Here is a 57671-nt window from a genome sequence, read left to right on the forward strand (position 1 = left end):
AGCCGCAGATCAGGATTCACGACGGTGAGCAGATTATGCGATGGCTCGCCGCCGACATACCGCAAAAAGCGCCCGACATTTTCGGACATGTGCAGGATTTCAGCGTCGCGGTCGACCAGGATGCTCGGTGGCGAGTAGTGCTGGATCACGCGCTGATGCAACGGTGCAAACGAAAAACTCGCAGGCCTGGGCAAAGGGTGTGCAGCCTCGACCGGCGAGGCGTGAAGGATTTTGCCGGCAGTTGCCAACGGGGGCGCGACTGAAACCCGGTGCGGGGCGGCTTTGGCGCGGTAAATGCGATTTTTCTTGTCGACCGGTGCAAACAGGTCTCCCGCAATCTCAGCGGACTCGGAACTGCCAAGAAAAAGGTATCCACCGGTCCGCAAGGCGAAATGGAAAGTCTGCAGCACCTGTCGCTGAACATCGCGGTCAAGATAGATGAGCAGGTTGCGGCACATTATGAGATCAAGTTGCGAAAAGGGCGGGTCGCGCAGGATGTTGTGCGCCGCAAAGAGGACCTTCTCCCTGAGCGCCTTGCTGACACGGTAAAAGCCGCGGGTGTGGGCGAAAAACTGCCGAAGCCGGGAGGGCGGCACATCGGTCACGATAGACTCAAGGTATCGGCCGGATCGCGCCGACTCGATGGCACGTTCATCGATATCCGTGGCGAATACCTGAATGCCCGGCTGGGTATGCTCTTCGCCCAACCGTTCGCATAACAGCATGGCAAGCGAATACGCCTCTTCACCGGTCGAGCAACCGGCGACCCAGGCGCGAACCTGGTCTCCATCATCTTTGCCCTCAAACACGCCGGGTATCACTTCCCGTTCCAATGCTTCGAATGCTTCCCGATCGCGAAAGAAATTCGTTACCCCGATCAACAGGTCTCGAAGCAACGCCTGGTTTTCATCAGGATGTCGTTCCAGAAACAGGAGGTACGACGGCAGATCGGGAAGCGTGTTGACCTGCAGGCGTCGTTCGATGCGTCGCAATACCGTTGCGCGCTTGTAGTGCCGGAAGTCGTGGCCGGTGTGGATCCGCAGTCCCTTCAGGATATCCTGCAACGCGCTGTCGACCGTTGCTGCAGCGTTTTCGCTTGTAGGCACTGCTGCTATCGGAGGCTCTCCCTCGACCGCCGGCAGTCGGATCACCCGTGCATTGCTCCACAGTTCAATCAGTTTTTGCGGAAGATCCACGACTGGCAGCGACAGATCGATGAGCCCCGTCGCGATCGCGTTTTGCGGCATCTCGCCGTACTCGGCATCGTCCGGATTTTGAGCGAGGGTGACGCCGCCACATTCCTTGATCCGGCCGATTCCGGCCGTACCGTCACTCCCTGTGCCGGAGAGGATTACGCTGACGGCCCGGCTGCCATGGGCGTCTGCAAGACTCCGGAAAAACCGGTCGATGGCCACCGGCCTGCCTGAAGAGCGCTCCGCTGGCGTCACGCGAAGGTAGCCGTCAAACATGGACAGGTCATTGGATGGCGAGATCAGATAGACGCTGTTCTTCTCGATGTGCGTGGGCTCGCGAACCTGCATGACAGGCATCGAGGTTACCCGCTGTAGTACCTGGTCAGCGCGGCTTTCGTATTTCGGGGAAAGATGCAATACGATCACGAATGCCATACCGCTGTCTGCGGGCATCTGCTCGAAGAGCCGGAGAAGTGCCTGAATACCGCCCGCCGACGCGCCGATGCCTACCACGGGGAAAACCGGCGAAGCGGACGGTGTAGGCGCGGCGCCGGATTGGTCCGGGGCAGACTCCGAGGACGGGGTAGTAGGCATTGGAGAAAAGACCAGGAAATGAGGAAGAATCGGGCGGCGTCAGCGCGTGGAGGGTGCAAGGTAACTTCAGCGTACACCGGCCAGCCCAGGGAGGGAAGCAGAAGCCGCGCTCACACCGGACCGGCAGATACAAGCCCGCAAGTGTTACCGAAATTGTCGCGGTGTAGTGCAAACCGGTAATAGTTCGGCTACATGAGGAGCAGTACCGCAACTTTCTTCCAGAGCCGACGCGCACCACACGTTCCGACGTCCTGCGCTGGCACATCGCTTGGAGCGGTATCCGTCCGACTATTTGCCTGAAAACCGACGTTCAGCGAAAAGGCGCAAATGACTCTATCGGGTCGCTGAGAAACCCGTTGCCGTTCCCGGAACCCGGCATTCATCTGCAACGCATTGCCAACGACTGCAGAGTGGTATGTAGCAGCCGCACGGCGCCTGACCAGCCAGCGTCGGCTAAGGTCGATCGGATAGGGGTAGGAAACGGCGCTCGCCGTCCCCTCCCTCCGAACCCGGTGTGCAGTTTTCCCGCGACGGGCTCTCCAGTCAGTTGTTTCCACATCGGGATTGGCGCGCCAATCGATGAGCCTCGGACATCGTGAACAGCCCAAGATTAGCGAAGAAGGCATTAGGCCATCGGGTGTGATCGCGCAAGCATTTACCCTGACCCGGACGGTGTAACTGTCGGCGCAGGATCGCTCGCAGACGGCGGCGGACGAAGCCGTCAACCGACGAGAAGGTGTATCGGTGGGCATTCTGGAAATAGCCGAACCAGCCGCGTAGGATCGGGTTGATCGACGCAATGATGCCCTCGATCGAATCGCCCCTGTTACGCCTGGTCAGGGCGCGGATCTTGTCCCGCAGCCCCATGAGGCTCTTCTTGCGCACCCAACGTTGGCCCGCCTCGAACCGGTAGCCCAGAAATTCGAACCCATGACCCTCCAACCGGCAATCCCCTACGTGGGTTTTGTCGGGATGCAGTGTCAAGCCGTTCGCATCCACCCAGGCCCGCATGCGAGTGAGCGCAGCTTCCGCTTCCTCACGTGTGCGGCATAACACCACGGCGTCATCCGCGTAGCGCACCATGACCAGCCCCGCCTGACGCATTTCCACGTCAAGGTCGTGCAGGTAGAGGTTTGCCAACAGGGGGCTGACAACCGCCCCTTGAGGACTGCCGGAAGTCGGCGTCCACCGCGTCATGTCTTCCATGATGTCTTGCTTGAGAAAGGACTGGATCAGTTCCAGTACCCGGCCGTCCGCGATTCGCCCGGCCACTCTCGCGAGAAGAGGTAGGTGCGGAATCGAGTCGAAATAGCTTTGCAGGTCGGCATCGACCACCCAGCAGTAGCCCGCTTTCACATGCCGGTCCACTTCGCGCAGCGCATCCTTGCAGCCCAAGCCCGGACGGAAGCCGTAGCTTCTTGGCTCGAACTCATGCTCAAAGATCGGCTCGATCACCAGCTTCAGGGCCGCTTGAACAACGCGGTCCTTCACAGCGGGTATACCGAGCGGGCGACGTCCTTTGCCTTTCGGTATGTAGACGCGCCGCACCGGCTGCGGGCGATAGCTACCATCCTGCAATGCATGCGCCAGTTCAGCGAGGTATCGGTCCCGTGCTTGCGCGAATCGCTTCACGCTCATGCGGTCCACTCCCGCCGCCCCGGCGTTCTTCTCGACCTGAGCCCATCCCAGCGCGAGCGTCTCCAGGCGAAACACCTTGTCGATCAGACTATGCCATTTGCCTCCTTTAACTCCGTTTTGGAGAGCAGCCAACATAGCGTCCGTCCAGATTGAAGCCGACGCGAATTTCCGCTGCACGCAGCTTCCCAGCGCGTCTGCATCTTGTTTAGTCGTTTCCGACACTGGCGATGCTTCGATCTTCATCTCTGCTTCCTTCCGGTCTTTTGCTATCAACTTTCCTGCCCCGCTTCCCTAGTGCGCCTTTTGCTCTGACGCAGGTCTCCACGACTTAACGCTGCCGTGTGCAGTACTATCGGGACTCTGACTCCTGCCAGCGTTCACCTCGCCGACAGGTCTCCCCGCTTGCTTCGTGCCACCGTCCCATCGTTCCGTCCTCAACCACGTGGTACGCCACCGCACCGCTTTATCTGCCACGACAGCGTGCTGTGTTACTTCCAGGCTTCGCCACTTTAGTGCAGGCTCGCCGCCATACCCCGCCGAAACAGGTTCGTTAACCTACGGACCGACAGTTCGCTTCCGGTTACTCCCCACCCCGTCTCACGACGACGCAGTTACCTTCAGCTACGGAGCTGTGGCCAACTCCGGCGGGGACTTACACCCCGCAGATAGCACGCCATCACGGGCGTACACTAAACCGCTCGCGCGGTATGGGGCTCCGTTTGCGCCTCTGGCGGCGAATGAGAGGTCTGTGGCGCCAGTGCTTATGTTGGTGACTGAGGCAATCCGCCTCGCTCTCCAGCAGGAGCCCAATCATGACCTCTCCACAGGCAAGCGCCAGTCCACTGCGCCAGCGCATGGTTGATGACATGCGCATGCGCAAGTTCGCGCCCAAGACCCAGTCCGGATATCTGCGTGCCGTACGCCAGTTCGCCAGGTTTCTTTAGCGTTCACCCGATACTGCGACTGTCGAGGACCTCCGGAATTACCAGCTATATCTGGTCGATCACGGTACCTCGCCGGTCTCGCTCAACGCCGCAATCAGCGCGCTGAAGTTCTTCTTCGACGTGACGCTCGGCCAGCCTGAACTGATGGCCCGGATGCATCCGGTTCGTGTGCCCCGCACACTACCCGTCGTACTCAGTCCCGATGAAGTGCGGCGGCTGATCGCAGCCGCCGGCAACCTGAAGCACCAGACCGCGCTGTCGGTCGCCTATGGCGCCGGCTTACGCGCGAGCGAGGTGGTCGCGCCGAAGGTAAGCGACATTGACAGCCAGCGCATGACGCTGCGCGTCGAGCAGGGCAAGGGCCGCAAGGACCGCTACGCGATGCTCTCGCCGGTCCTGCTCGAACGCCTGCGGCTGTGGTGGCGGGTCGCCCGTGCCCAGGGCACCATGCTTGATCGCGGGTGGCTGTTTCCCGGAATGGATCCCGTCGACCCACTCAGCACGCGGCAGCTGAACCGCGCCGTTCACGCTGCCGCCGAGGTTGCGCAGATCGACAAGCGCGTCTCCCCGCACACCTGCGTCACAGTTTCGTGACACACCTGCTCGAGCAGAAGGTGGACATCCGCGTCATCCAGGTGCTGCTGGGTCACAAGCAGTTCGAGACCACTGCACTTTACGTGCAGGTCGCCACCGATCTCCTGCGCGAGGTCATCAGTCCACTGGAGCGTCTGCCCTCCGAGTAACGCGGCGCAGTACCCCATGCTGGAGGTCGCGGACATCTTCCGCGCCCAGGGCCCGGCATGGCGACGTACGGTGTCGCTGAGCCTGGGGCAGCTGAAGGTCATGTCGGCCATCGAACAGTGCCGCGCCGCGGCGCTGGGCGGGCATGTGCTGCGCTGTTCCGGCTGCGACCACCTCGAGGTCGCGTACAACTCCTGCCGCAACCGGCACTGCATGAAGTGCCAGGGCAGTGCCGCACGCCGCTGGCTCGAGGCACGCCAGGCCGACCTGCTACCGGTCGAGTATTGCCACGTCGTCTTCACGCTGCCCGCGCCGATCGGCGCAATCGCCTGGTACAACAAGCAGGTCATCTACGGGCTGCTGTTCGACATCGCCGCCAGTACACTGCAGACCATCGCCGCGGATCCCCGGCACCTCGGTGCGCAGATTGGCGCCACGCTCGTGCTGCACACCTGGGGCTCGGCGCTCACGCATCATCCACACGTGCACGGCATCGTTCCCGGTGGCGGTCTGTCGCCGGATGGTGAGCGGTGGATTGCCTGCCGGCCTGGCTTCTTCCTGCCGGTGCGGGTGCTCTCACGCCTGTTCCGCCGTTGCTTCCTCGAAGCTGCTTGCGCAGGCGCACCGGTGTGTCCGGCTGCAGTTCTTCGGTGAGTATGCCGGACTCGCCGGCCCGGCTGTCTTTGCCCGGTGGCCTGCGCCGCTGCGTGCCTGCGAATGGGTCGTGTATGCCAAGCGTCCCTTTGCGGGACCCGAAGCGGTACTCCCGTATCTCTCCCGCTATACACACCGTGTGGCCATCTCCAGCCAGCGCCTGCTCGCGTTCGATGAACGCGGCGTGACGTTCCGTTGGAAGGACTACCGCGAGAAGGGGCGTGCCCGCTACAAGACCATGACCCTGGAAACCGGCGAGTTCATGCGTCGTTTCCTGCTGCATGTGCTGCCCGGCGGTTTCCATCGCATCCGTCACTACGGACTGCTTGCGAACCCGGTGCGCCGCGCCAGCCTCGCGAAGGTGCGTGCACTGCTGCACGTCGCGGCGGAGGTCAACGCATCACCCGAAGAATCCCCCGTCGAAACCCGGACGGCCTTCATCTGCCGGCACTGCGGCGCGCCGATGATCGTCATCGATATCCTTGCGCGCTCCGCACCGATTCGCGCGCCACCCACGCGCCGGGGCGAGACGTGAGCGCAACTGTTCCCGGACCAGCAACCCGACCGTCGGCTCTGCGGCAACGCGGCCCACGAGCGGACGGTTGCGCCTGTCTTCGTGCGCAGGGCCTCGCACGACCGCTTCACCATCACAATGGAGCGATTGCATCGCTTCGCCGTGGCCTCACCGCCCATCCGGCATCACGCCCGGCCGCATGTCCTGCAATACCGCAGCCCCTCCTGACCCATCAATCGCCATAGTCATCGACGCTTCAACTGCATCGGTGCACTCCGCGGTTTCCTCCCTTCAGATTTATTCAGCGCCTGCCCCGCTGTGCTACCAAACACACGTGCCCCGAACGAAAGCCCACCATCGGGCTCAGTGCAGTTTATTTTTAGCTAGCGCAGGGGTGCTAGCGCTGGAGTGGTTGACGACTTATACGGGGCAGTCGATTTTTTGAGTGTTGCCGCCGTGGCGGGGCGCGGCGCTCGCCACCCCGCCTGTCGCGATCTACCCCACCCGCGCCACCAACTCCGCCAGCACGGTCTCATAAGCGGTTGCCCCCACCACCCGCTCATTCACCCCGTCCTCGAAATCGATCCACCCCGAGTTGAACCCATCGATCATCTCGATACGCGGCGCCGGCCACGCCGTGCCTTGCGTCTCGAACAACGCTTCCCACTGATCGCGCGGCACCGCCTGCGCCTTCACCGACCGCCCCAGCACGCCGCCGAGCAGCGCGGCGATCTCATGCTGCGTGTAGCGCTGCGGGCCCTCAATCTCGATCACGCGACGGCCCTGCCACGACTGCGTCAGCGTGCCGGCGATCACGCGGCCGATATCCGCGGTGGCGACCATCGGATACGCGCGCTCGAGTGGTTGCAGAAAGCTCGGCATCGCACCCGTGTCGCGGGCCGGGGCGATATCCCATAGCGAATTTTCCATGAACCACGCGGGCCGCAGGATCGCCGTCGGAACCGGCAGGCCGGCAAGCGCCGCCTCGAGAATATGCACCTGCGTAATCAGGCCGAGGCCGGACTCGCGCTGCCCGCCAATCGACGACAACGCCGCGACGCGTTCCGGCCGCGCCGCCGTCAGCGCCTGCTTCGTCGGGGTCTTCGAACGAGGCAATCGTCACGTCGGCGCCGCGCTTCGCCCACTGTTGCGCCTTGCTCTCGTCGCGCAGTATGGCGCGCACGGCATGCCCCGCGTCCAATAATGCGCGTGCCGCCGCGCCGCCAACCTGCCCTGTCACACCGGTAATTGCAAACATGTTTGTCGCTCCTCGATTACGGCCCATGCCGCGCTGACAAGCATTCTCGGTGTCTCCCATCAATTTCACGAGAGCATTAATGTCATTTATTTAATGATTAATTGGCATGGAACAGTGTCCTTGAAGACCACCGACGTATGGAGAACCATCAAAGTCTGCACGGAAAATGATCGGAAACCTACTGCCGCTGTCGTAGCCTCAAACGCGAGATCGGGACGAAATTTGCCTGTAGCCAGCGCGGCACCGGCGAAGCCCAGGAACTCACGTCTCGCAAGGGGCCGCATGAGCAGATGGCCTTTGTTGCGCGGGCGACCTTGCCCGCCTGTCCGTTACGCGTGAGCAATAGCAGTGTCGCGACGCTCACGAGCGCGAGTCGGCCGAGCCGTCGAGCGGCTTGTTTCCAGTAAGACGCGCAATTTCCGCAATCAATCTTTCCGGCGTAACCGGCTTTGTCAAATGCGATTGAAAGCCCGCTTGCAGTGCGCGCACGCGGTCGTCGGCCTGCGCATAGCCGGTCAGCGCGATTGCCGGCATCACTGCGGTATCCACCCTCGAACGTTCGCTCTCGAGCGCCCGGATTTGCTGCAGTACTTCGTAACCGTCTTCGCCGGCAAGCACGATATCACACAGCAACAGTCGCGGCCACTCATCTATTGGCGTGTCACTTAACCACTCGATTGCCTGCGCGCCAGACCACGCAAGCTGCACGCGCGCACCGTTTGCGTTCAGCACCGCTTCCAATGCATCGCGCGCTTCTTCCTGGTCGTCGACAACCATGATGAGCAGGTCGCGAAACGGCGCCGCGCCTCCTTCGCCCAATGACTGCGCAGCAAGCGGCCGCGTATCGGCCACGGGATGAAGCGGCAACATGGCCACATACGCGAGCCGCCCGTGCAGCGGCATCAACGTAAAGCCGCCGCCCGCGCTCGCAAGCGTGGCCTCCACGTGTTGCGCCGCCGCCTCAGTGAGTTCGGTCGGCTTGTCTGCGGCCCCTTCCACGCTGAGCCAGACATAGTTGTCGTAACGTTCGGCCCGTAGTGCAATGCGCGCGCCGGGCAACGCCCGCACGATTTCGGCGCGGCATAGTTCCACGATCACCGGTTGCAGGATACCGAGGTCGCCGGTCACACGCAGGTCGTTGCCGCCCAGTTCGGAGGATACAGTCACGCGCCGCGCGGTGATCTCATCATGCAATCCGTCGATCACGCCGGCCGCCAAGGTGGCGAGGCCCAACGACTCCCCGCTCATCTTTCGCTGCGCGTGTTCGAGTTCGCCCTGCTGCCATTGCAACGACCACATCTTCGCGTACACGCCGTCGCGCGCAAGCAGTTCGCGATGCGTGCCCTGCTCGACCACGCGGCCATGCTCCATGACCAGAATCCAGTCGGCGTCGACCACGGTGGAAAGCCGATGCGCAATCACGATCGACGTCCGGCCTCGCGCGAGACGCGTCAACTCCGTCTGGATCGCGCGCTCTGAACGTGTGTCCAGCGCCGAGGTCGCCTCGTCGAACACGATGATGCGCGGCTTCTTCAGAATGGCGCGAGCAATCGCGATGCGCTGGCGCTCGCCGCCTGACAGGCGTACGCCCCGTTCGCCGACGTGCGTGTCGTAATGATCCGGCAACCGCTCGATAAATTCGTCCAGTTGCGCGGCGCGCGCCGCGTGCACTACATCGGCGCGCGTGGCGGTCGGCCGCCCGTACACAATGTTGTAGGCAATCGTCTCATTGAACAGAACCGTATCTTGCGGCACGATACCAATCGCTTCGCGCAGGCTTTGCTGCGTCACTTTCGCAATGTCCTGACCGTCGATGCGAATCGCACCATGTTCCGGTCGATACAGCCGGAACGGCAGCTTCACGATGGTCGACTTGCCCGATCGGCTGCCACCCACCACCGCAAGCGTTTTGCCGGCATACGCACGAAAATCGACGTCGCGCAATATAGGCCGCGCCGGTTCGTAGGCGAAATCCACGTGCTCGAATTCGATCTTCCCGGCGCTGACGATCAGCGGCCCTGCCGACGGTTCGTCGATATCTTCGCCAGCCTGGCCGCGTGTGTCGAGAATCGCGAACATGCGCTCTATGTTGACCATCGCGTCGTTGGTCTCGCGAAACACGAACCCGAGCGTATTTAAAGGCATGCAGATCTGGATCAGGTATGCGTTGACCAGAATCAGATCGCCGACACTCATGGCGCCGGCCACGACGTACTGCGTGGCGAGCAGCATGATGACCGCTACGCCGAGCGCTATAACCGCGCTTTGCCCCACATGCAGTGCGGTCAACGCGCGCTGGTTCGCCGTTCTCGCATGCAACCATTTTTCCAGTATCTCGCTCAAACGGCGTGTTTCGACTTCCTCAGTCGCGAAATATTTGACGGTGTCGTAGTTGAGCAAACTATCGACAAGACGTCCGTCCGACTGCGCCTCCAGGCGATTCACCGCACGCTGGAACGTGACGCGTCTGCGCGTGAAGATAAACGTATAGACGGCATAGCTTACGAAGGTGACTGCGATCGCCAGCGTGAATTCGCGCGCGTAACCGCGCACCATGATCGAGACGATAGCGGAGATCTCGAAGGCGGTCGGCACGATGGTGAACAACGCGACACCTAGCAGAAAACCGATACCGTCAGCCCCTTTCTGCACGTCCCGAACAATCGCGCCGGTCTCGCGCCGTGCATGAAATCTCGCGCTCATCCGGTGCAGATGCGCGAATGTTCGTTCAGTAAACGCGGCCACCGTGCGCTGCGTAACGATGCTGAACGCTACGTCGCGTGCTTCGTTAAGTGCATCGCCGAGAAAGCGCAGTAATGCATAGGCCAGCACCAGGAAAACCGGAAATAGCGCCCGCGCAGACGGATGACCGAGTTCGTCGACGATGTGCTTGAGGACGAGCGGAATCAAAACGACCGATAGTTTCGCCGCGAGCATCAGTACGAGCGCGAGTATGGTTTGCTTGCGATAGCGCCAGATCGCGCGCGATAGATCGGAAGCAATGCGGCCAGTCAGTTCTGAACGGGAAGATGTCGGCGAGTCGGATGTGGGCAGGGAGTGCCGCGCTACCGAAGCAAAAGCGAGAGCGTAGCGGCGTGTGAGGAATGCGGACCCCGGAGGATCTCGCACGAAGATAAAAAAGTGAGCGTGCTTCGCATAGAGCGGTGCGCAGCAAGCCGCGATCCCGCACGGCAGGAAACACGGCACACGTGCAGTACATCCGAAGAATTTTCTGCGCGGCACCGGCAAATACCTCACGGCGTGAAGTTATTTCTCGCCGCCAACGTTACATGGAGCCTTGTAAATCAGGGAACGCTACAGCGCCTCCCTCGCTGGCGAATTGGGGCGCGCCACAGCGCTCACTCCTTCAGCAAACGCCTTGCCGATGCGAACGCGAAAAAGAAAATAGGGAGTGGCACACCGCATGCGGCGTCCGCTTCAACCGCCTGCCTCTTCCCATCGTCATCGCTTCTTCGCCAAGGAACGTCATGAAAATCGCCCTTATCAGTGAACACGCCTCCCCTCTCGCGGTCGCCGGCGGTGTGGATAGCGGCGGGCAGAACATCTACGTCGCCAACGTCGCGCGAGAACTCGTCGCTATGGGACACCAGGTGGATGTCTTCACGCGACGCGACCGCGCACTGTTGCCGGTCGTCTCCGACATGGACGGTGTGCGTGTGATCCATGTTCCGGCCGGGCCACCGATGCAGTTGCCCAAGGAGCAATTATTGCCGGTCATGGACGAGTTCGCTGCGTTTCTGATCGACTTCTTCCGCCATGAACGCGATCCTTATCAGGTCATTCACGCCAACTTCTTTATGTCCGGCCTGGCAGCGCTGCGGGTCAAAGATGCGCTCGGTATTCCGCTCGTGACTACCTTCCATGCGCTTGGCCGTGTGCGCCGTATTCACCAGGGCGCCGCCGACGGCTTCCCCGACGAGCGTTTCGCCATCGAAGACGAACTGGTGGCACGCTCCGATATCGTCGTGGCCGAATGTCCCCAGGACGAAGCCGATCTGGTCGAACACTATCGCGCCGACCGCTCGCGTATTCAGATCGTGCCATGCGGCTTCGACGCCGACGAATTCTGGCCCGTGGACCGCGCCACCGCACGTGACGCGCTGGGCTGGCGCAAGGACGAATTCGTCGTGTTGCAACTCGGCCGGCTCGTACAGCGCAAAGGCATCGACAACGTGGTGCGCGGCGTCGGCGTACTGAAGCAGGCGTTCCGCGCGTCCGCGAGGCTTTACGTGGTCGGTGGCAACTCGGACGCCCCGAACGAACTGGCCACGCCGGAAATCGCGCGGCTGCACGGCATTGCGCGGGAGTGCGGCGTGGAGCAGCAGACCACCTTCGTTGGACGGCGCGGCCGCGCGCAGTTGCGTTACTTCTACAGCGCCGCCGACGTATTCGTCACCACGCCTTGGTATGAGCCCTTCGGCATTACCCCGGTCGAGGCGATGGCGTGCGGCACGCCGGTGATCGGTGCGAATGTGGGCGGCATTCGCTATTCGGTCGCGGACGGCGTGACCGGCTTTCTCGTGCCGCCACGCGATCCCGGTGCGCTCGCGGAGCGTCTGGACCAATTGCGACGCGATCCAGGCCTCGGGCGCCGCATGGGCGAAGCGGGACTGGCACGCGCGCACGCGGAGTTCACATGGAGAGGGGTCGGCAATTCGCTGGCTGCAATCTACGCCAGGGCCGCGTGCCTCGTACCCGCACGAACCGAGGCAGAGCAGATCGCGGTACCGAAACGGGCGGTAGCGGGCGCGGTGCAGCGCTAGTGCAGACGTGCGCGCTTATGCGTAGGCATGCGTGCGTGCTCATGCGGACCACACGCGCTGTTTGAACTGGCTTCACGACGCCCGCAACGGTGTCCTTTGGAATCGCTTTGCTTCTTGTTGGGACCTCCATCATGCAACCCGCGGTATTCCTCGATAAAGACGGCACGCTGCTGGACGACGTGCCGTACAACGTCGACCCTTCGCGGATGCGTCTCGCGCGGGAGCGCGCGAAGCGCTACGCCTGCTCGCTGCGCACCCTGTTGCGTTGTTCGTCGTCAGCAATCAAGTGGGCGTCGCGTTGGGCAGATTCGGCATTACCGCACTGGATGGCGTCGAAGCGCGATTGCATGCCCTGTTCGGCGAGAACGGCGCTGCGCTGAGCGGCGTTTACTGGTGTCCGCATTATCCGCACGGCAACGTGGCACCGTATGCAATCGCATGCGATTGCCGCAAGCCCTCGCCCGGCATGTTGTTGCGCGCTGCGCGCGAACATCGGCTCGACCTCGCGCGAAGCTGGTTCATCGGCGACATTCTTCACGACGTCGAAGCGGGCAACCGCGCGGGCTGCCGCACCGTATTGCTCGATAACGGCAACGAAACAGAATGGCTGGCCGGCGAGTTCCGAGTGCCGACCGCGCGCGCAACCGACCTGTATGAAGCCGCGCGGATCGTCGTGTACGGCATGAACAGTGCAAATGAAAACGACAGTGGACGCGACGGCAGCCGCAATGCACGAGCGCTACCGCGCAGGGAGTTTGCCTGATGAACGCCCCCATGCTGCTCCCGCCGCCAACGTTTTCGCACGCACGCGTGATCGACACGCCGCCGGCTACGAGCTGGGGAGAAGCGGTCAAACGCATTCTGTGCGTGCGTCTCGACAATCTCGGCGATGTGCTGATGACTACGCCCGCGCTGCACGCACTGCGCCAGTCCGGTCCAGACCGTCATATCACCTTGCTGGCATCGCGCAGTGGCATTGCGCTCGCGCCGTTTCTCGACGATGTGGACGACGTGATCGTCTACGACGCACCGTGGGTGGATCGTCCGATGGACGCCACCCACACGTGGATGGACGACCAGCGCATGCAGGAACGACTGCGCGGCGGCGGCTTCGACGCCGCGGTGATTTTCACGGTCTACAGTCAAAGCCCCCTGCCCGCCGCAATGCTCTGCTATATGGCCGGCATTCCGCGACGCCTCGCGCATTGCCGCGAAAACCCCTACGCGCTATTGACGGACTGGCTGCGCGAACCGGAACCGCAGCAACGCACGCGCCATGAGGTGCAGCGGCAACTCAATCTCGTGCGCCACGTGGGCGCGCAAACACAGGACACACACCTGCGGTTTCACGTCGACACCGCCGATCGCCGGTCCCTCGAAGCGCAACTTACGGCGCGCGGCGTGGCGTGCGAAGACGGCTGGATCGTGCTGCATCCGGGCGCAACCGCCGCATCGAGGCGCTATCCGCCGGAACGCTTCGGCGAAGTCGCAACCCAGCTTGCTCGCGAAGCTGGCGTGCCGGTCCTGATTACCGGTAGTTCGAGCGAACGGGAACTGGTCGCCGCCGTGATACAGGCGGCCGCGCCAAGCGCGCGCGCCCTTCTCCACGATCTGAGCGGCGCGCTCACGCTCGGCGAACTCTCGGCATTGATCGAGCTCGCCAGCGTGTTGGTCTCGAACAACAGCGGGCCGGTGCATCTGGCTTCCGCATTGAAGACGCCCGTGGTCGATCTCTACGCGCTCACCAATCCCCAGCACACGCCCTGGCAAACGCCGCACCGCGTGCTGTTCCGCGATGTCGAATGCCGCTGGTGCTATCGCAGCGTGTATCCGCAGCAGCATCACGCCTGTCTGCTCGGCGTCGCACCCGCCGAAGTCGCGAGGGCCGCCTTCGAATTGCGCGGCGTGCCGAATGCGCGCGGAGAGACTCTCCGATCCGAAGCTCCGACAGCAACCGTCGGCGCGACGCCGCCCGCCGAACAATCTCTAGCCCCTTGAAAATCCTTCTTTATTGCGAGCCATCATGTACACACTCGGAATCAACGCGGTCTATCACGATAGTGCGGCCGCCTTGTTGCGCGACGGCGTGGTATTGGCCGCCGCCGAAGATGAGCGTTTCACGCACGTCAAACATGCCAAACGCCCCGTGCCGTTCTCGACGTGGAAACTGCCCTTCGACGCCATCGACTATTGCCTGAAGACCGCCGGCATCACGCTCGCGGACTTCGATCACGTGGCCTACTCGTACGACCCGAATCTGTTCGGGGGGATGCCGAGCCGGCCAGGCGCCGTTATCGAACTGCCCTTCGATCCGGCCGGCACGCGCCTTAGCGATCCTTCGGCGTCGCCATGGGACCCCCTGTTTCTCAGCTATATTGCCAACGCCCGGGCGCAGTTGCTCGACGGCGCGCCGCATCATCTGAAGAAGCGCTTTCAGGGCGTGGACCGCGACAAGGGCTTCAAGTGGCATTTCGTCGATCACCATCTCGCGCACGAAGCCAGCGCCTTTCTCGCCGCACCATTCGACGACACGGCCGTGCTCACCATGGACGGTCGCGGCGAAGGCGTAACGACGAGCATGGGGCAGTTCGTCGGCGGCGAATACAAACGGCTGAGGCAAGTCGAGTTGCCGCATTCGCTAGGGTTGCTCTATGAGGCCGTAACGGACTGGCTTGGCTTTCTGCATTCTTCGGATGAGTACAAGGTGATGGCACTCGCCTCTTACGGCAAGCCGGACTATCTCGACGTATTTCGCGAGATAGTCCGCTACCGCAGTGACGGAACGTATACGGTCGAAGCGCCGCGACTTGTCGAACGCTTCGGTCCCGCGCGCGAACGCGGAGCAACGCTCGAGCCGCGCCACTTCGACATCGCGCATTCGTTGCAGCGCGTGCTGGAAGAAACGGTGCTGCAACTCGCGGACTGGCTGCACCGGCAAACCGGTTTGAGCAAACTCAGCATGGCCGGCGGTGTGGCGTTGAACTGCGTAATGAACTCCAAGTTGCGCAACGCCGGACCGTTCGACGAAGTATGGGTCCAACCCGCGGCAGGTGACGCGGGCACCGCGTTGGGCGCCGCGCTATGGACCGACTATCGCGAGCGCGCCGCGCGCGGCGACCGCACGCGTCACTGGAAAATGGATCATGCGTACCTCGGACCCGAATATAGCGAAGCGGAAATCGAACAGTTTCTGACATGGTCGAAAATCCCATACCGGCGCTTGAACGACATTGCAGGCGACACCGCCAGCCTGCTCGCGGACGGCAAGGTGATCGGCTGGTATCAGGGCCGAACGGAATTCGGCCCTCGCGCGCTCGGCGCGCGCTCGATTCTCGCCTCGCCGGTCGATTCGCGCATGCAGGCCAGGCTTAACGAGATCAAGGACCGCGAAGACTTTCGCCCAGTCGCGCCAGTCGTCATGGAAGAGCATGCAAACGAATGGTTCGTGGACGGGCGCGTTGCGCCGTTCATGCTGTTCGTGTTCGACGTGCGCGCGGATAAGGCGGAACGCATTCCGGCAGTTCGTCACGTGGACGGCACCGCGCGCGTGCAAACCGTGAACCGCTCGCAGCATCCGCTGTATTACGACCTGCTCGATGCGTTCAGACAGCGCACGGGGGTGCCGATTCTCGTCAATACTTCATTCAATACACGCGGCGAGCCAATGGTGAATTCTCCACGCGATGCCGTCGAGTCGTTCTGGACTTCGCCGCTGGACGCGCTCGTGATCGGGCCGTTTCTCGTCGAAAAAGCGGGAGCCACCGCATGAGTTCGCCCACTGCCGGTTCGGTGGAATACGGCGCCGGGCGCGCCGCCTCGCCAGGTGGGTGCGGAGCGGCTTCGGCTAGTGTCGCGGAGCAAGTTGCGCAGTTTGCCGCAAGGCGCGTCTCTGTGGTCGTGCCGACGTACCGTCGTCCTGACATGCTCGCAACGTGCCTCGACGCACTCTGCAAGCAGAATCTCCCGGCGGACCAGTACGAAATCTTTGTCTGCGACGACGGTCCCGACGACGCCACGCACGCTTGCGTCGCGCGCTTCGCCGCGACACAGGCCGAGCGAGGACTCGCGGTGCACTACGTTCCGGTCACACGCACTCAAGGCCCGGCCGGCGCGCGTAACGCCGGATGGCGGCGGGCACGCTCGCCGTTGATTGCCTTCACCGACGACGACACCCTGCCGGACCCGAACTGGCTCACCGCAGGCATCGCGGCGCTCGGAAACGGCGCTGCAGCCGCATCGGGAAAAATCGTCGTGCCCTTGCCCGACCTGCCGACCGACTACGAAGCCGACGCCAGCGGCCTCGAACGCGCGGAGTTCGCCACAGCGAACGCTTTCGTGGCGCGCGAGTATCTCGTGCTGACCGGCGGATTTGACGAACGCTTCACGTCCGCGTGGCGTGAAGACTCCGACCTGCAATTCATGCTGTTGCAGGCGGGCGGCGAGATCGTGAAGGCGGCCAACGCGCTGGTCGTGCATCCGGTACGCCCTGCACGTTGGGGCGTGAGCATTTCGCAGCAAAAGAAAAGTCAGTTCGACGCATTGCTTTACAAGAAGCATCCGCAGCTATTCAGAACGCGCATTCGCGCGACGCCGCCGCTGTTGTACTACGCAATCCTCTGCGCGGTGTTAACTGCATACGTTGCCGTGCTAACGGGCCGCGATGCTGTCGCGCTCGTCGCGCTGATCGTATGGCTTGGGTTGACCGGTTACTTCTGCGCAATGCGTTTGCGCGGACGCGATCGAAATTGGCGGCACATTCTCGAAATGGCGTGGACGTCGATTCCGATCCCGTTCTTGTCGATCTACTGGCGGCTCTATGGCGCCTGCCGCTTCAAAGTGTTCTTTCCATGAATCCACCCACGTTTCTGGGCGCGCTCGCGCCGCGCCGCATCGTCGTGTTTCGCGCACTGCAACTCGGTGACATGCTTTGCGCCGTCCCCGCGTTGCGCGCCTTACGCCGCGCGGTGCCGCACGCACATATTGCGCTGATCGGCTTGCCATGGGCACAAACGTTCGTCGAGCGCTATGTGGAGCTCGTCGATGAACTGATCGTGTTTCCTGGCGCAATGGGCTTTCCGGAACAGCCGGAGACAGACGCCGGTCTGCCGGACTTTTTCGCACAGATGCGCGCCCGGCGATTCGACCTCGCGATTCAGTTGCATGGCAGCGGCGGTGTCGCCAACGACCTGCTGCGCGAATTTGGCGCGACGGCTCAAGCAGGCTTCGTGCAACCCGATGAAGTGGAACGGTCCGGAAGTTTCATCGGCTGGCCCGACGACCTGCCCGAAGTCGAACACTATCTCGCGCTAATGGAAGCCCTGGGCGCGCCAGGAAGCGAGCGCCGGCTGGCGTTTCCGTTGAACCACCGGGACCGCGACGAATATGCCACGCTCGCCGCGACACACGGCGTGGAACCAACGCGCCTCGTGCTGGTTCACCCCGGCGCGCAGTTGCCCTCGCGCCGCTGGCCGGCGGAACGCTTCGCCGCCGTCGCCGACAACCTAGCCGCCGACGGCTGGCAGATCGCCATCACCGGAACGGCCGCCGAGGCGCCGCTGACCAGTGCGGTGCTGGGCGCGATGACTTCGCCGGCGTTGCATCTGGCGGGCGCCACCTCGCTCGGCGGACTGGCGGCGCTGGTCGCGCAGGCGCGCCTCGTGGTATGCAACGACACCGGCATTTCCCACATCGCCGCGGCGCGCAAGACGGCTTCGGTAGTGATTGCGTCGGGCAGCGACACGCGCCGCTGGGCGCCGTCGGATCACGCGCAGCACCGCGTACTCGCCGACTATCCGCCATGCCGCCCCTGCATGTTTCGCGAATGCCCGTACGGTCATCCGTGCGCTTTGAACATCAGCGTCGAACAGGTCGTGCAAACCGCGCGCGTCCAACTCGCGCTCGCGCCGGGCGCCGAACCGGGTGCGCCCAACGCGTTGCACGGAGACGGCGGACTCACAGAGGAAATTCATCATGCCGCGTAACTGCCGTCGGCTACGCGTTCTGACGTGGCACGTCCACGGCAACTACCTTTACTACCTGACCCAGACGCCGCACGACTTTTATGTCGTAACGAAGCCAGGTAATCCGCCCGGTTACGCGGGCAAAGTCGGCGTACTGCCGTGGGACGACAACGTGCATGAGATCAGTGCCGACGAAGTGGCCAACGCGCAGTTCGACGTGGTGCTGTATCAGCACAAAAGCCATTGGGAAACCGACAGGGAGCAGTTGTTGAGCCCGGCGCAGCAGCGCCTGCCGCGCGTCTATATCGAGCACGATCCACCGCAGGAGATCCCTTTCCAGCAAATGCACTGGGTCGAGGATCCTCACACTTTGCTGGTTCACGTCACGCACTTCAACCGGCTCATGTGGGACTCGGGCGTTACGCCCACGCGTGTTATCGAGCACGGTGTCGTCGTTCCCCATAACGTGCGTTACAACGGCGAACTCGAACGCGGCATTGTCGTGGTCAATCATCTCGCCCAGCGCGGGCGCCGGCTCGGCGCGGACGTTTTCACCGAGGCGCGTACGCGTGTCCCGCTCGATCTCGTGGGCATGGACGCAGAGCGGCTGGGTGGAATCGGCGAGATCGGCAATCTCGATCTGGCGGCATTCAGCGCGCGCTACCGTTTTTTCTTTAATCCGATTCGCTGGACCAGTCTTGGCCTTGCCATCGTGGAGGCGATGACGATCGGCATGCCCATTATCGGTCTCGCCACCACCGAACTCGCCACGGTGATACGCAATGGCGAAAACGGCTTTATTCACACCGACGTCGACGCGCTGGTGGATATCATGACCTCGCTGCTGCGCAATCCCGCCGAAGCACGGCGGCTTGGCGAAGGCGCGCGGCGCACCGCACTGGAGCGCTTTCATATCGACCGTTTCGCGCAGGACTGGCACGACACGCTCTTACAGGTAACCGCTTGATTCGCCGTCCACCGCACTTCAAGCAAGGACCACGCATTATGAAAGAATTGACCCGCAAGCGGATTCTGGTTACCGGTGGCGCCGGATTTCTCGGCTCGCATTTGTGTGAACGGCTCGTGACGCAAGGCCACGATGTGCTGTGCGTCGACAACTTCTACACTGGAACGAAGGACAATATCGCGCATCTGCTCGACTGCGCCAATTTCGAATTGATGCGCCACGACGTGACGTTCCCGCTCTATGTGGAAGTCGATGAGATTTATAACCTCGCGTGCCCTGCTTCGCCGATTCACTACCAGCACGATCCGGTGCAGACCACGAAGACCAGCGTACACGGCGCGATCAATCTGCTCGGCCTCGCCAAACGCGTGAAGGCGAAAATCTTCCAGGCATCGACGAGCGAAGTCTACGGCGATGCACGCGTGCACCCACAGCCCGAAGGCTACTGGGGTCATGTTAACCCGATCGGCCCGCGCTCCTGCTACGACGAAGGCAAACGTTGTGCGGAGACGCTGTTCATGGACTACAGGCGCCAGCATGGTCTGTCGGTCCGCATCGCGCGCATTTTCAACACGTACGGACCACGCACGCATCCGGCCGATGGCCGCGTGATCTCCAATTTCATGATGCAAGCCTTGCGGGGCGAACCGATCACGCTTTACGGCGACGGCTCGCAGACGCGCTCTTTCTGTTACGTGGACGACATGATCGACGCCTTTATCCGCTTGATGAACACGGAAGAGGATCTCGACGCACCCGTGAACCTCGGCAATCCTCATGAAGTCAGCATGCGCGAGATCGCGCAGCGCATCGTGGCGATCACTGCTTCAAATTCGCCGCTCGAAATGCGGCCTCTTCCCGCCGACGACCCGTCGCATCGACAGCCTGATATCACACGTGCCCGCGAGTTGCTCGGCTGGCAGCCACGCACGTCGCTGGACGACGGCCTCGCGCTGACCGCACGCTATTTCCGCGCGCGTATCGAAGCCGGCGCCGCGCCCTTACTCGGACACGCTAGTAATCGCCACGCCTTAGCGTCGGACCACTGAGTGCAAGAGCCGCGTTGACGAGAGCAAGGTGGCTGAGCGCCTGCGGGAAGTTGCCTGCGAGGTGGCGGCCCGGTACGTCGTACTCTTCCGCGAGCAGGCCGAGGTCGTTGGCAACAGCGAGTACCCGTTCGAACTGCGCCCGCGCATCCTGCTGGCGGCCTTGCAATTGCATGCACTCCGCCATCCAGCACGAGCATGCGAGGAACACGCCCTCGTTCGGTCCGTCCGTCACGGGCTTCTTACGGCGAATCAGGCCACCCTCGCTCAACTCGCGCTCGATGGTGGCGATAGTGGACGCCATGCGCGGGTCGTCGACGGGAAGAAAGCCGACCAGCGGCAGCAGCAATATGCTTGCATCGATTGCATGGGTTCCATAGTGCTGGGTGAAGGTGCCCAGGCCCGCGTTCCATGCCTCGCGGCAGATTTCCTCGTGCACGGTGTCGCGCAATGCGCTGATCCGTTCCACCATGGCCGTGCTCACCATGCCTCGCGTTTCGTGGCGTTTGACAAAGCGGTCGAGGGCGACCCATGCCAGCACCTTCGAATACGTGTAATGGCGTGGTTTTGTGCGCGACTCCCACATGCCCGAGCCCGCGTTCTGCCAGATCGATTCGACGTGCTCGATCAGCTTGTACTCCACGACGAATTCCTGCTCACACGGTGCAAGCCCGCCGCGACTAGCCAGATCGAGACACTCGATTACCTCGCCGTACACGTCTAGCTGATGCTGGCTGGAAGCGGCATTGCCGATACGCACCGGCGTGGCGAAACGGTAACCGGGCAACGAGTTCACGCTCCGTTCCGGCAAACGGCGTCCGCCATCCACCCGATACATGATCCGCATTTTGTCCGGCGAGCCCGCAATCGCGCGTAACAGCCAGTCCCGCCAGTCCTGCGCCTCTTCGTGATAGCCGGCGTTGAGCAACGCGGTCATCGTGAAACTCGCATCGCGCAGCCAGCAGTAACGGTAGTCCCAGTTCATCTCGCCGCCGGGCGCTTCGGGCAACGAGGTGGTCGGCGCGGCAACGAGCGCACCGCTGTGCCGATGAATCAGCGCCTTCAACGTGATCAGCGAGCGGCGAACCTGACGCGGCCAGTGCGTCTTGCCGTCGTCGAAGCGGCCGATCCAGTCGCGCCAGAAACGTTGCGTCGAAGTGAGCGCCGCTTCCGCGTCGATCGATGCTGGAAGCGGCTCGTGCGATTGCCCGTAGCTCATGACGAACGCTATGCGCTGCTCTGCCGTTACGTTGAATCGCGCCTCGACCGACTCTCCTTCTATGCGAAGCTTTACGGGCGCGCGCAAAACCACCAGATCGGGCCCGACCTTGGCGATGACATCGTCGCCGGACATTTCGAGCCACGGCGCAAGCGCGCCGTAGTCGAAGCGCAAGCGCACGCAACTGCGCATGGCCACGCTCCCACTCAGCCCAACGACGATGCGTACGATCGAAGAAAACGCCTTATTTACAGGCATGAAATCGATGATTCGCACTTCGCCGCTCGCCGTGCACAAGTCGGTTTCCATGACAAGCGTGTCGTCCTGATACCGACGACTGCGCGCCAGCACCGCGCCGGGCGCCTGAGCCGGCGCGAGAGACCATTGCCCGTGTTCTTCCTTGCCGAGCAGGGAGGCAAAGCAGGCGTCGCCGTCAAACCGCGGCCAGCAGAGCCAGTCGATAGTGCCGTCCCTGCTCAGCAATGCGGCTGTGTCGCCATCGCCCAGCAGTGCATAATCTTCAATCGGCCGGCTCACATTTCCCGCCTTGCAAAGGTTTCATGTTCTTCTCTTTCTGCTCGCCAGGAAACTCAGGCCACTCACGACACCGATGCCGGCCAGCGCCCAGAAGGCGTTGCGATGCCGACTCGTCAGCATTTCCCAACTGGTTGCTCTCGACTGACTGTCGAAGCGGCCATGTGCGCCGTAAGCGCCCGGTATCGGATCGAACAGATTGCCCGGCGTATCCGGTTCCAACAGCTCATCGGTAAGCTAGCCGTCGTAGCCTGCCTTCGCCAGATATTTGTCGATCCATCCCGGCGCAATCCGGTTCGCAAGAATCGCCTTGACCGTGGAGAACCCTACCCAGACTTGCCTGCGGCGATGCGTCGCCGCGAAGAAGATCGCGCGCGCCGCCACTTCCGGCTGGAAAATCGGCGCAACGGGCTGGGCTTTTCGTCCCATCTTGTTGAGCGCCCAGTCGAATTGCGGCGTATTGACGGCGGGCAAATCGACCATGGTCAGATGAACGTTCAGCCGGTCGTGGATGATTTCGGAGCGCAACGCGTCGGTAAAGCCACGCACGGCGAATTTCGCACCGCAGTAAATGGACTGGAGCGGCACGGATCGGTAACCGAGCGCGGAGCCGACATTCACAATGGTGCCGCGATTTCGAATGCGCATGCGCGCGAGCGCCGCCATCGTGCCATGCACCTGGCCCAGATACGTGACCTGTGTGCCGCGTTCGAACTCTCGCGCGGTGAGCGCCGACACCGGTGCAAAGACCGTCGCCATCGCAACGTTGACCCACACGTCGATCGGTCCGAGTTCCTGTTCGACGCGGGCAGCCGCAGACGCCACTGCTGCCGAATCGGCCACGTCAGTGGGAATGTCGAGCGCACGCACGCCATAGGCCGTTTGCAGTTCGGCGGCGGCGCGTTCCAGACGGGCGGCGTCGCGCGCGAGGAGCCCCACATCGTATCCATGCCGCGCAAATTCCTCGACAGCGGCTCGCCCGACGCCCGCGCTAGCGCCGGTAATGACCGCGACCTTGCTCATGCCGTTATCTCCATCGGTTCAGCGTGCGAGCAACTCCACACGCGTTGAAGACCTGCTCCACTTCCGAGGCGTCAGCAATAAGCGGACCTCGCTCGGCTATCCGTTCGCGTCTCGCTCACGTTGATAACGCTGGCTTATAGGAGGAGAGCGAGGAGCAGTTCAGCATTACCGACTGAAAGACAGCGGTACGGCGTTTGCGGCTGGACACTGCAAAGAGGACTTTTTCAGGAGCAGTCCATGGCACAAACTGTCGGCGATTTCATCATTGAACGATTGCATGCGTGGGGCGTCCGCCGCATTTATGGCTATCCCGGCGACGGCATCAACGGCGTATTCGGCGCACTCAACCGCGCACAATCAGAGGCGAAAAAATCGAAGTCAGGCAATCCGACGCAGCCCATCGAATTCATTCAGGTCCGCCATGAAGAAATGGCAGCCTTCATGGCATCCGCGCATGCAAAATTCACTGGCGAGCTGGGCGTGTGCATTGCCACCTCAGGTCCAGGTGCGTCGCATCTGATTACCGGACTTTATGACGCACGAATGGATCATATGCCGGTGCTCGCCATTGCGGGCCAGCAGGCACGGGCTGCGCTGGGCGGTCACTATCAGCAGGAACTCGACCTGCTTTCGTTGTTCAAGGACGTCGCCGGCGCATTCGTCGAACAGGCTTCGGTGCCCGCGCAGGTGCGTCATATCGTGGACCGCGCCGTGCGCACCGCGCTTTCGGAACGCAAAGTAACAGCGATGATCCTGCCTAACGACTTGCAGGACGCCCCTTATGAAGCGCCCGCGCGCAAACACGGCACGCTTCATTCGGGCGTTGGCTATCGCGCGCCGCGCATCGTGCCTTTCCCGGACGATCTACAGCAAGCCGCGAACGTGCTCAACGCTGGCAAGAAGGTGGCGATACTCGTCGGAGCGGGCGCGCTTCATGCCACGGACGAAGTCATCGCCGTCGCCGAAAAACTCGGAGCGGGTGTCGCCAAGGCGTTGCTCGGCAAGGCCGTGCTGCCCGACGATCTGCCGTGGGTCACCGGCTCGATCGGTCTGCTCGGCACCAAGCCGAGTTACGACCTCATGATGGAATGCGACACACTGCTGATGATCGGCTCGGGTTTCCCCTACTCGGAGTTCTTGCCAAAAGAAGGCGAAGCGCGGGGCGTGCAGATCGATGTGAAGGCCGACATGCTGAGCCTGCGCTATCCGATGGAAGTGAATCTCGTCGGCGACAGTGCGGAAACGCTCCGCGCGCTGCTGCCGCTGCTCGAAGAAAAGAAGGATCGCACGTGGCGTAAGAAGATTGAAGGCTGGACCGCCGACTGGTGGAAAACGCTCGATAAGCGCGCACACGTGGCGGGCAAAGACGCAGTCAATCCGCAGCGCACCGTTTGGGAACTGTCCAAACGCATTCCCGCGAACGCCATTGTCACGAGCGATTCGGGTTCCTGCGCGAACTGGTACGCGCGCGACCTCAAGGTGCAGCGCGGCATGATGTGCTCGCTGTCGGGTGGACTCGCATCGATGGGTGCGGCCGTTCCATATGCTATTGCCGCCAAATTTGCGTTTTCCGAGCGTCCGGTGATCGCGCTGGTCGGCGACGGCGCGATGCAGATGAACAACATGGCGGAGCTGATCACCGTATCGAAGTACTGGAAAGACTGGGCCGATCCACGCTGGATCTGCATGGTGCTGAACAACTGCGATCTCAATCAGGTCACCTGGGAGCAGCGTGTCATGGAAGGCGACCCGAAATACGAGGCGTCGCAGGATATTCCGTCGGTGCCGTATCACAAGTTCGCGGAGTTAATCGGCCTGAAAGGCATCTACGTCGACAACGAAGAACAGATGGGCGCCGCATGGGACCAGGCGCTGGCCTCGGACCGCCCCGTCGTGATCGAAGTCAAGGCCGATCCAAACATCGCACCGTTGCCACCGCATATCACGCTCGGGCAGGCCAAGGCATTTGCCTCGACGCTGATGAAGGGCGATCCGAACGAAGGCAACGTGATCGTGGAAACGGCGAAGCAGGTGCTCGGCGCCGTGTTGCCCGGTCATCACGGCAAATGACCAGGCGCGCCCCACCGCAGACGGGCGCGCTGCATGCGCCGATTACCGCCGTGCGCGCGCATGCTTACCGTATTCCGACCGATGCGCCGGAAGCCGACGGCACGTTCGAATGGAACGCGACCACACTTGTCGTCGTGGAAGTGGATGCGGCCGGCCAAAGCGGAATCGGCTATACGTATAGCGATAAAAGTGTGACCGGCCTGATTTGCGACACGCTCGGCGAATGCATCTTGCAGCGCGACGCGTGGGACATCCGCGCGATCTGGGACCGCATGCAGCGCCAGGTGCGCAACCTCGGCCGCTCGGGTCTCGCCGCCACGGCTATCTCTGCGGTGGACTGCGCACTGTGGGACCTCAAGGCGAAACTGCTCGACGTGCCGCTCGTGCGCCTGCTCGGCGCCGCGCGCGAGTCGGTGCCGATATACGGCAGCGGCGGCTTCACGACCTACAGCGATAAGCAGATACGCGAGCAGCTAGGCGGCTGGGTGGAGCGCGACGGCTGCCGCTGGGTGAAGATCAAGATCGGCAGCGAGCCGGATAAAGACCCCGCGCGCGTGCAAACAGCGCGCGCGGCGATCGGCGATGCCGGCCTGTTCGTCGACGCCAACGGCGCGTTCACGCCGCAAACCGCTTTGCTTTGGGCGCGGCGCTGTATCGACCAGCAGGTGCAATGGTTCGAAGAACCGGTTTCCTCGGACGACCGATCTGGTCTGCGCTTCGTGCGCGAACACGCGCCGCCCGGCATGGAGATCGCCGCCGGCGAATACGGCTACACGCTCGACGATTTCCGGCATCTGCTCAGCTCGCAAGCCGTGGATGTCCTGCAGGCCGACGTGAGCCGTTGCGGCGGGATCACCGGCTTCATGCAGGCTGCGGCGCTTTGCGACGCGTTTCATGTGCCGCTGTCGGCGCACTGCGCGCCTGCGCTGCATCTGCACGTTGCGTGCGCGGTGCCGCGTCTGCGTCATCAGGAGTGGTTTCACGATCACGTGCGGATCGAATCGCTGCTGTTCGACGGCGCACCGCGCGCGGCGAACGGTGCGATCGCGCCGGACCTGACGCGCCCCGGTTGCGGCCTCGAGTTCAAACTCCGCGATGCAACCTCGTACCAGATCAAATAGCGGGGAACGACGCATGACCTCTCAACGACTTCCGGGCCTGCTGTACGCGGTCGCCGGCGTGACCGCCGTGGCGGCGCTGGCGTTGCGTCCGGCGAAGCACGAAACGGCTGGCACGCAGGAGATCGGTGCAATCAGGGACGCGTTCGCGAGACCCGTCCGATCGCCCGCGCTGCGGACACCGCGTGTTCGAGCGCATATCGCCGCTGCTCAGCGTTTCAATCACAGTTCCGCGCTGCTCGCGCTCTCGGTGCTCGCCGACAGCGCCATGGAGCACTATCGCGGATCGTTCGACAATCCGGCGATGTTCACGCCGCTCGTCTCCGGCACGCTGTCCTTGCTGGCCGGTCTGCATGGCGGCCGCGATCACCGGCAGCAGACTCATCAGGTGCGTCATGCCATCTATCTGGCGGCCGCCGCCGCAGGCATAGCAGGTACCGGTTTTCATCTTTACAACGTGACGAAGCGGCCCGGCGGCTGGAGCTGGAACAACCTCTTTCATGCCGCGCCGCTAGGTGCGCCAATGGCGCTGTTGCTCTCCGGCGCGCTGGGCGCGGTGGCGGAACAACTGCGCGACGAGCCGACGCACGATCCGCAATTGTTCGGCATGCAGGCCGGGCGCGCGCTTGGTCTGATGGTCAGCGCGGGGTTGATCGGCACAGCGGGTGAGGCCGCGCTGCTGCATTTTCGCGGCGCGTTCCAGCATCGCGCAATGTATGCACCCGTCTCGGTGCCGCCACTCGCCGCCGTGCTGCTTGCCCAGGCCGCGCTCGCCGTGCCGCGCGAGCGCTGGTTCACACGCTTCTGGTTGCGCGCTACCACGGCGCTCGGTTTCGTCGGCGCGGGCTTTCACGCGCGCGGCATCGCGCGCCGGCAAGGCGGCTGGCGCAACTGGAGCCAGAACATCTTCAGCGGACCGCCGTTGCCCGCGCCACCCAGCTTCTCGGCCTTGGCACTGGCCGGTCTCGCCGCTTTGCGTTTGAGGGAGAGCGAAACATGAACGATACCAGGCACGCGAAGAGAGCCACCCGCTATCCGGGCTACGACGTGCTCGACAAACGCGACACGCCGTCGTGGGACGAGGCCACTCGCGCAGTGATCGCGCAGCGGCTCGCCACGCCCGCCGAGCCGCATTTCTTTAACGCCGTCGAATGGCTGGCGGTGTGCGCCGTGTGCGCGTGCATCGTGCCGCAGGCGAATGCGCAGCCGGTGGTGCCGCTTGCGCAGCTGCTCGATGCAAAGCTCGCGCAAAATACCGGCGACGGGTATCGCGACGCACGTCTGCCGCCGCTGCAGCAGGCGTGGCGCACGGGCCTTGCCGCGCTCGATGTGGAAAGCCGCGCGCGTCACGGTCTGCCGTTCGGCAGCCTCGACAAGCCGGGTCAGCACGCACTGCTCGACTCGATGCAACGCGGCGAGCTGACCGGCGACGCGTGGAACGGCATGCCCGCCGCCGTGTTCTTCGCCGAACGTCTGCTGCACGATATCTGCGGCATGTACTACGCACACCCCCACGCGTGGAGCGAAATGGGCTTTGGCGGGCCGGCGAATCCGCGGGGCTACGTGCGCCTTTACTACGACCGCCGCGACCCGTGGGAGGCCGCCGAGGCCAAACCCGGCGACACGGACAAAGCCCGTAAGGAGAACCAGCGTGCTCGATGAAGCGCAACATCATCCACGTGGCACGAACGGGCGCGCTCCCGATGTGTTCGAGCGCGGCGGCTGGATACCCATGCGCGAATATCCGAACGGCGAGGAAGTCGATTTCGCGATTGTCGGCACCGGCGCGGGCGGCGGCGCGCTCGCCTGCCGGCTGGCGGAACAGGGCTTTAGCGTCGTCGCATTCGATGCCGGCGCGTGGTGGCGCCCACTCGAAGAATTCGCCTCTGACGAACACCACCAGTCCAAGCTCTACTGGACCGACGAGCGCATCTGCGACGGCGAAAACCCGCTCAAGCTCGGCAATAACAACAGCGGCAAAGCGGTTGGCGGCAGCACGGTGCACTTTGCAATGGTGTCGCTGCGCTTTCGACCGGAGTGGTTCAAGTCGCGCAGCGTGCTCGGTTATGGCGCCGACTGGCCGCTCGACTGGCACGAGATGTGGCGCTATTACGCGCAGGTGGAAGACGCATTGAAGATTTCCGGGCCGGTCAACTATCCGTGGGGCCCGAAGCGCCCGCGCTACCCTTATCGCGAGCACGAACTGAATGCCGCGGCGCTCGTGCTCGCGCGCGGCGCGGAGGCGCTGGGTATCGACTGGACCGCGACGCCGCTCGCAACACTATCCGCGCCGCGTGGGAAGGCCCATCCCTGCGTCTATCGCGGATTCTGCACGTCGGGATGCGCGACCAATGCCAAGCAAAGCGCGCTCGTCACGTGGATTCCACGCGCGGTGAACGCCGGCGCCGAGATACGCGATCTGGCAATCGTGGGCCGCATTGCCACCAACGACGCGGGCCTGGTTACCGGCGTCGAATATCTGCGCGAAGGACGCTGGCAATTCCAGCGCGCGAAAAACGTGGTGGTGGCGGGCTACGCGATCGAAACACCGCGCCTGTTGCTGATGTCGGCGAATGGACGCTATCCGGACGGTCTCGCGAATAGCTCGGGGCTTGTCGGCAAGAACCTGATGGCGCAGTCGAATCAGGCCGTCTACGGCACCTTCGACGAAGAAATCCGCTGGTACAAGGGACCGCCTTCGCTCGCCATTACCGAACACTGGAACTACAAGGACACGGGTAAAGACTTCTTCGGCGGTTACTCGTATATGAGCCAGGGGCCGCTGCCCGTTGCCTGGGCGAGCGTGCAGAACGGGCGCGGTTTGTGGGGCGATGCACTGACCCGCGAGATGCAAAAGTATAACCATCAGGCCGGTCTGAAGATAGTCGGCGAGATGTTGCCGCAGGAACGCAACTGCGTAACGCTCGCCGATGAGAAAGACCAGTACGGTCTGCCCGTCGCGCGCGTGACGTATTCGATGTGCGACAACGACAAGCGGCTGATCACGCACTCGCTGAACTTCATGGAACAGGCGCTCGCGGCAGCTGGCGGCATCGACATCTGGCGCGAAACCGATGACACGTGCCACCTCAACGGCACGGCGCGCATGGGCGCGCATCCGTCGACGAGCGTGGTCAACGCCGACTGCCGCAGTTGGGATATCCCGAACTTGTGGGTCTGCGACGGTTCAGTGTTTCCGACCGTGGGCGGCGTGAATCCTTCGCTGACCATCCAGGCCATAGCCTGCCGGACCGCCGACCGTATCGTCGAACTCGCTGCGCGCGGCGAACTCTAGGAAGTGGCCGACGGCGCGCTGGTTTACGCCAGGAATACCCGTTGCTCGATTGCCGGTGTGATGCGTGCGTCGCTTCGCGACGCCCACAGCAGCCACCCGCCGAGACGGGGAGTTGATACATGTCCGACACCGACAACCAGTTCACGATAGTGGGATCGGTTTACATATGATTCGGCCTGCTTTGCAGATGGGACAGTACGTATCCGCTCATGCAACCGGTATTTCCGGTCTTCAGTCGTAGCGTTCCGAATCCAATCAGACATTTGGCGGGTGCCGGGAACAGCGGTTGCGGACAGGCAGTTAATCGCAAGTCGTTCGGTCTGCTTTGAATCACTGATTGCCTGGCGCGGCAACTCGGCCTGGCAGGCGGGACTTTCGAAACGAGCTTAAAAGTTGGGGACGGTGCGCAGGTTCTACCGCACCGGATTTGCGTGGTTCGCATGCGCGCCGCCCACCCAGCGAGGTGGGCATTTTTTTCGCATCCAGCCGCCTGCCGACTGCATCGCGCGACCGGCGGACAGAGAAGTCCTGGCTCGCTATGGAACTACGTGGCCATTCATGTACAGCGGACCCAAATACGAGAAGCCATGGAAGACAGATCGACCGCCATATGCATTCGTGACGGGCGCATACTACTCGTCGCTCGGGAGCACTCCTCACGAGTGACCAGGTGGTCATTGCCCGGCGGCAAGCGAACCGTGTCCGAGACCCCGGCCGAAGCGTGCCGTCGGGAATTGGTGGAAGAGACGTCGATTAGCCCGCTGAGTCTCGACTATCTGTTTCAGTTCGGCGGGCTCGCCAAACGGCATTATGTTTTTCTCGCCGAATTTGGCGCCGGATGTGCCAGCCCGCGCCAGCAATGAAATTGCGGCGTGTGGATGGTTCACCCCTCGAAAGATTGCGACTTTGCCGGCGAGCGTTCCGACTCGCGAAATCGTGGCGCTCTTCATTCGGCGCTGCGCCCACCCGGCGGTCAAGCGAGCGGCACCTGGACGCCGCGCGCCACCTGGCAACCTGAAGCACAGAGCCGGCGCAGCGCTATTGCGAACTGGAGGGCTGCGCGTTCGGCGACTGATTCACCGTCGCCTCGCTGCCGGCAGGGTCAACGCTGTTTGCCGCCGAACCGGCGGAAGCGTTCGCACGTTTCGCGGCGTCGCTACTATCCGTGCCGTTCGACGCCGCGGAGTTGCTTATCACGCCGCTGCTGGCGGCATCCATTGAAGAAACCTTACCGCTCTCGTTACCTGCACGTTTGCAGCCTGCTCCGGCTGCCGCCATGGCGGCAATACAAAGGACGGCGGCGGCGTAATTCAGTCTGCGGTTCATGGCATTAGCTCCTGTTCGTTATAGCCGCAGGCCTGCCTTGGTAAGTAAGGAACGTGCGCACGGCGTCGCCCGTTAAGTGAGCATAGGGCATGCCTCGCACAGGTACGGGCGTTGCGCCATTGCACGAAGCCGGTCACGACAGGCGCATGCGCGCCCGACCCCCACAAGGATGTCACCGTTAGGCAGCCCGTAAATCTGGCGCGGATGTTCGACCCCGGACGCGATCTTGAACGCGTTGCAAATCGCCACAGCGATAGCCGCATGCCACTGTCGACGGAATGACGACGCGGTCGCCGGCTTTCAAATCGCGCACGTGCTCACCGATCTTTTCGACCACGCCGACACCTTCGTGCCCGGCACGCTGCGTAAGCGTCGCGCGCGGTGCGTCCGTTGCATGACGGATGGCGCTGCAAGCGGTATTCCTGCAATGCGTGGACTTTTGCTTTGAACTTGAATCGCTATTTCGTCGATTCAATTCAATCGTCTCGTTCAGCGCGCGGGTTCCGGTCGCATTACATCGCCCCTCGATCGCGCCTGCTGTCCGCTCGCGCTACGGTTTGAGTACCACCTTGATGCAACCGTCCTCCTTGTCGCGGAACGTCCTGTACATGCCCGGCCCCTCTTCCAGCGACACTGTGTGGGTGATGACAAACGAAGGATCGATCTGTCCGTCCTGTATGCGTTTGAGCAGATCATCGGTCCATCGGTTGACGTGGGTCTGCCCCATCTTCCAGGTCAGCCCCTTGTTCATCGACGCGCCGAACGGGATCTTGTCGATCAGTCCGCCATACACGCCCGGCACCGAGAGCGTGCCTGCTGGGCGGCACACGTAAATCATTTCACGCAGCACATGCGGGCGATCTGTCTCCAGCATCACCGCCTGCTTGACCCTGTCGTACACGGCGTCGAACGAGCGCGTAGCATGCGATTCCATGCCGACCGCGTCGATGCATTTTTCCGGACCTTTTCCCTGCGTGAGGTCCTTGAGGCGATCAAGGACGCTTTCCTGATCGAAGTTGATCGTGACTGCCCCGCTCGCTTGCGCCATGGCGAGTCGCTCAGGCACACGGTCGATCACGACCACCTGCTTTGCACCCAGCAGAATCGCGCTACGAATCGCCATCTGCCCGACCGGTCCCGCGCCCCAGATGGCAACGGTGTCGTCAGGCTGGATGTCGCAGTTTACCGCTGCCTGCCAACCGGTCGGAAAAATGTCACCGAGAAAAAGGACCTGCTCGTCGGTGAGTCCCTCCGGAATCCTGACATGCGTCGTGTCCGCCATCGGAACACGAACATATTCCGCCTGGCCGCCGGGATAGCCGCCGGTCAGATGCGAGTAGCCGAAAAGTCCGGCGGTGGTATGACCGAAGACCTTATCGGCTTTCTCCTTGTTCCCATGCCCGCAAGCTACGCATAAGCAGCTTCCGTAGAACCGGCAATAATGTGCGAGAGAGGCGAATCTCGTGAAGCGCATGCATGGGGCGCCGAGTGATCCACCGCCTGATCCTGCTTCCCCTCGCCGAACCCTGTCTATCGTTGGCGCATGCGCTATGCCTGGCAGCCACAGAATCAAAGAAAGTCTGCTGCCTTTGCTTTGGTAGGTGGTCCGCAAATTGCGCCAAGACGCGTGTGGAGACAATGGTCGGGGGCACGATGAAAATTCCGGAATCAGCCGTATCGTTCCTGTCGTCGCGTGGCCTCAGACTCGCGACTGCTGAATCCTGCACGGCAGGTCAAATTGCGTCGTATCTCGCAAGGGTGCCCGGCAGCGGCTCCTGTCTGGATATGGGGTTCATCAGCTACTCCCCTTCGGGCAAAGTCCGATTCCTCGGTGTAAAAGCAACTACGATCCGTGACTACGGGCTGACGAGCGAGGAAGTTGCAAAAGAAATGGCAGAAGGTGCGCTTTGCCAGGAAGGTTGCTGCGCACACGTAGCGGTGTCGAACACGGGCGTGGCCGACGAGGTTCCTGAAGGTGTTGATGTTCACGCAGAATTGACCCACTAAGGGCTCAGGTTTACCCACAAAGTTGAGAGGCCGCGCTATCCGCTTTGCTTGAAGAGCTGATACATCTTCGTAATTTCGTGCAGGACGAGAAATCCGCGCCATATGACGGTCGGTCCTGGTGGTCGGTCATGCTTACGATTCAGATAGCCGCCGAGCATGCCTATCCACACGATGGTTTGCTGCAGCGTTGGAACCCGCTCTGGCAGTTGCGTCGTTCGGTGGGTGTGGCAATAGAGCGCCTGCCATTCAACGGGTTGCAGCAGTACTTCGCAGCATAGCTGCGTATCAGTTCGCGCGAGCAGTGTTGCATACAGGATGTGCCACGCGATGACGGCAAACAGAGCTGTCGCTCTCACGAACCGGTCGAGCGTGCCGAACTGGCGCGCCTCGATACGGCAGCCGCTTTTGAGCACGCGATGCCACGTCTCGATGGTCCAGCGCCGCGCGTACCAGGCCAGCCGTTCGAGAACTTCATCAAGCGAGGTCGTGGGCACCGAACTCAGCAGCATCCATTCAAGCGGTTCGACGCCATCCGGGGGGTTATCTTCAATGGCGTGAATCGCAAAGACGTCAATCTCAGGCAGGCTTCGGCGGCTGGCGCGCGCTCTTGGAGAGTGTAGTCGCACGCTCGCACAACGCAAAGTCAGCCGTGCTGTGCGCTGAGGAAGTGTGCCCCTGGCTGGCACCCGCAGTTCAGTGTCGCCAAGAGGCAGGGTGGCTAGAACAGCCTCCCAAAGGTAGCCTTGCGGGTGACGCGCCACGCGGTTGTGTACTGCGCGGATCAACCAGTCCACCCCGTCGGGGCGTTCGGCGACAAATAGCTCGTACAGGTCGCTCTCGCGGTCTCCAACACAGACAAACCGCGTCTGCGTACAACGTACCTTGAGTGCCGCGAGATGGTCGATTCCTTCAAGCCATTTGTTACTTTCCTTCTGTTCGATCGGGCGCGTAACCGCAGGGGCCCTCTTGCCGAACACCTCTTGGGGGCGCACCCAGGTCTTCATGCCCAGCACCCCTAGCGGCAAGCCCTCGGGCGTGACCGCCAGCAGGCTGTGCATCATGAAGCCTTGCTCATTGTTGCCGGTGCCGCGACCCAGGCCTTCAGTCGCGGGCAGATGCGACAGGTTGAACTCCGTTGTGTCCTGAATTGCCAGCACGACCGGCACCTGCCTCATGCGATCGAGCGTTTGTGCAATATGAGGCGCAAGGATCCCGTTTGTGTCCACCTGCTCATTATCGAAGAAGCGGTAGGCGGCCTTCAGTTCGGCTGGCTTGAGTGACTGGGGAAACGAACCCTGCGGACTGTGCGCGAGGCGGCGAGCCAACGCAACAAGACGTTGTGCAAGGCGCGCGTCCCCCAGATTCGCCTCGCTGAATTCGGCACTCGCCCAGTCGTCAGTATCGTTTCCGTCGACCAATTCCAACTGCCGTCGCGAACAGAATGGGCCAAAGTTAACATCGACGCCGACCGTTTACAAGCGATCATTCACTCCTGCCACACAAAAAGTTGTGGGGAATCCTGAGACTAAGGGGGGTGCGGCTAAATACTTGGACTGGTTTATGCTGCGATTCCCAGGCTCTCCCGGTATTCGAGCGGGCTGAGAGCGCCTAGCGAGACCTTGATCCGCTTCGCGTTATACCAGCGTATGTAGGAGTCAAGTACCTCAATGAATTGCTCGACGGTCGTAGTCCGCCAATCACGGGAATGGAACCACTCCGTTTTGAGCCGCCCGAAGAAGCCTTCGCAGGCCGCGTTATCGGGTGAGCATCCTTTGCGTGACATCGAGCGAACTAGTTTGGCATCACGTATGCGTGCGAGCCATCCAGGCCAGCGATAGTGCGCCCCGCGATCAGAGTGGACCACAGGCCGTTTATTACTGTTGGCTACCGTCTTGATGCCCTCATCAAGCATGGTATTTACAAGTTCGGCATCCGGTCGCGTGCCGATTGTCCAGCTCACCACCAGTCCATCGAAGCAGTCGATCAACGGAGACAGATACACCTTGCCGGCCGGGATCTGGAATTCGGTAATGTCGGTGAGCCACTTCTCGTTCGGGGCTCCTGCGCGGAAGTCACGATTGATGATGTTCTCCGGCGCAGGGCTTATTTCTCCGCCGTAGGAGCGGTAGCGACGTCGTCTTGCTGTGGCAGCGGTCAGCCCATCCTGCCTCATCAAACGTCGCACCACTTTCTCCGGGATAACGACCTTCTGCCTGCCCAGTGCAGCGCGTATCCGGCGATAGCCATAACACCGGTGATTGACTTCAAAGATGTCTGCGATGACTCGGCGAGCGCCAGCATACTTGTCGGCCACGAGCAGACGCGCACGATGATAGAAGTAGGAACTGCGAGCTAGCCCCAATACGGCTAAAAGCTCTGACAACGTGTAGGTGTTTTTCAGGGCATCAACCAGCATCGTCTTCTCCCGGTTGCTCAGGAGTTGCGGGACGATGCCCATTCCTTTTTTTATCAGTTCGTTCGCCTTCTTCAGGATGTCGTGCTCGAGCTGCAGTTGCCGGACGTCGCGTCGAAGCGATTCGACCTGCTGTTCCAGTTTCGCACGCTCACTGTCAGGCGCTGGCTTCTTCTGGCGTTTCATGGATGCTGGGGCTTCACGACCGAGTAGCTGGTTCTTCCAATTGTAAAGCGTCGGCCTGCTCACGCCTGCTTTCTGCGCAAGCAGGCGCGCGCTTTCCTCTCTGGTGCACAGTTCGATGACTGCCGCCTGCTTCACCGCCGGCGATTTCGGAATGCTGCCAGTTGCTCTGCCGACAATGCGTTTTCCGATTTCGGGATGCAGTTCTTCGATCCAGGCGGCGAGCGTCCCGCGACTGGGATATCCCAACGCCCTCAAGGTTGCAGCAGCACAACGGCCCTGGCCTAAGTAATGATCGACGGCCACCTTCTTCCGTTCGGCCGAATATACCGGCCTGGAACGAACATAGCCGGTCCGCAAATCATGACATCGCTCGTATTCGAGATGCCACGATTTCAGAGAATTCTTGGTCGGATAACCCAGCTGTCGGATGGTCGCCCCGACGCGCTTACCCAACTTCAAATAAAGCCGGACCGCTCGCATGCGGTCTTCGTACGAGTACATGAACTACCTCCAGGTAGTCCAAGTTTTCGTCCGCAGCTCCCTGTCTCGGGGTGGGTCAGATTTAGGGAAGGTCTGCACAACTCGTTTTCAGAGCGCTGATTTTTTGACACTTGGGGCGTATCAGCCGTAAGCGTCTGCTGGCAGGTTGTTCGTCTGGCTTTTCAGGTATGACGACCTCCGTTTGCCGAGACTCACGGCCTTTACCTCCGAGCGTTTCACGCCTTGCGTAATGCCTTGCGTGCCATCCAGAGGTTGCCCAGCGCAAACAGTGTCGTGATCTGCGCGGTGTTCTTCAACAATCCCCGGTACCGCGTCTTCGTATAGCCAAACTGCTGCTTGAGCACGCGGAACGGATGTTCAACCTTGGCGCGCACGCCAGCCTTCAGACGCTCAATCTGGTTGTATATCGCGTCCAGACGATTGTTCAGGTCCAGTTGTCGACGCTTGCCTGGTCGCATCGCTACATGCCAGCGTACCGGGTTCGCCTGACAGCGCTTCTCAATACCCTGATATCCGGCGTCAGCGTACACATCCTTTTCCTGGCCGTGCAACAGCGCTTCGGCCGCAATGATGTCGTGGACGTTGGCCGCCGTACCAATGACGGTGTGGACCAGACCCGACTCCGCGTCCACGCCGATGTGGGCTTTCATCCCGAAGTACCATTGATTTCCCTTCTTCGTCTGGTGCATCTCCGGGTCCCGTGTACCGGAGCCGTTCTTCGTCGAACTGGGTGCGGAAATCAAGGTCGCGTCGACCGCCGACCCTGCCTTCAACATCAAGCCTTTCTCGGTCAGGATCTCATTGACCAGCGTGAGCATCTGCGCGGCCAGGCCGTGCGTTTCGAGAAGGTGCCGGAACCGCAGAATCGTGCTCTCGTCCGGCAAACGCGTCATACCTTCGTTCAGCCCCGCAAACTCGCGATACAGCGGCACGTCATAAAGCGCCTCTTCCATCGCAGGGTCTGACAGACCAAACCACTGCTGCATGAAGTGGATCTGCAGCATCGTCGCAACCGGAAATGGTGGCCTTCCAGTCTTGCCCCTCGGATAGTGCGGTTCGATCAACGCAATCAACCTTGACCATGGCACAACGCGCCTCATCTCATCGAGAAATTCCCGCTTGCGCGTACGTTTCGTTGAAAGATCCAGACCAAGACCGAGCTGTGTCATCGACGAACTCCTTTAACTCGCGTTCTCCCAGGATAGGCCAACCAGACTTCAACGCCAGGACTTTTGCAGACTTTCCTTAGATGAAAACGGTGGGTTAAGACTCGGTGAAAATCAACAGTTCGAGCTCAAGCGATCTACTCACGAGTCTTGGCTGTCTGTGCCAGCACTAGGACGCTCGCCTTTGGATTCGTAGCAATCCAGCCGTCCAGCATATCTGCCCACGCCTGGAGCATCGCCCTCCTCTGCTCTGCATACTCCGCCTTGTTGTAGACCGCGCGCACGCCGCGCTGTTCGTGAGCGAGGCATTTCTCGATCCAGTCGGTGTTGAACCCTGCTTCGTGCAACAGCGTGCTGGCCGTCCGACGCAGATCATGTACTGTGAAAGGATCAAAATCTGTCCCGCCGTCGCGTATCAGCTTGACCGCGCTGTCAATAACGCGGTTCAGAGTCGCCATACTTATTGGGGAGGCCGTCTCATAGCGGCCAGGATGCACGTACGAACTCGCTCCGAAGCACGTCTTGAATGCGACCAGAATGTCCAGAGCCTGTTGGCTCAGATAGACAATGTGGGGGCGACCGGCCTTCATCCGTTCCTTCGGAATTGTCCAGACTGCGGCGTCGAAATCTATCTCACCCCACATCGCCAGAATGAACTCGGACTTGCGCACCAGCGTGAGCAGCATGAATCTGATAGCGAGGCGCAGCGTAGGCATCGTCGGCGTCTGTTCCAGTGCACTGAAAAGCACATGGATTTCGGCAGGCGACAGTGTCCGATCTCGCGGCTTGAAGCTGGCGATCGCAGACGGGCGGATGGCCTCCGCAGGATTGTCTACCTTTAGTCCCCGCGCCTGCACGAAACGGTAAACCTGCAGAACGATGTCGCGCGACTGCACGGCAGGGGCCGCAGCGCCCCTCTCTTTGATCTTCTCACAGCGCGCCATCAATCGTGCGGGCGTGATTTCTTCCAACTTCAGCCGGCCAAATTCCGACGCGAGATTCCGCTCGTACACCGATTTGCGCATTGCTCGTGTGGAGTCGGCAAGAGTGGTCTCCACAAAGTATTTCTCCGCCCACTTACCAAACGTCAGCGCCTCGATCGCCTCGACCCTTTTCTCGACTTTCGCACGTGACGGGCTTTCGCCGCGTTGGATTGTGCCGTACACATGGTCGCGTAGAAGCCGGGCTTCCGGGAGGCTAATAGCCATTCCAAATCCGAGTTCGTCTGGCTTGCGTGGCTTCCGCGCGGAAAGTGATGGATCGTACCGGCCGATAACCAGCGTTTCCCGGCGACCGTTCACCCGGTAGTCGTATCGGAAGCTCACTGCGCCTGAAGGCGTCACTGCCGCATATAGTCCACGCTGATCGGCAACCTTGTAAATCTTCTGAGCCGGCTTTAGCGCTCGCAACTGCATGTCTGTGAGCATAGGGACTCCTCGAACGTATACCGTCAACCGATACCGTCAGACTGATTTGACGGTATCGGACAAGGCCGTCCGAGGAAGAAATGTCGGGTACCGTCACCGATACCGACATTTCCGTCTGGCATCGCCCGGATCACAGCGGACCACACCGGACAATAACCCCATGTTTCTAAAAGGAAAAACATAGAAAACCGGACCTCCCGGAACGACTTGGGAGCAGTCTAAATTATTCCCACTCAATCGTCGCCGGCGGCTTCCCCGAGATGTCATACACCACCCGGTTAATCCCGCGCACTTCGTTGATGATCCGGTTCGACACATGCCCCAGCAGTTCATGCGGCAGATGCGCCCAATGCGCGGTCATGAAGTCCAGCGTCTGCACGGCACGCAGCGCAACGACGTACTCGTAAGTTCGCCCGTCGCCCATCACGCCGACGCTCTTCACCGGCAGAAACACCGCGAACGCCTGGCTCGTCAGATCGTACCAGGACTTGCCGGTTTCCTTGTCGATGAAAGTACGCAGCGTCTCGATGAAAATCGCGTCCGCGCGGCGCAGCAGGTCCGCGAAATCGCGCTTCACTTCGCCGAGAATCCGCACGCCCAGGCCCGGGCCCGGGAACGGATGGCGATACACCATGGCCGGCGGCAAACCGAGCTTGACGCCGAGTTCGCGCACTTCGTCCTTGAACAGTTCGCGCAGCGGTTCGAGCAGCTTCAGATTCAGCGTCTCAGGCAGGCCGCCCACGTTGTGGTGGCTCTTGATGGTCTGCGCGCCCTTCTTGCCCTTGCCGGCCGATTCGATCACGTCCGGATAGATCGTGCCCTGCGCCAGCCACTTCGCATCGGTCAGCCGTCCGGCTTCAGCCTGGAAGACTTCGACGAATTCCGCGCCGATGATCTTGCGCTTCGCCTCCGGATCGGTCACACCGGCCAGCTTGCGCAGGAACACATCGCTGGCGTCCACATGAATCACCTTCACGCCCAGGTGGTCGGCGAAGGTCGCCATCACCTGTTCGGCTTCGTTCAAACGCAACAGGCCGTGATCGACGAACACGCAGGTCAGCTGATCGCCGATCGCGCGATGCAGCAGCGCCGCGGCCACCGACGAATCCACGCCGCCCGAGAGCCCCAGAATCACGTGCTCGTTACCGACCTGCTCGCGAATCTTCGCGACGGCTTCGTCGATATAGTTGCCCATTTCCCAGTCGGGCCGCGCGCCGCAAATCTGCAGCACGAAGCGTTCGAGCATGGCGCGACCCTGCACGGTGTGCGTGACTTCCGGATGCCACTGCAGGCCGTAGAAATGGCGCTTTTCGTCGGCCATGGCCGCAATCGGACACGATTCCGTCGACGCCATCAGCGCGAAGCCCGGCGGCATTTCCAGCACCTTGTCGCCGTGGCTCATCCACACCTTCAGCATGCCGTGACCTTCCGGCGTGGTGAAGTCGCTGATGCCTTCGAGCAGGCTCGTGTGATTGCGCGCGCGCACTTCGGCATAACCGAACTCACGCAGGTGGCCGATATCGACCTTGCCGCCCAGCTGCTCGGCCATGGCCTGCATGCCGTAGCAGATGCCGAGCACCGGCACGCCGAGTTCGAACACGGCTTGCGGCACGCGCGGCGTATCCGTTTCGGTGACCGAGCTCGGGCCGCCGGACAGGATCACGCCCTTCGGCGCGAAGTCGCGAATGAACGACGCATCGACGTCGTAGGGATGAATTTCCGAATACACGTTGGCTTCGCGAACGCGACGTGCAATCAGTTGGGTGACTTGCGAACCGAAGTCGAGGATCAGGATCTTGTCATGCATGGCAGCGGACGGAGTCAAAAGTGAGCGGATACGGAATGCCGCGCGCGATGCGCGGCGTTGAATTCAAAACGGTCCACGTGGGAACGATCGAGCATGAAACGTAACGATGCAGCGGGTTGGCGCGGGCCGCGCCGCAGGTGCTTGCCCACGGCGCACGCAAACGAAATCCGGGTGCTTCAGCGGATGGCGTGGCGCGCGGCGCGTCAGCCATGAAACGGCGGCCGGGGCGCGCCAGGCGCGTCAGCGGCGCCATTGCGGGCTTCGTCGCGCGCGGCGGCGGCTTCAGCCCGCGCTGCGCGTTCGGAGGGCGTCAGACCGGCTTCGTCGACGACCGGATGAAGCGGTGCCCCTGCAACCGGACTCGTGGCACTGACAGGCCGCGTAACCGGCACGACAGGCTCCACGACCGGTTCGGCGTGATAGACCGGAAAGCCCGCCGTGACGCGGCCCGGCTCGCGCCGGTTGGCCGCGTCTTTCGCGGCGTCTTTGGCAGCCTGCTTCTCGGCGCGCTCGGCAGCGGCGACTTCAGCGAGCCGCACTCTTTCACGCCGCCGCACCGCGCCCGCCAGACGCACGCCGCCCAGACCGATTACCAGCAGCACCACACCGGTCAACACCGCGACGATCTGCCCGAAACCGGTCAGCGCCGGCGTATGCAGACCGAGCAGCCAGATCAGCATCAGCACGCCGGTCAACCAGTTCACGTGGCCGACCACCTTGGCGACGGTGGTGGTAAGCGCGCCGTCGATCGACGCGTGAAAGGCCAGCCATGCCAGCCCGATCAGCGCCACGCCAAACCCCTGGCCGACCAGAGCCGGCTGGGTTTGCACCAGAAGCAGCGCGTTGTACAGCGAAGTCCACGGCGTCAGGAGAAATAGCAGGCCAAACGCAAGCAGCAACAAGGCATCGAGGATGAGTACAGCGCGCAGCAATGGCTTCATTGGCGTTTAGTCCACGTGGTAGTTGGGCGCTTCCTTGGTGATTTGCACGTCATGCACATGCGACTCGCGCAGGCCCGCGCCCGTGATCTGCACGAACTCGGCCTTGTCGTTCATCTCGGTGATGGTGCGGCAGCCACAGTAGCCCATGCTGGCGCGCACGCCGCCGATCAGCTGGAACAGAATCGCGTTGACCGAGCCCTTGTAGGCGACGCGGCCTTCGATACCTTCCGGCACCAGCTTGTCGATGTTCGCGGAGTTGTCCTGGAAGTAGCGGTCCGCGGCGCCGTCCTTCATCGCGCCGACCGAGCCCATGCCACGGTAAGACTTGTACTGGCGGCCCTGATACAGGAACACGTCGCCCGGCGCTTCTTCGGTGCCGGCGAACATGCTGCCCATCATCACGGCATTCGCGCCGGCCGCCAGCGCCTTGCTGACGTCGCCCGAGAAGCGCACGCCGCCGTCGGCGATGACCGGCACGCCCGTGCCCTTCAGCGCCTCGGACACGTTGGAGATCGCGGTGACCTGCGGCACGCCCACGCCGGCGACGATCCGCGTCGTGCAGATCGAGCCCGGGCCGATACCGACCTTCACGCCGTCCGCGCCGTATTCGACGAGCGCCTTGGCGGCCGCCGCGGTGGCGATGTTGCCGCCGATCACCTCGACGTGCGGGAAGTTCTGCTTGACCCACTTGACGCGCTCGAGCACGCCCTGGCTGTGGCCGTGCGCGGTATCGACGACGATCACGTCGACGCCCGCCTGCACCAGCAGTTCGACGCGCTCTTCGTTATCTGCGCCGACGCCGACCGCCGCGCCCGCGCGCAGCTTGCCGTGTTCGTCTTTACACGCGTCCGGGTGTTCGGTCTGCTTGGTGATGTCCTTGACGGTCATCAGGCCGCGCAGTTCGAATGCGTCGTTGATGACCAGCACGCGCTCGAGGCGATGGCTGTGCATCAGCGCCTTGGCTTCGGCGAGCGGCGTGCCTTCCTTGACGGTGACGAGGCGCTCGCGCGGCGTCATGATGTTGCGCACCGGCTCGTCCAGACGCTCTTCGAAACGCAGGTCGCGGTTCGTCACGATACCGATGAGTTGCGCGCCTTCGACGACCGGGAAGCCCGAAATGCCATGCTGCTGCGACAATGCGATCACGTCGCGCACTTTCATTTGCGGCGGCACCGTGATCGGATCGCGCACCACGCCCGATTCGAAACGCTTGACCTTGGCCACTTCACGCGCCTGCTCGGCTGCGGTGAGATTCTTGTGGATGATGCCCACGCCACCCATTTGCGCCATCGCAATGGCGAGGCGTGCTTCGGTGACGGTGTCCATGGCGGCGGACACGAGCGGCATATTCAGGGAAATGTTGCGGGTCAGCCGGGTCTTGAGGCTGGTGTCGCGCGGCAGAACGTCGGAGAAAGCCGGGACGAGGAGCACGTCATCGAACGTGAGTGCTGTTTGGATCAGACGCATGGCAAATCCTATAGGCGCAAAAGCGAATTATACGCGATACCTCCCTGGTTTTCACTGCACGAACAGCAGCTTAGCGAATTCGGGCGATTTTTTTCACGCCATCGGGCCCCTGGATTTCGCTTGGCTGTTCGCCTCGGGTTCGATCGGGTTTCGTTTGCGCGTTCGGGCGCAATGGGGTGCCGCGGGCTCGAATTGCAGGATCGAACAAGACGCCCGGGCCGCCGACCGGCTATTCTGCCGACCAGTTCAGTTTTTTTGCAGGGGCAGTCGATGCAGCGCGGTGTGGCGTATGGAGTAATGGCCGGGGCCTTATGGGGCATGGTTTTTCTGGTGCCGCGCGTGCTGCCGGACTTTTCGCCGCTGCTTCTGAGCGCGGGCCGCTACACGATGTACGGCATCGTCTCCGTGGCGGCCGCACTGCCCATGGCGCGCTCGCTCGCCAAACGCCTGACCCGCGAGGATCTCGGCGCGCTGGTGAAGCTGGCCCTGGCCGGCAACCTCCTCTATTACCTGCTGCTGACGGCGGCCGTGCACCTGATCGGCATCGCGCCGGCGTCGCTGATCGTCGGCGTGCTGCCCGTCACGGTGACGCTGCTGGGCCGGCGCGATCACGGCGCCGTGCCGCTCGCGCGCCTCGCCTGGCCGCTCGCGATGGTGATGGCGGGCATCGCCTGCATCAACATCGATGTGTTTACGGTGGCGGACAGCACGCCGGTCAGCGTCATCACCAAGCTGATCGGGCTGGCCTGCGCGGTCGGCGCATTGGGATGCTGGACGTGGTTCGCGGTCGAAAACGCCCGCTTTCTGCAGCGCCAGACGCATTTCAGCGGCAACGAGTGGTCAGTCTTGTGGGGCGTGGTGACGGGCGCGCTCGGCGCCGCGCTGTGGCTCGTCATCGCCGTGCTGCCGGCGGGCGGCCCGCATGGCGAACTGGCCGACGGACGCTGGCACACCTTCTGGATGCTCAATCTGGGGCTCGCGATCGGCGCATCGTGGCTCGGCAACGGGCTGTGGAATGCCGCATCGAAACGGCTGCCGCTGACGCTCTCGGGTCAGATGATCGTGTTCGAGACGCTTTTTGCGCTGCTTTACGCGTTCATTTATGACCAGCGATTGCCGCGCCCGCTCGAACTGGCGGCGATTCTGCTGCTGGTGGCCGGCGTGTGCTGGTCGGTGCGCCAGCATGCGGACGACGATACGTCCGGGGTTGCCGGGATCAAGGACAAGCCGCAGGCGTCGGCGCCTTGAGGCGCAGGGCGTCCTCGCCCGTCTCCGCCTATGCGAGATCTGCTTACCGCGAATCCTTGTTCTGCCAGCGACGCCCTTCGATCGAGCCCGCCTTGCGGGTCTTTTCAACGCGCCGCTGACGCGACACCTTGGGATCGACCAGCAGCGGCCGGTAAATCTCCACCCGGTCATGGTCGGCCAGCACCGCGTCGAGCGGCTTGAGCTTGCCGAACACGCCCACTTTCTGCGTGCCCAGATCGATCTGCGGGAACCGCCGCAAAATGCCGCTCGCGTCCAGCGCCTGCTGCAGCGTGGCGCCCGCGGGCAGCTCAACGGCAATCAATGCCTGCTCGCTCGGCGACGCGTAGCAGACTTCAATCGACAAGCGCCCGCTCATGCCTTACCGTAGCGCTGATCGGCGCGCTTCACGAACGATTCGACGAAGGTATTGGCGATGTGGTTGAACACCGGGCCAATGATTTTCTCGAGAATGATATTGGTGAATTCGTAGTGCAACGCGAATTCGATCTTGCAGGCATCGGCGCGCAATGGCGTAAAACGCCAGAAGCCCGTGAACTTGCGAAACGGGCCGTCCGCGAACTCCATATCGATGCGCGTGGGCCGCTCCATGCTGTTACGCGTGGCGAAATGCTGCTTGATGCCCTTGAAGTTGATATCGATCTTCGCCTCCATGCCGGTTTCGTCCCGGCGGCGGATTTCGACTCCCCCGCACCACGGCAGGAAGTTGGGGTAATCGGCGACGTCGGTGACGAGGTCGAACATCTGTTCCGCCGAATGGCGGATCAACACGGTTTTCTGGACATCTGCCATAAATTGAACAGCGCGTGGCAAGGGTGGACGAGCGCAGCGGGCTTTCCTTGCCCCGCTTTGCTAAAATCGTGATTTTAAACGAGTTGGGCACTTTCCATTCATGAGCATTATCGACAACAGAAAAGCCTTCTACGACTACTCGGTCGAAGAACGCTATGAAGCAGGGCTCGTGCTCGAAGGATGGGAGGTCAAGGCGCTGCGCGCCGGGCGCGGCCAGATCAAGGAAGGGTACGTCGTTATCAAGAATAACGAACTGTTCCTGATCGGCACGCACATCAGCCCGCTGCCCGAAGCCTCGACCCACATCAATCCCGATCCGGTACGCACGCGCAAGCTGCTGTTGCACAGCGAAGAGATCAGCAAACTGATCGGCAAGGTCGAGCAGCGCGGCTACACGCTCGTGCCGTTGAATTTTCACTACAAGGGCGGCCGCGTCAAATGCGAGATCGGTCTTGCCAAGGGTAAGAAGCAGCACGACAAGCGCGAGACCGAGAAAAAGCGCGATTGGGAGCGTGAAAAGGCGCGGCTGATGCGCTCGCCGACTTGATGGCAGGTCTGGTTTGATCGACGGTTGATGGCAGGCGGTGCGCTGTTTTGCCGCGTTTCGTCTGCCAACATTCGCTGCGACTGGCTCGCGGGTGGCAAGGAAACGCGCCTCACAAGCGCTGAAAGGCAAATGGCCCGCATAGTCCGCGGGCCTTTTCTTTTTGCAGGCCGGCAAACGCGTCGGGCAACGCTTTCGGTGCTTTCGGTACAGCCTGCGCAGTCACGCGCTCGACGCACACGAGCATGGTCAGGACATTCACGACATTGCGTCTGGCCCATCGGTTCCCCACTGCCGGCACGTTAAGCGCAGCCGGCCAGTTCAACGCACCTCGGTTACGCCCTTCCCTTTATTCACAATCGTCAGCGCCGACGCGATCATCGAACTCATGTCCGCGAGATTGCCGGGCACGATCAGCGTGGTGCCCTGCTTCGCCAGATTGCCGAACGCGTTCACATATTGCTCGGCTACCTTGAGGTTCACCGCTTCCATCCCGCCGTTCGATTGAATGGCCGCCGCGATCTTCTGAATCGCCTGCGAGTTGGCTTCGGCCACGGCCAGAATCGCCGACGCCTGACCTTGCGCCTGATTGATCGCCGCCTGCCGCTCGCCTTCGGACTTCTGGATCGCCGCTTCGCGGCCGCCGGACGCGATATTGATCTGCTCCTGCTTACGCCCTTCCGATGCCGCAATCAGCGCGCGCTTCTCGCGCTCGGCAGTGATTTGCGCCTGCATCGCGTGGAGAATTTCCTTGGGCGGCGTCAGATCCTTGATTTCGTAGCGCAGCACCTTCACACCCCAGTTCGTCGCAGCTTGATCGAGCGACGACACGATGCTGTGGTTGATGAAGTCGCGTTCCTCGAAAGTCTTGTCGAGTTCGAGCTTGCCGATCACCGAGCGCAGCGTGGTTTGCGACAGCTGCGTGATCGCGAACACGAAGTTGCTCGACCCGTACGACGCCTTCATGGGATCGGTGACCTGAAAGTACAGCACGCCATCCACCTGCAACTGCGTGTTATCGCGCGTGATACAGACCTGGCTCGGCACTTCCAGCGGAATTTCCTTGAGGATGTGCTTATAGGCGATCCGGTCGACGAACGGAAACGCGAAGCTCAAGCCCGGCGTCAGCGTACGGTGATAGCGGCCGAGCCGCTCCAGCACCCACGCATGCTGCTGCGGCACGATCTTGATAGTCTGCGCCGCCAGTACGATCACGATGATCAGAAGCACCGCCCCGACAATGGTCGAATCCATTACTGCCCTCCGGTCCGTAGTTCGAATAGTTGTGTGTGATGCGCGTATGACGCGTTGGTGCTCAGGCCGTGGTGGCCCGGGTGTTTGAATGACGCGCCGCCACGACGACGAGGCAACTGCCGCGCAACTCCGTGATTTCGTAGAGCGGCGCGTCTTCCGGCTCGCCCGCGGCCAGTTCGACGTCCCATGCCGCGCCGCGATAATCGACGCGTGCCCGCCGTGCGTGCCACGCCGGCACGGTGAGCGTTTGACCGATGTCGAGATTGACGTCCGGGTTGCGCGACGCCTCCTTGCGCGTTCTGCGGCCGAACCGCGAACGCCTGAGCAGCAGCACCGCCGCCAGCGCCACCACGGCCGCGACCGCGAACTGCACGTCGGCTGCGGCGCCCGCGAGGTGCGCAATGGCGGCCGCGACGCAGCCCAATGCGATCATCAGCAGATAGAAGGTGCCGCTGAGCAACTCCAGCACGACCAGCACACCCGCCCCGATCCACCAGAACAATCCACCTGGCGCCACGTCGACCTCCACAAAGCAAAACACCCCGGATCTACCGGGGTGTTTATAGCACGAAGCGAGCGCGTTCAACGGGCGATACAGCATGGTTTCACGTGCATTCGACGCGCGCTTGACCTACCGCATCGCACGTTATGCATGCCGCTTAGGAAGCGGCATGCCGTTCGCCTTACTGCTTTGCCGACTTGGCCAGTTGCTGCCACGTCTCGACGATCGTGTCAGGGTTCAGCGAGATCGACTTGATGCCTTCATCGGTCAGCCATTGCGCAAAGTCCGGATGATCCGACGGGCCCTGGCCGCAAATACCGACGTACTTGTCCAGGCGCAGACACGTGTCGATCGCGCGCTTCAACAGGAACTTGACCGCCGGATCGCGTTCATCGAAATCCACCGCCAGCAGTTCCATGCCGGAGTCACGATCGAGGCCGAGCGTGAGTTGCGTCAGGTCGTTCGAGCCAATCGAGAAGCCGTCGAAGAATTGCAGGAATTCTTCGGCCAGAATCGCGTTCGACGGCACTTCGCACATCATGATCAGGCGCAGGCCATTCTCGCCGCGCTTCAGGCCGTACTTGCCCAGCAGCCCAACCACGCGCTCCGCCTGCTTCAGCGTACGCACGAACGGCACCATGATCTCGACGTTGTCGAGGCCCATTTCTTCGCGCACCTTCTTCAGCGCGATGCATTCCATCTGGAACGCTTCGGCGAAGTCGTCCGCGATATAGCGCGATGCACCGCGGAAACCCAGCATCGGGTTTTCTTCGTCCGGCTCGTAGCGCGAACCGCCGATCAGCTTCTTGTACTCGTTCGACTTGAAGTCCGACAGACGCACGATCACGGGCTTCGGATAGAACGCCGCCGCGATCGTGGCGATACCTTCGGTCAGCTTGTCGACGTAGAACGCGCGCGGCGAGGCGTGACCGCGAGCAACGCTTTCCACGGCCTTCTTCAGGTCCTGATCGATGTTCGGGTACTCGAGAATCGCCTTCGGGTGAACGCCGATGTTGTTGTTGATGATGAACTCGAGACGCGCGAGACCCACGCCTGCGTTCGGAAGTTGCGAGAAGTCGAAAGCCAGTTGCGGATTGCCCACGTTCATCATGATCTTCACCGGAATCGGCGGCAGTTCGCCGCGCTGGACTTCGGTGATTTCGGTTTCGAGCAGGCCGTCGTAGATTCTGCCTTCGTCGCCTTCCGCGCACGATACGGTGACGAGCGCGCCTTCCTTCAGCACGTCGGTCGCGTCGCCGCAGCCAACCACCGCCGGCACGCCCAGTTCACGCGCAATAATCGCCGCGTGGCAGGTACGGCCGCCACGGTTCGTGACGATTGCCGAAGCGCGCTTCATGACCGGCTCCCAGTTCGGGTCGGTCATGTCGGCGACCAGCACGTCGCCCGGCTGCACACGGTCCATTTCCGACGGATCGTGAATTACGCGCACGGGACCCGCGCCGATCTTCTGACCGATCGCGCGGCCGGTGGCCAGCACGTTCGATTGGCCCTTCAGCTTGAAGCGCTGCTCGGCCTTGCCCGCCGCCTGGCTCTTCACCGTTTCCGGGCGCGCCTGCAGAATGAAGATCTTGCCGTCGCGGCCGTCCTTGCCCCACTCGATGTCCATCGGACGCTCGTAGTGCTTTTCGATGATGACGGCGTATTTGGCCAGTTCGATCACGTCTTCGTCCGTGATCGAAAAGCGGTTGCGCTGCTCGTGCGCCACGTCGACGGTCTTCACGCGGCCCTCTTCGCCCGCCTTGGTGAATTCCATCTTGATCAGCTTCGAGCCGATCGAGCGGCGGATGATCGGGTACTTGCCTTGCGCAAGCGTGGTCTTGTAGACGTAGAACTCGTCCGGATTCACCGCGCCTTGCACCACGGTTTCGCCGAGGCCATAGCTCGACGTGATGAAGACAGCGTCCTTGAAGCCCGATTCGGTGTCCAGCGTGAACATCACGCCGGCTGCGCCGACGTCCGAGCGCACCATGCGCTGCACACCCGCCGACAACGCGACCTCAGCGTGAGTGAAGCCCTTGTGGACGCGATAGGAGATAGCGCGGTCGTTGTACAGCGACGCGAACACATGCTTCATGCGGTCGAGCACCTCTTCGATGCCGACTACGTTGAGGTAGCTTTCCTGCTGACCCGCGAACGATGCGTCCGGCAAGTCTTCCGCCGTGGCCGACGAACGCACGGCGAACGACAGCTCTTCAGGCGAGCTGTTTTGCAGGGTGTCGAAGCCCGCGCGGATATCCGCCTCGAGTTGCGGCTGGAACGGCGCGTCGACGATCCATTGACGGATCTCCTTGCCCGCTTCCGCGAGCGACTTCACGTCGTCGACGTCGAGCGTTTCGAGACGTTTGGCGATGCGTTCGGTCAGATTGTTGTGATGCAGGAAGTCGCGGAAGGCCAGCGCGGTAGTGGCGAAACCGGTCGGCACGCGCACGCCTGCTTCAGCGAGCTGACTGATCATCTCGCCAAGCGACGCGTTCTTGCCACCGACGATTTCCACGTCGGTCATCCGCAACTGCTCGAACGGAACTACATACGCCTTATCCTTTGCGACGGTAACTGCGTTAGTCATACAAGCCCCTAAGTGTGAAAGAAATTCACGGCTGTGCAAGTGGGCTCGAACGCGAGACGCCCATTGGGAGCGTAAGCTCGCGTCTTGCACAACCTGTTGGAGAAGCAATCGCTTGTTGCAAAATGGCCGAGCGCGGCTTGCGCCCGATATGCGACGAAGCACGCGAATGGACGATTTTACCGATTGATCCCTCGCGTTGACTGCCGCTTGGCGACCAGAAATACCGACCAAAAGCGAGGTGTTGAACGATCGTTCGCGGTAAGTTAGCCGCCAATCGCCCGCAATTGCTTATCCAACAGGTTGCCGCTATTCTACCGTGCCGACTCTCGAAATGTGACAGTCGGACGAGAATTGCGCCTCGAATCGCGCCCCGGACCGGCCAGCGGGCTTTTGCGAGGCCCCGCCGCCATCCGGACGCAGTTGCGGTGCCCACGGCGCGCTGGTCGGACGCTGCTGCAATCTCCGGTTAGCCACCGGGCAGCGTCGTCCGCACAGCGATGTTTCTTTCGAGCGCTTTTTTCCGCTCACGTTCCCCAGCCCCACTGATGCCGCCCACCGTATTCATCGTCTCCGACGGTACCGGGATCACTGCCGAAACCTTCGCGCATTCGATCCTCTCCCAGTTCGACCAGAAATTCCGCCTGGTTCGCGTGCCCTTTGTCGACTCGACCGAGAAGGCCTACGCCACGCTCGAAAAGATCAACGAAGCGATCGTGCAGGACGGCCGCCGTCCGATCGTCTTCACCACGCTGGTGGACAGCGCGTCGAATCAGATCGTCAAAGGCTCGAATGCGCTGGTGCTGGACATGTTTCAGACTTTCGTCGAGCCGCTCGAACAGGAACTGGAACTGAAGTCGAGCCACGCGATGGGCCGCGGCCACCAGAACGCCGACACCGAGGAGTACAAGAACCGGATCGAGGCGATCAACTTTTCGCTCGCTCACGACGACGGTCAATCGAACCGTAATCTCGCGGACGCCGACGTGATTCTGGTCGGCGTGTCGCGCAGCGGCAAGACGCCGACGAGCCTCTATCTGGCCATGCAGTATGGCGTGAAGGCGGCCAACTATCCGTTGATTCCGGAAGATTTCGAACGCGGCAAATTGCCGACGCCGTTGCTGGCGCATCGGCAGAAGATGTTCGGTTTGTCGATCGATCCGCAGCGGCTTTCGGAGATTCGCAACGAGCGCCGGCCCGGCAGCAAGTACGCCGCGCCGGAGAATTGCCGTTATGAAATCAACGAAGCCGAAGCGATGATGCGGCGTGAAGGGATCAAGTGGTTGTCGTCGACGCACAAGTCGATCGAAGAGATCGCGACGACGATCCTGCAGGAAATCAAGCTGGATAGGCCTTCTTATTGAGTCTGTGCGCATGGGTCGCGCAAGCCCGGCGGCCTTGAACATGGACGCGCGCGCGAACATGCGTGTTGTCGAGCCACGGCATAGGCACGATCAGAGCCTCGCGGCCTGAAACGGCCTCGAGCGCGGACGAGCGCGGGGGCGCAGGTCTGCTGATTTAGCTACGGCCGCGCTGCTGGCGGCACTGCTCGAACACGCACACGGCCGCCGCGGCCGCCACATTCAGCGACTCCATGCCGCCCGGCTGGGGAATCGTCACCCGCAACGAAACCTTGTCGCGCCAGATTTGCGAGACGCCCGCGCCTTCGTTGCCGAACACCCACGCGAGCGGTCCGCTCAGGTCGCAATCGTAGATCGCCTCGGCGCCGTGCGAATCTGTAATCACGATCGGCAGCGCGAGGCGCTCAATCAGCGTTTGCGCTTCCACGTCCTCGTGAATCTGCAGCAGGAAATGCGCGCCCATGCCCGAGCGCAAGACTTTCGACGACCACGCGTACGCCGTACCCGGCGCGCAGAACACCTGCTGAATGCCGGCGGCCGCCGCGCTGCGCAGAATCGAGCCGACGTTGCCTGCGTCCTGTACGCCGTCGAGCACGAGGCAGGTTTGCGCGACCGTCTCGGGCAGCGGCGTATCGAGCTTTTCAACCAGTAGCAGAATGCCCACACCGTGCACGACATTTGACAACTGCCCGAACATCGCATCAGGCAGCGTCACGACACGATGATCTTCGATGCGCGAAACGATCGCCTGCGCTTCGTCGTGGCGCAGCGCGCCGTCGGTGACGATGCACATTTCCGGTTGCCCGGCGACGTCGAGATAGGCGCTCGCGAGATGAAACCCTTCGAGCAGCGCGTGGCCGCTCTTGCGCTGTTGATGCGTCGAGCCGGCCAGTGCCTTCAGGCGCTTGTAGAGCGGATTGTCCCGCGAGGTGATGGCTTTCACAGGCAGCGAAGAAAACAGTGAGAATGAGGAAAGAGTGGGGCACACGCAGCGCTCATGAGGCGCTCGTGCGAAGCTCAGGCAGCGCTGCCGCGTTCGCCGAAGGCGTCGTCGTCGAACATCACTTCGGACACGACGATCACTTCACCCGCCGGCAGCGGCACGCCGGTGCCCAGGCGCAGATGCGCCTCACGCACCGGTGCGAATGAACGCCGATGATGCTCGCAAGGCCCATGCTCGCGCAGCGCTTTGAGATGCTGTGGCGTGCCGTAACCGGCATGCGCGTTGAAGCCGTAGACGGGATGCGTCTGATGCAATTCGAGCAGCATCCGGTCGCGCGTGACCTTGGCAAGAATCGACGCCGCCGAAATGCTTTTGACGAGCGCGTCGCCGCCGATCACCGCTTCACTACGCACGCTCAGCGTCGGGCAGCGATTGCCGTCGATCTTGACGAGCGTCGGCATGACCGACAGGCCCTCCACGGCGCGCTTCATGGCGAGCATGGTGGCATGCAGGATATTCAGCGAATCGATTTCTTCGACGGTTGCCGACGCGATGCAGTAAGCGAGCGCCCGGTCGACGATCTTGTCGTACAGTTCGTCGCGCTTTTTCGCGGTCAATACTTTGGAGTCGTCCAGGCCGCGAATCATCGGCTTCGACGGGTCGAAAATTACCGCCGCGGCCACGACCGGGCCGGCCAACGGGCCGCGCCCTGCTTCGTCGACGCCGCAGACGATGTCATCCGGCGTCTCGAAGTTCAGGCCGACCTGCTGCGCCGCCGCTCCGGCGACGGTTTTACGGCGAGGCGCGCGTGACAGCGTCACGGCCGCCCCTTCCGCTTTTCGATGACGCTCGCCACGACTTCCGCCGCACGCTGCGCGGTGTTCTGCTTCAGCACGTGATGCATCTCCGTGAAGATTTCCGTCAGCGTGCGCCGGTTGGTCTCGTCGCGCAACTGTTTCAGCGTGGCTTCGGCCAGCGCCTGGGGCGTGGCGAAGTGCTGCAGGATCTCCGGCACCACGAAGCGCCCCGCCAGGATGTTCGGCAGCCCGACATACGGCAGATAGCCCTGGCGGCGCATGATCTGGCCGGTCAGCCAGGGCACCTTGTACGAGATCACCATCGGCTTTTTCAGCAGCGCTGCTTCGAGCGTTACGGTGCCGCTCTTCACGAGGATCGCGTCGGCCGCGGTCATGGCGAGTTGCGCCTGGCCGTCGGTAATCGTCAGCGCGAGGCCGGGGTGCGAATCGACCAGCGGCCGCAGCATTTCGCGCAGCGCCGGCGTGGCCGCCGGCATCACGAAGCGCAGACTCGGCTCCTGATGCTGCATCATCTCCATCGCGGCGAAGAACGTCGGGCCGATCAAATCGATCTCCGAGCGCCGGCTACCCGGCAGGACCGCGATGATCGGGCCGTCTTCCGCAAGACCCAGTGCCCGGCGTGCGCCCAGCGTGTCCGGCACGAGCGGAATTTCGTCAGCGAGCGGATGGCCCACGTACGAGGCCGCGACACCGGCTTTTTCCAGCAGCGCCGTCTCGAACGGGAACACGCACAGCATGTGGTCGACCGCCTTGGCGATCTTCTTGATGCGGCCGCCGCGCCACGCCCAGATGGACGGACACACGAAGTGAACGGTTGGGATCCCGGCCTCGCGCAACGGATGCTCGAGCCCGAAATTGAAATCGGGCGCATCCACGCCGACGAACACCGACGGCGGCTCTGCCAGCAACTGCCGCTTCAGTTCGTTGCGAATGCCGAGAATGCCGGGAATATGCTTCAGCGCCTCGACATAGCCGCGCACCGAGAGCTTCTCCATCGGAAAGTGGGCGTCGAAGCCCGTGGCGATCATGCGTGGGCCGCCGATCCCGTAGTACTGGGTGCCGGCGGGCAGACGGCTCGTGAGGCCGTCGAGCAGCGAGGCCGCCAGCAGGTCGCCGGACGGCTCGCCGGCCACCATCGCGACGCGCAATGGACTGGGTTGCAATGCCATCGGTTAGCGGATGATGCCGCGTTGCGACGCTTCGACGAACGCGAGCAGCGTCTGCACCGGCGCATCGCCATCGCCGCCCGCGGTCGCGAGTTCGCGCAACTGCACCTTCGCTTCTTCAAGCGAGAGGCCGTTCTTGTACAGCACGCGATACGCCGCGCGCAGCGCCGAAATCGCGTCCGGCGAGAAACCGCGGCGGCGCAGGCCTTCAACGTTGATGCCGTGCGGCTCGGCCTTGTTACCGGCGGCGATCACGAACGGCGGAATGTCCTGCACCAGCGCCGAAGCGCCGCCCAGCATGGAATGCGCACCGATGCGCACGAACTGATGCACGCCCGACATGCCGCCGACGATCGCGTGATCGCCGATCGTGACGTGTCCGGCCATCTGCGCGTTGCTCGACAGAATGACGTTGCTGCCGACGTGGCAATCGTGCCCGATGTGCACGTACGCCATGATCCAGTTGTCGTCGCCGAGCGTGGTGACGCCCGCGTCCTGCATCGTGCCGGTGTGGATCGTGGTGAATTCGCGGATCGTGTTGCGGTTGCCGACCACGAGCCGGGTCGGCTCGTCCTTGTACTTCATGTCCTGCGGACGGCCGCCGACCGATGCGTAGTGACCGATCCTGTTGTCTTCGCCGAGGGTGGTGTGACCTTCGATCACGCTGTGCGAACCGACCATGGTCCGTGCGCCGATCGTCACATGTGCGCCGATCACGGCATACGGTCCGACTTCGACGGATTCGTCGAGTTGTGCGCCCGGTTCGACGATCGCAGTGGGATGAATCCTGCTCATGCGTCCTCGCTTCTGATTCTGTTGCGTTGTCTGGATGGGCATCTGGCGGGAGGCCGGCGCGCGCATGACGCCGCCGACCGCCCGGACGCTGGCTTAAGCGCCTCGCGCCTAAGTGCGTTTAAGCGTCTTTGTCCGTGTGCCGCACCGCGCACATCAGGTCGGCTTCCGCCGCGACCACGCCATCCACTTCGGCGCGCGCCTTGAACTTCCAGATGCCGCGCATGTGACGCTCGAACGTGCAGTTCAGGATCAGCTGATCGCCCGGTTCCACCACGCGCTTGAAGCGCGCGTTGTCGATGCCGACGAACAGATACAGCGTGTTCGACGGGTCGCTCGGCTCTTCCGAAAACGTCAGCAGGGCCGCCGTTTGCGCGAGTGCTTCGAGAATCAGCACGCCCGGCATCACCGGACGCGTCGGGAAGTGGCCCTGAAAATACGGTTCGTTGATCGACACGTTCTTCAACGCTTTGATGCACTTGTGCGGCTCGAGTTCGAGCACCCGGTCGACCAGCAGGATCGGGTAACGATGCGGCAGCAGCGTGAGAATCTTATGAATGTCGAGATTGATTTTTTCGGTGCTCATGGTGTTTCTGCTCACGCATTGACTGCGCGGTGATGACTGCGGATGCTGGTGCAGGTGGATTGGTAAAGCGTGCTGCCGGCGCTCGCCGTGACCCGGCGGCCGCGCCACCCGGTCACGGCAACCGACTTTGCTTCCTGTTGCTTGCCCGCCATTTTACGCGGTGCCGGCGGGTTGCCCGGCGAAATGCTGAGTCTGCTGAGTCAATTGCCCTGCGAGTTGCCCTGAGGTTCAGGCTTTGCTGCCCGCGGAATTGCTTGCTGAGCCGTCCTGCTTCTCAGCCGCGGCGTTTTCAAGCGCCTTGATTCGATCGCGAAGTTTGTCGATATTGCGCAGCAACGCCGCGCTCTTGTTCCAGTCTGCATGGTTCACGGCCGGGAAGGCACTGGTGTACATACCAGGCTTGAGCAGCGACTTCGAGACGCCGGACTTGGCCGTGACGATCACATAGTCGGCCAGCGTGACATGCCCGGCAATCCCCACCGCGCCGCCGATCAGGCAATGGCGGCCGATCGTCGTGCTGCCCGCGATACCCGCGCAGCCGGCAATCACCGTATAAGCGCCGACTTTGCAGTTGTGGCCGATCTGCACCAGGTTGTCGATCTTCACGCACTCTTCGATGATCGTGTCCGCCATGGCGCCACGGTCGATAGTGGTGTTCGCGCCGATTTCGACGTCGGCCGCGATGGACACGCCGCCGACCTGCGGAATCTTCACCCAGCTGCCGGTACGCGCCTCACCCTCGCCGACGAAATCCGGTGCGAAGCCGAAACCGTCCGAGCCGATCACCGCGCCCGCGTGCACGATCACGCGCTCGGCGAGCCTGCAACCGTGGTACACCGCGACATTGGGATAAAGATGCGAGCCCGCGCCGATGCGCGTGCCACGGCCGATCACGACATTGGCGTCGAGCCGCACGTTGTCGCCGATCACCGCACCCGCTTCCACCGTGACGTGCGGGCCGATCACCGCGCTCGCGGCGATCTGCGCCGACGGGTCGATGGTCGCGCTCGGATGCACGCCGGGCGCCGCCTTGGGCGCAGCGAGGTCGATGAAAGTTTGCGCGACGCGCGCGAAGTAAGCGTACGGATTCGGCGTGACGATGAAGTTACGATTCTCGCGGGAAGCGAGCTTGGCGAGGTCGTCGGCGTTAATCAACACCGCGCCCGCACGGGTCGTTTCGACCTGCGACAGGTACTTCGGATTGGCGAGGAACGCCAGCTGGTCCGGGCCTGCCTGGTCGAGCGGCGCGAGACTGCCGACGCGCTGCGAACCGTCTCCGACTACTTCACCGCCGAACCGCTGGACGATGTCCTCGAGCGTAAATGCCATGCCTATCCTGTCTCCTGGTATTCGGTCCGACTTGTCAGATCCGCTGCCGGGGCCGTTAAGCCCGGCAGCCACGCTCAGTTACCCGACGCCGCCAGAGCCTTCAGCACCTGATCGGTGATATCGATGCGCGGGCTCACGTACACCGCTTCCTGAACGATCAGATCGTAATGCTGCGCTTCGGCGATCTGTTTGATCACCTTGTTGGCGCGGTCGAGCACCGCCGCCAGTTCTTCGTTGCGGCGCTGGTTCAGATCCTCACGAAACTCGCGTTGCTTGCGCTGGAAGTCCGTGTCCAGTTGCGACAGATCGCGCTGCTTCTGCGCGCGATCGGCGGGCGACATGGACGCGCCGCTCTTGTCGAGCGAATCGGACATCGACTTCAGCTTCTGCGCCATGTCGGCCAGGTCCTTGTCACGCTTGGCGAACTCGGCCTCGAGCTTGACCTGCGCGGCCTTCGCGGCAGCGGATTCGCGCAGGATGCGGTCGGAATTCACCGCCGCGATCCTGGCCTCCTGCCCATGCGCGACCCCGACACCCAGGGTCATTGCCAGCGCCAGCGCGCACGCCACACGTTTCGAAAACATACCGGTTAGCAAAGTCATCCTCTCGATACTGTAGTTTGGCCGGGCCGCCAGCCGCCTGCCTCCAGGCCGCCGGATCAGAATGCCGTCCCGATCTGGAACTGGAATTTCTGATACTGGTCGCCGGTGTGCTTCGTAAGCGGGAAGCCCAGGCTGAGCTTGAGCGGGCCGATCGGCGAGATCCACGCCAGACCGACACCGTAGCCGTAACGCAGGCCGTTGGCGCCGATACTGTTGCCTTCCGTACCCCACACGTTACCGGCGTCGAGGAACGTGAAGACACGCAACGTGCGGTCGTAGCCCGTGCCCGGCAGCGGGAACGTCAATTCGATGTTACCCACCAGCAGCTTCGAGCCGCCG

General features: G+C 62.3%; 41 protein-coding genes and 9 pseudogenes (2 of these 50 cut by a window edge). 21 read left to right on the forward strand and 29 right to left on the reverse strand.

Annotated features, from left to right (window positions below; translation table 11 throughout):
• Both B0G81_RS16895 and ltrA read right to left on the reverse strand, forming a co-directional pair.
• On the reverse strand, window positions 1-1706 hold the 5' end (the start) of the coding sequence (locus tag B0G81_RS16895) for a CheR family methyltransferase (RefSeq protein WP_243856508.1). It extends 2377 nt beyond the left edge of the window; the window shows 1706 of its 4083 coding nt (coding positions 1-1706); its start codon is at window positions 1704-1706; its stop codon lies off the left edge, out of view.
• A gap of 624 nt (window positions 1707-2330) precedes the next feature.
• Window positions 2331-3668: a group II intron reverse transcriptase/maturase gene (gene ltrA, locus B0G81_RS16900; protein WP_134137737.1), complete on the reverse strand. Its 1338-nt coding sequence runs from the start codon at window positions 3666-3668 to the stop codon at window positions 2331-2333.
• A gap of 569 nt (window positions 3669-4237) precedes the next feature.
• Here ltrA and B0G81_RS44675 point away from each other — a divergent pair.
• The 3 genes and pseudogenes from B0G81_RS44675 (at window position 4238) to B0G81_RS16910 (ending at window position 6299) form a co-directional block, all read left to right on the forward strand.
• Window positions 4238-4369: a phage integrase N-terminal SAM-like domain-containing protein gene (locus B0G81_RS44675; RefSeq protein ID WP_243856510.1), complete on the forward strand. Its 132-nt coding sequence runs from the start codon at window positions 4238-4240 to the stop codon at window positions 4367-4369.
• Between the two features lie 153 nt (window positions 4370-4522).
• A pseudogene (locus B0G81_RS16905) lies at window positions 4523-5112 on the forward strand (tyrosine-type recombinase/integrase).
• Window positions 5113-5128: 16 nt separating this feature from the next.
• Window positions 5129-6299, forward strand: a pseudogene (locus B0G81_RS16910) (IS91 family transposase).
• 474 nt (window positions 6300-6773) lie between these two features.
• Here B0G81_RS16910 and B0G81_RS16915 read toward each other — a convergent pair.
• Window positions 6774-7536 (reverse strand): annotated as a pseudogene (locus B0G81_RS16915) (NmrA family NAD(P)-binding protein).
• A 360-nt stretch (window positions 7537-7896) separates the two neighbouring features.
• Window positions 7897-10590 carry an ABC transporter transmembrane domain-containing protein gene (locus B0G81_RS16920; protein WP_243856775.1) on the reverse strand — a complete coding sequence of 898 codons (2694 nt, stop codon included), beginning with the start codon at window positions 10588-10590 and terminating at the stop codon, window positions 7897-7899.
• Between the two features lie 434 nt (window positions 10591-11024).
• Between B0G81_RS16920 and B0G81_RS16925 the strand changes: the two genes are divergently transcribed.
• The 8 genes and pseudogenes from B0G81_RS16925 (at window position 11025) to B0G81_RS16960 (ending at window position 20296) form a co-directional block, all read left to right on the forward strand.
• Complete coding sequence (locus tag B0G81_RS16925) at window positions 11025-12320, forward strand: glycosyltransferase family 1 protein (protein ID WP_134137741.1); 1296 nt, start codon at window positions 11025-11027, stop codon at window positions 12318-12320.
• Window positions 12321-12451: 131 nt separating this feature from the next.
• Window positions 12452-13083 (forward strand): annotated as a pseudogene (locus B0G81_RS16930) (HAD-IIIA family hydrolase).
• Window positions 13083-14318: a lipopolysaccharide heptosyltransferase II gene (waaF, locus tag B0G81_RS16935; RefSeq protein WP_134137743.1), complete on the forward strand. Its 1236-nt coding sequence runs from the start codon at window positions 13083-13085 to the stop codon at window positions 14316-14318. The pseudogene B0G81_RS16930 and the gene waaF overlap by 1 nt, the downstream one beginning before the upstream one ends.
• Window positions 14319-14343: 25 nt before the next feature.
• Window positions 14344-16089 carry a carbamoyltransferase C-terminal domain-containing protein gene (locus B0G81_RS16940; protein WP_134137744.1) on the forward strand — a complete coding sequence of 582 codons (1746 nt, stop codon included), beginning with the start codon at window positions 14344-14346 and terminating at the stop codon, window positions 16087-16089.
• Between the two features lie 152 nt (window positions 16090-16241).
• The gene (locus tag B0G81_RS16945; protein WP_243856776.1) at window positions 16242-17171 is read left to right on the forward strand and encodes a glycosyltransferase; all 930 of its coding nucleotides are present in this window, start codon (window positions 16242-16244) and stop codon (window positions 17169-17171) included.
• Window positions 17168-18301 carry a glycosyltransferase family 9 protein gene (locus B0G81_RS16950; protein ID WP_134137746.1) on the forward strand — a complete coding sequence of 378 codons (1134 nt, stop codon included), beginning with the start codon at window positions 17168-17170 and terminating at the stop codon, window positions 18299-18301. The genes B0G81_RS16945 and B0G81_RS16950 overlap by 4 nt, the downstream gene beginning before the upstream one ends.
• Window positions 18291-19247, forward strand: coding sequence for a glycosyltransferase family 4 protein (locus B0G81_RS16955; protein ID WP_121311386.1), 957 nt, complete (start codon window positions 18291-18293; stop codon window positions 19245-19247). The genes B0G81_RS16950 and B0G81_RS16955 overlap by 11 nt, the downstream gene beginning before the upstream one ends.
• A gap of 38 nt (window positions 19248-19285) precedes the next feature.
• On the forward strand, window positions 19286-20296 hold the full coding sequence (locus tag B0G81_RS16960) for a UDP-glucuronic acid decarboxylase family protein (RefSeq protein ID WP_134137747.1): 1011 nt from the start codon (window positions 19286-19288) through the stop codon (window positions 20294-20296).
• Here the strand turns inward: B0G81_RS16960 and B0G81_RS16965 are convergent.
• Both B0G81_RS16965 and B0G81_RS16970 read right to left on the reverse strand, forming a co-directional pair.
• Window positions 20262-22049: a glycoside hydrolase family 15 protein gene (locus B0G81_RS16965; protein ID WP_134137748.1), complete on the reverse strand. Its 1788-nt coding sequence runs from the start codon at window positions 22047-22049 to the stop codon at window positions 20262-20264. The two genes, B0G81_RS16960 and B0G81_RS16965, sit on opposite strands and share 35 nt — an antisense overlap.
• A 21-nt stretch (window positions 22050-22070) precedes the next feature.
• Window positions 22071-23069, reverse strand: a pseudogene (locus tag B0G81_RS16970) (SDR family oxidoreductase).
• Window positions 23070-23306: 237 nt separating this feature from the next.
• On the opposite strand from B0G81_RS16970, the gene B0G81_RS16975 reads away from it, so the two are divergent.
• The 6 genes and pseudogenes from B0G81_RS16975 to B0G81_RS17000 form a co-directional block, all read left to right on the forward strand.
• A complete protein-coding gene (locus tag B0G81_RS16975; protein WP_121311382.1) occupies window positions 23307-25139 on the forward strand; it encodes a thiamine pyrophosphate-requiring protein in 1833 nt (610 codons plus the stop codon).
• The gene (locus tag B0G81_RS16980) at window positions 25136-26260 is read left to right on the forward strand and encodes an enolase C-terminal domain-like protein (RefSeq protein WP_121311381.1); all 1125 of its coding nucleotides are present in this window, start codon (window positions 25136-25138) and stop codon (window positions 26258-26260) included. The genes B0G81_RS16975 and B0G81_RS16980 overlap by 4 nt, the downstream gene beginning before the upstream one ends.
• A gap of 13 nt (window positions 26261-26273) precedes the next feature.
• Window positions 26274-27257: a hypothetical protein gene (locus B0G81_RS16985; RefSeq protein WP_134137749.1), complete on the forward strand. Its 984-nt coding sequence runs from the start codon at window positions 26274-26276 to the stop codon at window positions 27255-27257.
• A complete protein-coding gene (locus B0G81_RS16990; protein WP_106286248.1) occupies window positions 27254-27919 on the forward strand; it encodes a gluconate 2-dehydrogenase subunit 3 family protein in 666 nt (221 codons plus the stop codon). The genes B0G81_RS16985 and B0G81_RS16990 overlap by 4 nt, the downstream gene beginning before the upstream one ends.
• On the forward strand, window positions 27909-29552 hold the full coding sequence (locus B0G81_RS16995; RefSeq protein ID WP_134137750.1) for a GMC family oxidoreductase: 1644 nt from the start codon (window positions 27909-27911) through the stop codon (window positions 29550-29552). Before B0G81_RS16990 ends, B0G81_RS16995 begins: the two co-directional genes overlap by 11 nt.
• Before the next feature lie 587 nt (window positions 29553-30139).
• Window positions 30140-30497 (forward strand): annotated as a pseudogene (locus B0G81_RS17000) (NUDIX domain-containing protein); the annotation flags it as partial.
• A gap of 93 nt (window positions 30498-30590) precedes the next feature.
• On the opposite strand, the gene B0G81_RS17005 reads toward B0G81_RS17000, so the two are convergent.
• The 3 genes and pseudogenes from B0G81_RS17005 to B0G81_RS17015 all read right to left on the reverse strand — a co-directional run.
• On the reverse strand, window positions 30591-30878 hold the full coding sequence (locus B0G81_RS17005; RefSeq protein ID WP_134137751.1) for a hypothetical protein: 288 nt from the start codon (window positions 30876-30878) through the stop codon (window positions 30591-30593).
• Window positions 30879-31134: 256 nt separating this feature from the next.
• Window positions 31135-31233, reverse strand: a pseudogene (locus tag B0G81_RS44680) (alcohol dehydrogenase catalytic domain-containing protein); the annotation flags it as partial.
• Between the two features lie 195 nt (window positions 31234-31428).
• A pseudogene (locus B0G81_RS17015) lies at window positions 31429-32271 on the reverse strand (zinc-binding dehydrogenase); the annotation flags it as partial.
• A gap of 260 nt (window positions 32272-32531) precedes the next feature.
• Between B0G81_RS17015 and B0G81_RS17020 the strand changes: the two are divergent.
• A pseudogene (locus B0G81_RS17020) lies at window positions 32532-32840 on the forward strand (nicotinamide-nucleotide amidohydrolase family protein); the annotation flags it as partial.
• Between the two features lie 80 nt (window positions 32841-32920).
• Here the strand turns inward: B0G81_RS17020 and B0G81_RS17025 are convergent.
• The 7 genes from B0G81_RS17025 to guaB form a co-directional block, all read right to left on the reverse strand.
• Window positions 32921-34309: an IS4 family transposase gene (locus B0G81_RS17025; RefSeq protein ID WP_347877443.1), complete on the reverse strand. Its 1389-nt coding sequence runs from the start codon at window positions 34307-34309 to the stop codon at window positions 32921-32923.
• 134 nt (window positions 34310-34443) lie between these two features.
• Window positions 34444-35985, reverse strand: a complete 1542-nt coding sequence (locus tag B0G81_RS17030) for an IS3 family transposase (protein WP_134137753.1) — start codon at window positions 35983-35985, stop codon at window positions 34444-34446.
• 215 nt (window positions 35986-36200) lie between these two features.
• Window positions 36201-37154 carry an IS5 family transposase gene (locus B0G81_RS17035; protein WP_132374016.1) on the reverse strand — a complete coding sequence of 318 codons (954 nt, stop codon included), beginning with the start codon at window positions 37152-37154 and terminating at the stop codon, window positions 36201-36203.
• A 134-nt stretch (window positions 37155-37288) separates the two neighbouring features.
• Window positions 37289-38578 (reverse strand): site-specific integrase, encoded by a 1290-nt coding sequence (locus tag B0G81_RS17040; RefSeq protein ID WP_134137754.1) that lies wholly within the window; start codon window positions 38576-38578, stop codon window positions 37289-37291.
• Between the two features lie 223 nt (window positions 38579-38801).
• A complete protein-coding gene (gene guaA, locus B0G81_RS17045; RefSeq protein ID WP_106279670.1) occupies window positions 38802-40385 on the reverse strand; it encodes a glutamine-hydrolyzing GMP synthase in 1584 nt (527 codons plus the stop codon).
• Between the two features lie 203 nt (window positions 40386-40588).
• A complete protein-coding gene (locus B0G81_RS17055; RefSeq protein WP_134137756.1) occupies window positions 40589-41326 on the reverse strand; it encodes a hypothetical protein in 738 nt (245 codons plus the stop codon).
• A 6-nt stretch (window positions 41327-41332) separates the two neighbouring features.
• Window positions 41333-42793: an IMP dehydrogenase gene (guaB, locus tag B0G81_RS17060; RefSeq protein WP_106279664.1), complete on the reverse strand. Its 1461-nt coding sequence runs from the start codon at window positions 42791-42793 to the stop codon at window positions 41333-41335.
• A 270-nt stretch (window positions 42794-43063) separates the two neighbouring features.
• On the opposite strand from guaB, the gene B0G81_RS17065 reads away from it, so the two are divergent.
• Window positions 43064-44041: a DMT family transporter gene (locus B0G81_RS17065; protein ID WP_134137757.1), complete on the forward strand. Its 978-nt coding sequence runs from the start codon at window positions 43064-43066 to the stop codon at window positions 44039-44041.
• A gap of 43 nt (window positions 44042-44084) precedes the next feature.
• Here the strand turns inward: B0G81_RS17065 and B0G81_RS17070 are convergent, their stop codons facing one another.
• Both B0G81_RS17070 and B0G81_RS17075 read right to left on the reverse strand, forming a co-directional pair.
• Window positions 44085-44417, reverse strand: coding sequence for an RnfH family protein (locus B0G81_RS17070; protein WP_116140554.1), 333 nt, complete (start codon window positions 44415-44417; stop codon window positions 44085-44087).
• Window positions 44414-44851: a type II toxin-antitoxin system RatA family toxin gene (locus tag B0G81_RS17075; protein WP_012433427.1), complete on the reverse strand. Its 438-nt coding sequence runs from the start codon at window positions 44849-44851 to the stop codon at window positions 44414-44416. The genes B0G81_RS17070 and B0G81_RS17075 overlap by 4 nt, the downstream gene beginning before the upstream one ends.
• Window positions 44852-44951: 100 nt before the next feature.
• Here B0G81_RS17075 and smpB point away from each other — a divergent pair, with 100 nt between their 5' ends.
• Window positions 44952-45398, forward strand: coding sequence for an SsrA-binding protein SmpB (gene smpB / locus B0G81_RS17085; RefSeq protein ID WP_012433428.1), 447 nt, complete (start codon window positions 44952-44954; stop codon window positions 45396-45398).
• 318 nt (window positions 45399-45716) lie between these two features.
• Here smpB and B0G81_RS17090 read toward each other — a convergent pair whose 3' ends face one another.
• From B0G81_RS17090 to ppsA, 3 genes are all read right to left on the reverse strand, one after another.
• Entirely contained in the window at window positions 45717-46649 is a 933-nt protein-coding gene (locus B0G81_RS17090) for an SPFH domain-containing protein (RefSeq protein ID WP_106279656.1), read from the reverse strand.
• 61 nt (window positions 46650-46710) lie between these two features.
• On the reverse strand, window positions 46711-47166 hold the full coding sequence (locus tag B0G81_RS17095) for an NfeD family protein (RefSeq protein ID WP_134137758.1): 456 nt from the start codon (window positions 47164-47166) through the stop codon (window positions 46711-46713).
• A 166-nt stretch (window positions 47167-47332) separates the two neighbouring features.
• Window positions 47333-49738: a phosphoenolpyruvate synthase gene (gene ppsA, locus B0G81_RS17100; protein WP_116117584.1), complete on the reverse strand. Its 2406-nt coding sequence runs from the start codon at window positions 49736-49738 to the stop codon at window positions 47333-47335.
• A gap of 545 nt (window positions 49739-50283) precedes the next feature.
• Here ppsA and B0G81_RS17105 point away from each other — a divergent pair.
• On the forward strand, window positions 50284-51099 hold the full coding sequence (locus tag B0G81_RS17105) for a pyruvate, water dikinase regulatory protein (protein WP_012433432.1): 816 nt from the start codon (window positions 50284-50286) through the stop codon (window positions 51097-51099).
• A 154-nt stretch (window positions 51100-51253) separates the two neighbouring features.
• On the opposite strand, the gene B0G81_RS17110 is transcribed toward B0G81_RS17105, so the two are convergent.
• The 8 genes from B0G81_RS17110 to bamA all read right to left on the reverse strand — a co-directional run.
• Window positions 51254-52039 carry an RNA methyltransferase gene (locus B0G81_RS17110; protein ID WP_134137759.1) on the reverse strand — a complete coding sequence of 262 codons (786 nt, stop codon included), beginning with the start codon at window positions 52037-52039 and terminating at the stop codon, window positions 51254-51256.
• Window positions 52040-52113: 74 nt separating this feature from the next.
• A complete protein-coding gene (gene rnhB / locus B0G81_RS17115) occupies window positions 52114-52860 on the reverse strand; it encodes a ribonuclease HII (protein WP_134137760.1) in 747 nt (248 codons plus the stop codon).
• Window positions 52857-54026 (reverse strand): lipid-A-disaccharide synthase, encoded by a 1170-nt coding sequence (gene lpxB / locus B0G81_RS17120; protein WP_106279647.1) that lies wholly within the window; start codon window positions 54024-54026, stop codon window positions 52857-52859. Before lpxB ends, rnhB begins: the two co-directional genes overlap by 4 nt.
• 3 nt (window positions 54027-54029) lie before the next feature.
• Entirely contained in the window at window positions 54030-54818 is a 789-nt protein-coding gene (lpxA, locus tag B0G81_RS17125) for an acyl-ACP--UDP-N-acetylglucosamine O-acyltransferase (RefSeq protein WP_116148372.1), read from the reverse strand.
• 118 nt (window positions 54819-54936) lie between these two features.
• A complete protein-coding gene (fabZ, locus tag B0G81_RS17130; protein WP_012433437.1) occupies window positions 54937-55401 on the reverse strand; it encodes a 3-hydroxyacyl-ACP dehydratase FabZ in 465 nt (154 codons plus the stop codon).
• Window positions 55402-55629: 228 nt separating this feature from the next.
• Window positions 55630-56730, reverse strand: a complete 1101-nt coding sequence (gene lpxD / locus B0G81_RS17135) for a UDP-3-O-(3-hydroxymyristoyl)glucosamine N-acyltransferase (RefSeq protein WP_134137761.1) — start codon at window positions 56728-56730, stop codon at window positions 55630-55632.
• A gap of 74 nt (window positions 56731-56804) precedes the next feature.
• Complete coding sequence (locus tag B0G81_RS17140; RefSeq protein ID WP_181196514.1) at window positions 56805-57326, reverse strand: OmpH family outer membrane protein; 522 nt, start codon at window positions 57324-57326, stop codon at window positions 56805-56807.
• A 62-nt stretch (window positions 57327-57388) separates the two neighbouring features.
• Window positions 57389-57671, reverse strand: the 3' portion of a protein-coding gene (gene bamA, locus B0G81_RS17145) for an outer membrane protein assembly factor BamA (RefSeq protein WP_106279641.1). 2021 nt of this gene lie beyond the right edge of the window; 283 of the gene's 2304 nt are visible here — the last part of the coding sequence; the start codon falls outside the window, past its right edge; its stop codon occupies window positions 57389-57391.

This window comes from Paraburkholderia sp. BL6665CI2N2 (genome assembly GCF_004366535.1).
In the GTDB taxonomy this organism is placed as follows: Bacteria; Pseudomonadota; Gammaproteobacteria; order Burkholderiales; family Burkholderiaceae; genus Paraburkholderia.

Excerpts from the sequence above, each read along its gene's own strand:
- B0G81_RS44675 (WP_243856510.1), top strand. The coding sequence starts at position 4,238 with ATGACCTCTCCACAGGCAAGCGCCAGTCCACTGCGCCAGCGCATGGTT.
- B0G81_RS17075 (WP_012433427.1), bottom strand. The coding sequence starts at position 44,851 with ATGGCAGATGTCCAGAAAACCGTGTTGATCCGCCATTCGGCGGAACAG.
- B0G81_RS16925 (WP_134137741.1), top strand. The coding sequence starts at position 11,025 with ATGAAAATCGCCCTTATCAGTGAACACGCCTCCCCTCTCGCGGTCGCC.
- B0G81_RS16945 (WP_243856776.1), top strand. The coding sequence starts at position 16,242 with ATGCTCGCAACGTGCCTCGACGCACTCTGCAAGCAGAATCTCCCGGCG.
- B0G81_RS17105 (WP_012433432.1), top strand. The coding sequence starts at position 50,284 with ATGCCGCCCACCGTATTCATCGTCTCCGACGGTACCGGGATCACTGCC.
- smpB (WP_012433428.1), top strand. The coding sequence starts at position 44,952 with ATGAGCATTATCGACAACAGAAAAGCCTTCTACGACTACTCGGTCGAA.
- B0G81_RS16975 (WP_121311382.1), top strand. The coding sequence starts at position 23,307 with ATGGCACAAACTGTCGGCGATTTCATCATTGAACGATTGCATGCGTGG.
- ppsA (WP_116117584.1), bottom strand. The coding sequence starts at position 49,738 with ATGACTAACGCAGTTACCGTCGCAAAGGATAAGGCGTATGTAGTTCCG.
- B0G81_RS16990 (WP_106286248.1), top strand. The coding sequence starts at position 27,254 with ATGAACGATACCAGGCACGCGAAGAGAGCCACCCGCTATCCGGGCTAC.
- B0G81_RS16950 (WP_134137746.1), top strand. The coding sequence starts at position 17,168 with ATGAATCCACCCACGTTTCTGGGCGCGCTCGCGCCGCGCCGCATCGTC.
- waaF (WP_134137743.1), top strand. The coding sequence starts at position 13,083 with ATGAACGCCCCCATGCTGCTCCCGCCGCCAACGTTTTCGCACGCACGC.
- lpxD (WP_134137761.1), bottom strand. The coding sequence starts at position 56,730 with ATGGCATTTACGCTCGAGGACATCGTCCAGCGGTTCGGCGGTGAAGTA.
- B0G81_RS16955 (WP_121311386.1), top strand. The coding sequence starts at position 18,291 with ATGCCGCGTAACTGCCGTCGGCTACGCGTTCTGACGTGGCACGTCCAC.
- fabZ (WP_012433437.1), bottom strand. The coding sequence starts at position 55,401 with ATGAGCACCGAAAAAATCAATCTCGACATTCATAAGATTCTCACGCTG.
- guaA (WP_106279670.1), bottom strand. The coding sequence starts at position 40,385 with ATGCATGACAAGATCCTGATCCTCGACTTCGGTTCGCAAGTCACCCAA.
- B0G81_RS16980 (WP_121311381.1), top strand. The coding sequence starts at position 25,136 with ATGACCAGGCGCGCCCCACCGCAGACGGGCGCGCTGCATGCGCCGATT.
- B0G81_RS17040 (WP_134137754.1), bottom strand. The coding sequence starts at position 38,578 with ATGCTCACAGACATGCAGTTGCGAGCGCTAAAGCCGGCTCAGAAGATT.
- B0G81_RS17035 (WP_132374016.1), bottom strand. The coding sequence starts at position 37,154 with ATGACACAGCTCGGTCTTGGTCTGGATCTTTCAACGAAACGTACGCGC.
- B0G81_RS17005 (WP_134137751.1), bottom strand. The coding sequence starts at position 30,878 with ATGAACCGCAGACTGAATTACGCCGCCGCCGTCCTTTGTATTGCCGCC.
- B0G81_RS17070 (WP_116140554.1), bottom strand. The coding sequence starts at position 44,417 with ATGAGCGGGCGCTTGTCGATTGAAGTCTGCTACGCGTCGCCGAGCGAG.
- B0G81_RS16960 (WP_134137747.1), top strand. The coding sequence starts at position 19,286 with ATGAAAGAATTGACCCGCAAGCGGATTCTGGTTACCGGTGGCGCCGGA.
- B0G81_RS17065 (WP_134137757.1), top strand. The coding sequence starts at position 43,064 with ATGCAGCGCGGTGTGGCGTATGGAGTAATGGCCGGGGCCTTATGGGGC.
- lpxA (WP_116148372.1), bottom strand. The coding sequence starts at position 54,818 with ATGAGCAGGATTCATCCCACTGCGATCGTCGAACCGGGCGCACAACTC.
- B0G81_RS16940 (WP_134137744.1), top strand. The coding sequence starts at position 14,344 with ATGTACACACTCGGAATCAACGCGGTCTATCACGATAGTGCGGCCGCC.
- B0G81_RS16985 (WP_134137749.1), top strand. The coding sequence starts at position 26,274 with ATGACCTCTCAACGACTTCCGGGCCTGCTGTACGCGGTCGCCGGCGTG.
- guaB (WP_106279664.1), bottom strand. The coding sequence starts at position 42,793 with ATGCGTCTGATCCAAACAGCACTCACGTTCGATGACGTGCTCCTCGTC.
- B0G81_RS17055 (WP_134137756.1), bottom strand. The coding sequence starts at position 41,326 with ATGAAGCCATTGCTGCGCGCTGTACTCATCCTCGATGCCTTGTTGCTG.
- B0G81_RS17030 (WP_134137753.1), bottom strand. The coding sequence starts at position 35,985 with ATGTACTCGTACGAAGACCGCATGCGAGCGGTCCGGCTTTATTTGAAG.
- lpxB (WP_106279647.1), bottom strand. The coding sequence starts at position 54,026 with ATGGCATTGCAACCCAGTCCATTGCGCGTCGCGATGGTGGCCGGCGAG.
- B0G81_RS17090 (WP_106279656.1), bottom strand. The coding sequence starts at position 46,649 with ATGGATTCGACCATTGTCGGGGCGGTGCTTCTGATCATCGTGATCGTA.
- ltrA (WP_134137737.1), bottom strand. The coding sequence starts at position 3,668 with ATGAAGATCGAAGCATCGCCAGTGTCGGAAACGACTAAACAAGATGCA.